This window comes from Planococcus salinus, from assembly GCF_003719725.1.
GTDB lineage: Bacteria > Bacillota > Bacilli > Bacillales_A > Planococcaceae > Planococcus > Planococcus salinus.
Window position 1 is genome coordinate 1 of record NZ_RIAX01000013.1, and the last position, 57,671, is coordinate 57,671.

Annotated in this window: 56 protein-coding genes, 1 tRNA gene and 1 other annotated feature (1 of these 58 running past the window's edge); of the genes, 42 read left to right on the forward strand and 15 right to left on the reverse strand. The window is 45.8% G+C overall.

What is annotated here, in order from left to right; genetic code table 11:
• Window positions 1-70: 70 nt before the first annotated feature.
• Window positions 71-256, reverse strand: coding sequence for a YjzD family protein (locus EEX84_RS14105; protein WP_123166288.1), 186 nt, complete (start codon window positions 254-256; stop codon window positions 71-73).
• A gap of 186 nt (window positions 257-442) precedes the next feature.
• Between EEX84_RS14105 and EEX84_RS14110 the strand changes: the two genes are divergently transcribed.
• The 7 genes from EEX84_RS14110 (at window position 443) to opp4C (ending at window position 8,762) form a co-directional block, all read left to right on the forward strand.
• Window positions 443-1,375: a beta-ketoacyl-ACP synthase III gene (locus EEX84_RS14110; RefSeq protein WP_123166289.1), complete on the forward strand. Its 933-nt coding sequence runs from the start codon at window positions 443-445 to the stop codon at window positions 1,373-1,375.
• Window positions 1,376-1,402: 27 nt separating this feature from the next.
• Entirely contained in the window at window positions 1,403-2,638 is a 1,236-nt protein-coding gene (gene fabF, locus EEX84_RS14115) for a beta-ketoacyl-ACP synthase II (RefSeq protein ID WP_123166290.1), read from the forward strand.
• Window positions 2,639-2,895: 257 nt separating this feature from the next.
• A complete protein-coding gene (locus tag EEX84_RS14120; RefSeq protein WP_123166291.1) occupies window positions 2,896-3,942 on the forward strand; it encodes an ABC transporter ATP-binding protein in 1,047 nt (348 codons plus the stop codon).
• Entirely contained in the window at window positions 3,939-4,949 is a 1,011-nt protein-coding gene (locus EEX84_RS14125; RefSeq protein WP_123166292.1) for an ABC transporter ATP-binding protein, read from the forward strand. The genes EEX84_RS14120 and EEX84_RS14125 overlap by 4 nt, the downstream gene beginning before the upstream one ends.
• Window positions 4,950-4,979: 30 nt before the next feature.
• A complete protein-coding gene (gene opp4A, locus EEX84_RS14130; RefSeq protein WP_123166293.1) occupies window positions 4,980-6,713 on the forward strand; it encodes an oligopeptide ABC transporter substrate-binding protein in 1,734 nt (577 codons plus the stop codon).
• A 152-nt stretch (window positions 6,714-6,865) separates the two neighbouring features.
• Complete coding sequence (gene opp4B / locus EEX84_RS14135; RefSeq protein ID WP_123166294.1) at window positions 6,866-7,831, forward strand: oligopeptide ABC transporter permease; 966 nt, start codon at window positions 6,866-6,868, stop codon at window positions 7,829-7,831.
• Between the two features lie 13 nt (window positions 7,832-7,844).
• Complete coding sequence (gene opp4C, locus EEX84_RS14140) at window positions 7,845-8,762, forward strand: oligopeptide ABC transporter permease (protein ID WP_240034001.1); 918 nt, start codon at window positions 7,845-7,847, stop codon at window positions 8,760-8,762.
• A gap of 43 nt (window positions 8,763-8,805) precedes the next feature.
• On the opposite strand, the gene trpS is transcribed toward opp4C, so the two are convergent.
• On the reverse strand, window positions 8,806-9,795 hold the full coding sequence (trpS, locus tag EEX84_RS14145; protein WP_123166295.1) for a tryptophan--tRNA ligase: 990 nt from the start codon (window positions 9,793-9,795) through the stop codon (window positions 8,806-8,808).
• Between the two features lie 46 nt (window positions 9,796-9,841).
• Window positions 9,842-10,053: a binding site (T-box leader), on the reverse strand.
• A 157-nt stretch (window positions 10,054-10,210) separates the two neighbouring features.
• On the opposite strand from trpS, the gene EEX84_RS14150 reads away from it, so the two are divergent.
• From EEX84_RS14150 to pepF, 5 genes are all read left to right on the forward strand, one after another.
• Entirely contained in the window at window positions 10,211-11,419 is a 1,209-nt protein-coding gene (locus EEX84_RS14150) for a putative glycoside hydrolase (RefSeq protein ID WP_123166296.1), read from the forward strand.
• A gap of 355 nt (window positions 11,420-11,774) precedes the next feature.
• Entirely contained in the window at window positions 11,775-12,170 is a 396-nt protein-coding gene (gene spxA, locus EEX84_RS14155) for a transcriptional regulator SpxA (protein WP_192892977.1), read from the forward strand.
• Between the two features lie 237 nt (window positions 12,171-12,407).
• Window positions 12,408-13,064 carry an adaptor protein MecA gene (gene mecA / locus EEX84_RS14160; protein WP_123166298.1) on the forward strand — a complete coding sequence of 219 codons (657 nt, stop codon included), beginning with the start codon at window positions 12,408-12,410 and terminating at the stop codon, window positions 13,062-13,064.
• A gap of 126 nt (window positions 13,065-13,190) precedes the next feature.
• A complete protein-coding gene (locus tag EEX84_RS14165; RefSeq protein ID WP_123166299.1) occupies window positions 13,191-14,273 on the forward strand; it encodes a competence protein CoiA in 1,083 nt (360 codons plus the stop codon).
• Window positions 14,274-14,342: 69 nt separating this feature from the next.
• Window positions 14,343-16,151 carry an oligoendopeptidase F gene (gene pepF / locus EEX84_RS14170; RefSeq protein ID WP_123166300.1) on the forward strand — a complete coding sequence of 603 codons (1,809 nt, stop codon included), beginning with the start codon at window positions 14,343-14,345 and terminating at the stop codon, window positions 16,149-16,151.
• A 299-nt stretch (window positions 16,152-16,450) separates the two neighbouring features.
• Here pepF and EEX84_RS14175 read toward each other — a convergent pair whose 3' ends face one another.
• The 3 genes from EEX84_RS14175 to EEX84_RS14185 all read right to left on the reverse strand — a co-directional run bounded on the left by EEX84_RS14175 (window position 16,451) and on the right by EEX84_RS14185 (window position 18,340).
• Entirely contained in the window at window positions 16,451-17,248 is a 798-nt protein-coding gene (locus EEX84_RS14175) for a ClpXP adapter SpxH family protein (protein WP_123166301.1), read from the reverse strand.
• The gene (locus EEX84_RS14180) at window positions 17,245-17,643 is read right to left on the reverse strand and encodes a globin domain-containing protein (protein ID WP_123166302.1); all 399 of its coding nucleotides are present in this window, start codon (window positions 17,641-17,643) and stop codon (window positions 17,245-17,247) included. Before EEX84_RS14180 ends, EEX84_RS14175 begins: the two co-directional genes overlap by 4 nt.
• A gap of 115 nt (window positions 17,644-17,758) precedes the next feature.
• Window positions 17,759-18,340: a CYTH domain-containing protein gene (locus tag EEX84_RS14185; RefSeq protein ID WP_123166303.1), complete on the reverse strand. Its 582-nt coding sequence runs from the start codon at window positions 18,338-18,340 to the stop codon at window positions 17,759-17,761.
• A gap of 113 nt (window positions 18,341-18,453) precedes the next feature.
• On the opposite strand from EEX84_RS14185, the gene EEX84_RS14190 reads away from it, so the two are divergent.
• From EEX84_RS14190 to EEX84_RS14205, 4 genes are read left to right on the forward strand one after another with little or no spacing between them, the layout of a single operon-like run.
• Window positions 18,454-18,843 (forward strand): UPF0738 family protein, encoded by a 390-nt coding sequence (locus EEX84_RS14190; protein ID WP_123166304.1) that lies wholly within the window; start codon window positions 18,454-18,456, stop codon window positions 18,841-18,843.
• Between the two features lie 19 nt (window positions 18,844-18,862).
• Window positions 18,863-19,540: a GTP diphosphokinase gene (gene yjbM / locus EEX84_RS14195; protein WP_123166305.1), complete on the forward strand. Its 678-nt coding sequence runs from the start codon at window positions 18,863-18,865 to the stop codon at window positions 19,538-19,540.
• Complete coding sequence (locus EEX84_RS14200) at window positions 19,537-20,337, forward strand: NAD kinase (protein ID WP_123166306.1); 801 nt, start codon at window positions 19,537-19,539, stop codon at window positions 20,335-20,337. Before yjbM ends, EEX84_RS14200 begins: the two co-directional genes overlap by 4 nt.
• Window positions 20,338-20,347: 10 nt before the next feature.
• Window positions 20,348-21,229 (forward strand): RluA family pseudouridine synthase, encoded by an 882-nt coding sequence (locus EEX84_RS14205; RefSeq protein ID WP_123166307.1) that lies wholly within the window; start codon window positions 20,348-20,350, stop codon window positions 21,227-21,229.
• Here the strand turns inward: EEX84_RS14205 and prpE are convergent.
• Complete coding sequence (prpE, locus tag EEX84_RS14210) at window positions 21,220-21,957, reverse strand: bis(5'-nucleosyl)-tetraphosphatase PrpE (protein WP_123166308.1); 738 nt, start codon at window positions 21,955-21,957, stop codon at window positions 21,220-21,222. The two genes, EEX84_RS14205 and prpE, sit on opposite strands and share 10 nt — an antisense overlap.
• 193 nt (window positions 21,958-22,150) lie before the next feature.
• Between prpE and mgtE the strand changes: the two genes are divergently transcribed.
• Both mgtE and fabI read left to right on the forward strand, forming a co-directional pair.
• On the forward strand, window positions 22,151-23,521 hold the full coding sequence (mgtE, locus tag EEX84_RS14215) for a magnesium transporter (protein ID WP_123166309.1): 1,371 nt from the start codon (window positions 22,151-22,153) through the stop codon (window positions 23,519-23,521).
• Window positions 23,522-23,598: 77 nt separating this feature from the next.
• On the forward strand, window positions 23,599-24,369 hold the full coding sequence (gene fabI, locus EEX84_RS14220; protein WP_123166310.1) for an enoyl-ACP reductase FabI: 771 nt from the start codon (window positions 23,599-23,601) through the stop codon (window positions 24,367-24,369).
• Window positions 24,370-24,423: 54 nt separating this feature from the next.
• Here the strand turns inward: fabI and EEX84_RS14225 are convergent, their stop codons facing one another.
• From EEX84_RS14225 to EEX84_RS14235, 3 genes are all read right to left on the reverse strand, one after another.
• Window positions 24,424-24,852, reverse strand: coding sequence for a GNAT family N-acetyltransferase (locus tag EEX84_RS14225; RefSeq protein ID WP_123166311.1), 429 nt, complete (start codon window positions 24,850-24,852; stop codon window positions 24,424-24,426).
• On the reverse strand, window positions 24,853-25,371 hold the full coding sequence (locus EEX84_RS14230) for a YjcG family protein (protein ID WP_123166312.1): 519 nt from the start codon (window positions 25,369-25,371) through the stop codon (window positions 24,853-24,855).
• A 75-nt stretch (window positions 25,372-25,446) separates the two neighbouring features.
• Complete coding sequence (locus tag EEX84_RS14235; protein WP_123166313.1) at window positions 25,447-26,169, reverse strand: alpha/beta hydrolase; 723 nt, start codon at window positions 26,167-26,169, stop codon at window positions 25,447-25,449.
• 103 nt (window positions 26,170-26,272) lie between these two features.
• Here EEX84_RS14235 and EEX84_RS14240 point away from each other — a divergent pair, with 103 nt between their 5' ends.
• From EEX84_RS14240 to EEX84_RS14255, 4 genes are all read left to right on the forward strand, one after another.
• Window positions 26,273-26,857, forward strand: coding sequence for a phosphatidylglycerophosphatase A family protein (locus tag EEX84_RS14240; RefSeq protein ID WP_123166314.1), 585 nt, complete (start codon window positions 26,273-26,275; stop codon window positions 26,855-26,857).
• 118 nt (window positions 26,858-26,975) lie between these two features.
• The gene (locus EEX84_RS14245; protein WP_123166315.1) at window positions 26,976-27,971 is read left to right on the forward strand and encodes a TAXI family TRAP transporter solute-binding subunit; all 996 of its coding nucleotides are present in this window, start codon (window positions 26,976-26,978) and stop codon (window positions 27,969-27,971) included.
• 79 nt (window positions 27,972-28,050) lie between these two features.
• Entirely contained in the window at window positions 28,051-28,575 is a 525-nt protein-coding gene (locus EEX84_RS14250; RefSeq protein ID WP_123166316.1) for a DUF1850 domain-containing protein, read from the forward strand.
• Window positions 28,565-30,607 (forward strand): TRAP transporter permease, encoded by a 2,043-nt coding sequence (locus EEX84_RS14255; RefSeq protein ID WP_123166317.1) that lies wholly within the window; start codon window positions 28,565-28,567, stop codon window positions 30,605-30,607. The genes EEX84_RS14250 and EEX84_RS14255 overlap by 11 nt, the downstream gene beginning before the upstream one ends.
• A 413-nt stretch (window positions 30,608-31,020) precedes the next feature.
• On the opposite strand, the gene EEX84_RS14260 is transcribed toward EEX84_RS14255, so the two are convergent.
• Window positions 31,021-31,093, reverse strand: a tRNA-Val gene (locus EEX84_RS14260).
• A gap of 794 nt (window positions 31,094-31,887) precedes the next feature.
• Between EEX84_RS14260 and EEX84_RS14265 the strand changes: the two genes are divergently transcribed.
• Window positions 31,888-32,730: a hypothetical protein gene (locus tag EEX84_RS14265; protein ID WP_123166318.1), complete on the forward strand. Its 843-nt coding sequence runs from the start codon at window positions 31,888-31,890 to the stop codon at window positions 32,728-32,730.
• A gap of 58 nt (window positions 32,731-32,788) precedes the next feature.
• Here EEX84_RS14265 and EEX84_RS14270 read toward each other — a convergent pair whose 3' ends face one another.
• Window positions 32,789-33,502 (reverse strand): thermonuclease family protein, encoded by a 714-nt coding sequence (locus tag EEX84_RS14270; RefSeq protein ID WP_123166319.1) that lies wholly within the window; start codon window positions 33,500-33,502, stop codon window positions 32,789-32,791.
• Window positions 33,503-33,594: 92 nt separating this feature from the next.
• Between EEX84_RS14270 and EEX84_RS14275 the strand changes: the two genes are divergently transcribed.
• A complete protein-coding gene (locus EEX84_RS14275) occupies window positions 33,595-34,431 on the forward strand; it encodes a DNA-3-methyladenine glycosylase family protein (RefSeq protein ID WP_123166320.1) in 837 nt (278 codons plus the stop codon).
• 83 nt (window positions 34,432-34,514) lie between these two features.
• Here EEX84_RS14275 and EEX84_RS16635 read toward each other — a convergent pair whose 3' ends face one another.
• Window positions 34,515-34,658, reverse strand: coding sequence for a hypothetical protein (locus EEX84_RS16635; protein WP_192892976.1), 144 nt, complete (start codon window positions 34,656-34,658; stop codon window positions 34,515-34,517).
• Between the two features lie 145 nt (window positions 34,659-34,803).
• On the opposite strand from EEX84_RS16635, the gene EEX84_RS14280 reads away from it, so the two are divergent.
• The 13 genes from EEX84_RS14280 (at window position 34,804) to EEX84_RS14340 (ending at window position 51,296) form a co-directional block, all read left to right on the forward strand.
• Window positions 34,804-35,727 carry a Gfo/Idh/MocA family protein gene (locus tag EEX84_RS14280; RefSeq protein WP_123166321.1) on the forward strand — a complete coding sequence of 308 codons (924 nt, stop codon included), beginning with the start codon at window positions 34,804-34,806 and terminating at the stop codon, window positions 35,725-35,727.
• 45 nt (window positions 35,728-35,772) lie between these two features.
• Window positions 35,773-37,161: an aldehyde dehydrogenase gene (locus tag EEX84_RS14285; RefSeq protein WP_123166322.1), complete on the forward strand. Its 1,389-nt coding sequence runs from the start codon at window positions 35,773-35,775 to the stop codon at window positions 37,159-37,161.
• 63 nt (window positions 37,162-37,224) lie between these two features.
• The gene (locus EEX84_RS14290; protein WP_123166323.1) at window positions 37,225-37,923 is read left to right on the forward strand and encodes a response regulator transcription factor; all 699 of its coding nucleotides are present in this window, start codon (window positions 37,225-37,227) and stop codon (window positions 37,921-37,923) included.
• Window positions 37,907-39,277, forward strand: coding sequence for a sensor histidine kinase (locus EEX84_RS14295; RefSeq protein WP_123166324.1), 1,371 nt, complete (start codon window positions 37,907-37,909; stop codon window positions 39,275-39,277). The genes EEX84_RS14290 and EEX84_RS14295 overlap by 17 nt, the downstream gene beginning before the upstream one ends.
• On the forward strand, window positions 39,277-39,966 hold the full coding sequence (locus tag EEX84_RS14300; protein ID WP_158599128.1) for a PepSY domain-containing protein: 690 nt from the start codon (window positions 39,277-39,279) through the stop codon (window positions 39,964-39,966). Before EEX84_RS14295 ends, EEX84_RS14300 begins: the two co-directional genes overlap by 1 nt.
• 108 nt (window positions 39,967-40,074) lie before the next feature.
• Complete coding sequence (locus EEX84_RS14305; RefSeq protein WP_123166326.1) at window positions 40,075-40,686, forward strand: PepSY domain-containing protein; 612 nt, start codon at window positions 40,075-40,077, stop codon at window positions 40,684-40,686.
• Window positions 40,687-40,836: 150 nt separating this feature from the next.
• Window positions 40,837-42,297, forward strand: coding sequence for a UDP-N-acetylmuramoyl-L-alanyl-D-glutamate--2,6-diaminopimelate ligase (locus EEX84_RS14310; RefSeq protein ID WP_123166327.1), 1,461 nt, complete (start codon window positions 40,837-40,839; stop codon window positions 42,295-42,297).
• 104 nt (window positions 42,298-42,401) lie between these two features.
• On the forward strand, window positions 42,402-43,970 hold the full coding sequence (locus EEX84_RS14315; RefSeq protein ID WP_123166328.1) for a peptide chain release factor 3: 1,569 nt from the start codon (window positions 42,402-42,404) through the stop codon (window positions 43,968-43,970).
• Between the two features lie 105 nt (window positions 43,971-44,075).
• The gene (locus EEX84_RS14320; protein ID WP_123166329.1) at window positions 44,076-47,123 is read left to right on the forward strand and encodes an efflux RND transporter permease subunit; all 3,048 of its coding nucleotides are present in this window, start codon (window positions 44,076-44,078) and stop codon (window positions 47,121-47,123) included.
• Window positions 47,124-47,191: 68 nt separating this feature from the next.
• Window positions 47,192-48,271 carry an SDR family oxidoreductase gene (locus tag EEX84_RS14325; RefSeq protein WP_123166330.1) on the forward strand — a complete coding sequence of 360 codons (1,080 nt, stop codon included), beginning with the start codon at window positions 47,192-47,194 and terminating at the stop codon, window positions 48,269-48,271.
• 220 nt (window positions 48,272-48,491) lie between these two features.
• Window positions 48,492-49,253 (forward strand): TerC family protein, encoded by a 762-nt coding sequence (locus EEX84_RS14330; RefSeq protein WP_123166331.1) that lies wholly within the window; start codon window positions 48,492-48,494, stop codon window positions 49,251-49,253.
• 157 nt (window positions 49,254-49,410) lie between these two features.
• Window positions 49,411-50,760: a TrkH family potassium uptake protein gene (locus tag EEX84_RS14335; protein WP_123166332.1), complete on the forward strand. Its 1,350-nt coding sequence runs from the start codon at window positions 49,411-49,413 to the stop codon at window positions 50,758-50,760.
• 92 nt (window positions 50,761-50,852) lie between these two features.
• Window positions 50,853-51,296 (forward strand): MarR family winged helix-turn-helix transcriptional regulator, encoded by a 444-nt coding sequence (locus EEX84_RS14340; RefSeq protein WP_123166333.1) that lies wholly within the window; start codon window positions 50,853-50,855, stop codon window positions 51,294-51,296.
• 40 nt (window positions 51,297-51,336) lie between these two features.
• Here EEX84_RS14340 and EEX84_RS14345 read toward each other — a convergent pair whose 3' ends face one another.
• Both EEX84_RS14345 and EEX84_RS14350 read right to left on the reverse strand, forming a co-directional pair.
• Window positions 51,337-52,050, reverse strand: coding sequence for a hypothetical protein (locus tag EEX84_RS14345; RefSeq protein WP_123166334.1), 714 nt, complete (start codon window positions 52,048-52,050; stop codon window positions 51,337-51,339).
• A 54-nt stretch (window positions 52,051-52,104) separates the two neighbouring features.
• Window positions 52,105-52,719, reverse strand: a complete 615-nt coding sequence (locus tag EEX84_RS14350; RefSeq protein WP_123166335.1) for a CPBP family intramembrane glutamic endopeptidase — start codon at window positions 52,717-52,719, stop codon at window positions 52,105-52,107.
• Between the two features lie 200 nt (window positions 52,720-52,919).
• Here EEX84_RS14350 and EEX84_RS14355 point away from each other — a divergent pair, with 200 nt between their 5' ends.
• Entirely contained in the window at window positions 52,920-53,108 is a 189-nt protein-coding gene (locus EEX84_RS14355; protein WP_123166336.1) for a hypothetical protein, read from the forward strand.
• Between the two features lie 218 nt (window positions 53,109-53,326).
• Window positions 53,327-54,184 carry an NAD(P)-dependent oxidoreductase gene (locus EEX84_RS14360; RefSeq protein WP_123166337.1) on the forward strand — a complete coding sequence of 286 codons (858 nt, stop codon included), beginning with the start codon at window positions 53,327-53,329 and terminating at the stop codon, window positions 54,182-54,184.
• 77 nt (window positions 54,185-54,261) lie between these two features.
• On the opposite strand, the gene EEX84_RS14365 is transcribed toward EEX84_RS14360, so the two are convergent.
• Window positions 54,262-54,723, reverse strand: a complete 462-nt coding sequence (locus EEX84_RS14365) for a YkyB family protein (protein WP_123166338.1) — start codon at window positions 54,721-54,723, stop codon at window positions 54,262-54,264.
• 149 nt (window positions 54,724-54,872) lie between these two features.
• Here EEX84_RS14365 and fadH point away from each other — a divergent pair, with 149 nt between their 5' ends.
• The 3 genes from fadH to EEX84_RS14380 all read left to right on the forward strand — a co-directional run.
• Complete coding sequence (gene fadH, locus EEX84_RS14370; RefSeq protein WP_123166339.1) at window positions 54,873-55,640, forward strand: 2,4-dienoyl-CoA reductase; 768 nt, start codon at window positions 54,873-54,875, stop codon at window positions 55,638-55,640.
• A gap of 98 nt (window positions 55,641-55,738) precedes the next feature.
• Entirely contained in the window at window positions 55,739-56,188 is a 450-nt protein-coding gene (cbpB, locus tag EEX84_RS14375) for a cyclic-di-AMP-binding protein CbpB (RefSeq protein ID WP_123166340.1), read from the forward strand.
• Window positions 56,189-56,248: 60 nt separating this feature from the next.
• On the forward strand, window positions 56,249-57,671 hold the 5' portion of the coding sequence (locus EEX84_RS14380; RefSeq protein ID WP_123166341.1) for an MDR family MFS transporter. 56 nt of this gene lie beyond the right edge of the window; 1,423 of the gene's 1,479 nt are visible here — the first part of the coding sequence; the start codon lies at window positions 56,249-56,251; its stop codon lies off the right edge, out of view.

Here is a 57,671-nt window from a genome sequence, read left to right on the forward strand (position 1 = left end):
AAAGTTAGTTTTGAACTCTAACTTTTGGGGTGCACCACCGAGCCTTATCGGCTCATGCTTCTTTTTGGTTTCAATGCTTATCGGGAACGGTTTCATTTGGGATGAGGCTGGCCAACACAAAGACCAGGACGGAAACCGCCAAGGAAATATATACACCCATCATGAAATCGAAAGGCACGCCTTGAACTGCGCTTACTACGTAGTTTAACAATGAAATCAATAAAACCGACCAGAAAAAAGTTGCAATAAACTGCATGTCATTTCACCTCTACATAAAATATCTTCCATTATCATATCACATGCCCATCAAGACAGAAAGAAAGTTTCACGTATTTCGGGAGTTTTTGTCCGAAGTATGTCGGACAGTTGAAAAAAATGACGCAATCACGTATGATTGACACCAGGTACTAACAATTGATGACAATCGAAAAGAGGGACCATTATGAATGCTGGGATAATCGGTATCGGCAGATGTTTGCCTGATGATAAACTAACAAATTTCGATTTGGAAAAACGCATGGATACTTCCGATGAATGGATCCGCACGATGACAGGCATACAAGAGCGCCGCATAGCCAAAGATGAGCAGGATACGTCTGATATGGCGTTCAATGCGGCACAGAAAGCGATTGAAGATGCGGGCATTGACCCTTCAGAAATAGGTATGATCCTTGTGGCGACAGTGACACCGGATCAGCCGTTTCCTTCAATGGCTTGTATGCTGCAGGAAAAATTGGGTGCTCGTAACGCCGCGTCCATGGACGTTTCTGCGGCATGCGCAGGCTTTATGTATGGTGTCGTGACGGGAAAACAATTTATCGACTCGGACGTATACAAATATGTCCTGGTAGTGGGCGTTGAAAAACTTTCAAAGATCACTAATTGGGAAGACCGCAATACAGCTGTTTTGTTTGGCGACGGAGCTGGAGCGGCAGTGCTCGGAAAAGTCTCTGAAGGACGAGGCATTTTGTCGTTTGAACTGGGCTCTGATGGCAGTGGCGGAAAACATCTGTACCAGGACGAACATCTGGTCATGAACGGACGGGAAGTTTTTAAATTCGCCGTGCGTCAAATGGGAGAAACGGCAATAAACGTTCTTGAAAAAGCGGGACTGACAAAGGAAGATGTGGATTTTCTGATTCCACACCAAGCAAATATCCGCATCATGGAAGCATCTCGCATGCGGCTTGAGTTGCCGGTGGAGAAGATGTCAAAAACCATCCATAAATACGGCAATACTTCTGCAGCTTCCATTCCGATTTCTCTTGTGGAAGACGTGGAAGAAGGCCGGATCAAAGATGATGACCTTATCGTAATGGTCGGATTTGGCGGCGGATTGACTTGGGGCGGAATTGCCATGAGATGGGGAAAATAACAGTTAATGCGAAAAGGAGATACAAAAATGTCAAATCGTCGAGTAGTAATTACTGGAATTGGGGCAGTTACGCCGTTGGGCAATGATATTGAAACCACTTGGAATGCAGTAAAAGAAGGCAAATCCGGCATCGGTCCACTAACGCGAATCGATGCAGATCAGTACCCAGCGAAAGTAGCTGCGGAAGTAAAGGATTTCTCAATTGAAGATTATATAGAACGCAAAGAAGCGCGTAAGATGGACCGTTTTACGCATTATGCCCTGGCAGCGTCCATTATGGCGATGAAAGATGCCAAACTGGAATTGGATGATAAGACGGCTTTGCGGACAGGTGTCTGGATTGGTTCAGGCATCGGCGGAATGGAAACAATCGAAAATCAGATGGACGTCTTGAATAACCGGGGAGTCAGAAGAATCAGCCCGTTTTTCGTTCCGATGATTATTCCGGATATGGCTTCCGGCCAAGTTTCCATTCATTTCGGGGCCAAAGCGATCAACTCCTGCTCGGTCACTGCGTGTGCTTCCGGTACAAACTCCATTGGGGATGCTTTCAAAGTGATCCAGCGCGGGGATGCGGACGTTATGATTTCCGGGGGAGCAGAAGCACCCATTACAAGGCTTTCGGTTGCCGGCTTTACCGCCAACACAGCTTTGACGACAAATGCAGATCCAGCAACAGCTTCACGTCCGTTCGATAAAAATCGTGACGGATTCGTCATTGGCGAAGGCGCCGGAATTGTGATTCTGGAAGAATATGAACATGCCAAAGCACGTGGAGCAGAAATTTATGCAGAAGTGATCGGTTATGGCTCGACCGGAGATGCCCATCACATTACGGCTCCCGCTCCAGAAGGAGAAGGTGCGGCAAGAGCGATGAAACAGGCAATCGAAGATGGAGATGTAAAAGCAGAGTCGATCGGCTATATCAATGCCCATGGCACGAGTACTCCTTATAATGACCAATTTGAGACAACTGCTGTGAAAACGGTATTTGGAGAGCATGCCTATAAATTGGGCATGAGTTCCACCAAATCCATGACCGGCCACTTATTGGGAGCTGCAGGCGGAATCGAAGCCATTTTTACAGCACTGGCTTTGAAAGAAGGAATTATGCCTCCGACCATGAACTTGGAGACTCCTGATGAAGAATGTGATTTGGATTACGTTCCCAATAAAGCAAGACAGGCAGAATTTGAATATGCCATGAGCAATTCACTTGGATTCGGCGGTCACAATGCTTCACTGATTTTCAAAAAAGCGTAAATTTCCAATAGCGTCTTGCCACTTCCGGCAAGGCGTTTTTTATTACTCTAAAGTAGTATTTTAAATTTTTTTAAAACTTTGTGAAGGTTTTTTCTTGTGTAATTCCCTGAGAAACCGCCAATTATGTGAAACCGGAATGTCAGAAAAGAAACAGGATTGTTAAAATTAAAAAATAATTATTGCGTAATAAGATATTTTGTAATAAACTTTACATTAGTTAAAAATTAACAGAAAAAAAAGAATTTAGAGGTGTTTATATGTCAGTCACTCAAGCATCCAAAAAGCAGACACCCCTCCTTCAAGTGAAAAATCTCCAGACAGGATTCAAAATTGACGGAGATTACTATAATGCAGTCGAAGGCGTTTCTTTTGACGTTGACCGCAAACAGATTGTCGGCGTAGTCGGTGAATCGGGTTGCGGGAAAAGCGTCATGTCCTTATCCATCATGCAGCTTCTTCCGCAAGGAATCGGAAAGATCCGGGGCGGAGAAATTGCTTTTGAAGGAGCAGATATCGCTGGCTTGTCAGATAAAAAAATGAATCAAATACGCGGGAAAGATATTTCCATGATATTTCAGGAACCGATGACTTCGTTGAATCCTGTTTTCACAATTGGTTATCAAATTGAAGAAGTGATTTTAAATCACGAGAAGCTTTCAAAAAAGGAAGCGAGGAAACGGTCTGTTTCACTTTTGGAAAGTGTGGGGATTCCGCGTGCCAAGCAGATTGCAGATGAATACCCACACCAATTGTCAGGCGGAATGCGGCAACGGGTGATGATTGCGATGGCCATCGCCTGTCAGCCCAAACTGTTGATTGCAGATGAGCCCACGACGGCATTGGATGTCACCGTCCAAGCACAAATCCTGGATTTATTAAAAGGAGTCCAGGAAGCCAACGATATGGCAATCATCATGATCACCCACGACTTGGGCGTTGTAGCTGAGATCTGTGATGAAGTGATTGTCATGTACGCAGGGAAGATTGTGGAGCGCAGCACAGTGGATGAATTATTCAATCATCCGAAGCACCCGTATACCAAATTATTAATGAAAGCGATTCCAAAGATGGATGAAGACGTGGAAAAGCTTGCGACCATCGAAGGCCTTGTTCCTTCTATCATCAATATGCCGGAAATCGGCTGCCGTTTTGCCAACCGCTGTCCCAAAGCCATGCCGGAATGCCTGTCTGTGACTCCGCAACTGGGGGAAACGGCTCCGGGTCATGAAGCGGCCTGCCTGTTATACGATGAGAGCTGGCCCGAAAACGAAAAACACCATAAAGAAGGGGTAGGGCTGGCATGACAACAAGAGATTTTATCCAAGATCGCATCGACAGTTTGGAAAACCGGGATGTACTGCTCGAAATACAAAATTTGAAAACTTATTACCCAGTCAAAGGCGGGTTTTTCAAACGGACAGTCGGAAATGTAAAAGCAGTCGATGACGTGTCGTTCACAATCCGCAAAGGCGAGACACTCGGGCTTGTCGGTGAATCGGGATGCGGCAAATCAACCACCGGACGAACCATCCTGAGGCTGTTGAAACCAACAGACGGAAAAATTCTTTTTGAAGGAAAAGACATCACAAAACTGTCTGGCTCAAAACTGCAAAGAGCACGCCGTGACTTTCAAATGGTTTTCCAGGATCCTTATGCTTCTTTGAATCCGACGCAAATGGTCGGCGATATCATTGCTGAGCCGATTCTCAATTATGAAAAGCGAAATAAAAAAGAGCTGGAAAAAGAAATAAAAGCTTTGCTGACACGTGTGGGACTTCCGGAATCAGCGTATTACAAATACGCTCATGAATTCTCAGGCGGTCAGCGTCAGCGTATAGGGATCGCTCGTGCCCTGGCGCTTCATCCCAAACTGATTGTGGCAGACGAGCCGGTATCGGCACTCGACGTTTCTGTTCAATCGCAAGTATTGAATCTGCTGAAAGAGTTGCAGATTGAATTCGATCTGACTTACTTGTTTATCGCACACGATTTAAGTGTCGTCAAACATATGAGTGATCGGATCGGTGTCATGTATTTGGGCAGCCTCGTTGAGGTCGCTTCAAATAAAGATTTATACAGAGAACCGCTTCACCCTTACACACAAGCTCTGATTTCTGCGATCCCCGAACCAAATACGGCGATCAGGAAAGAACGGATTGTGCTGCAGGGCGATGTGCCAAGTCCGCAAAATCCGCCCTCGGGCTGCCCGTTCCATACGCGCTGTCCGATGGCAATGGACGTCTGCTCAAAAGAGAAGCCGCCATTAAAAGAAGTGCGTCCCGGACATCACGTTGCGTGCGTCCTGTATTAAATCAAAAAATAATTTTTTGGGGGGAAAAACATGAAGAACAAATCGTTAATCTGGCTCTTCGCAATAATTCTTGTCCTGTCTGCGTTTTTGGCGGCATGCGGCGGCAATGACAGCGATACAGCAACAGAAGAAGCAGACACAGATGAAGGAACAGCAGACGAAAAAGCAACAGAAGGAGAAGCACAGCAAGGCGGTACTATGGTATATGGCATCGACGCTCCACCTGAAGGATTGTTCTCTTCCGCATTTTACGGTATTGCAACAGATGGTGAAGTGATTGACCTTTTTGACGAACCATTGATCGACTACAACGAAAACTTGGAACCACAGCCAAATGTCGCTTCATGGGAAACGGAAGACAATAAAGTCTTCAACTTCACATTCGAAGAAGGCGTAAAATGGCATAATGGTGAAGAACTGACAGTCAATGACTGGGTATTTGCTCTTGAAACGATTGCAAGCCCTGATTATGACGGACCTCGCTACACGAACGTCCAGACAATTGAAGGAGCAGAGGCGTTCCGTAAAGGGGAAGCTGACTCCATTTCCGGAATTGAAGTGGTAAGCGACTATGAAATTACCATCACTTTTGACCAAGCACGCGTCAACAACTTAACAAACCTGTGGGTATACCCACTTCCGGAATCGGTACTCGGAGATGTTCCAGTTGCTGAAATGTCAGCATCTGAATGGGTGCGTTCCACTCCAATTGGAATCGGACCTTTCAAAGTGGACAACATTGTTGCTGGTGAATCCTTAGAGTTATCGAAAAACGAAGATTATTGGAACGGTGACGTAAACCTTGACAAAATTATTGTCCGTGTTATCGACAACTCTTCAGTAGTAGGCGCTTTGCAAAATGGAGACGTTGACATGATTTCACTTCAACCAGTCACAGGGCCGGAAGTTGAGCCATTGGAAAATGTCGAAATCGTCACTTATCCTGGCCTTTCTTATTATTTTGTCGGGTTCAAGCTTGGCGTATTCGATAACGAAACACAGACAATTTCTGAAGAACTGCCAAAATACCAAAGCAAAGAACTGCGTCAGGCGATGATGTATGCCATCAACCGCCAGGAATGGGTGGATGCCTTCTTCTTCGGTTATGCGAATGTCATCAACAAACCGGTTCCGACTTCTCACTGGAACGCAGCGGATGACAGCGAATTGAACACCTACGAATACGATCCGGAAAAAGCGAAATCATTGCTTGATGAAGCCGGATACGTTGATACGAATGATGACGGTTTCCGTGAAGATCCAAATGGAGATGAGTTTGTCGTAAAATTCTCTCACTATGCAACAGGCAACCCGACATTTGAATCACGCGCACAAGCCATCACGCAATATTGGAATGAAGTAGGGATCCAAACAGAACTCGAAATGGTCGAAGTGAATCTGTATTATGACATGATTGAAAAAGATGACCCTTCAATCGAAACGTTCTTCGGTGGCTGGAGTACAGCTGCTGATCCGGATCCATCCGGTCTATGGAAAGCCGATCAATTATGGAACTACCCTCGTTACAACAATCCAGAAGCCGACCAGTTGCTTGACGATGCGTTGAATATCGATATCGTCGGTACAGACCAGCAGGCTCGCGCTGATCTTTATATCGAATGGCAGAAGATTGTCAACGAAGAAGTTCCAATGCTTTACATCGCTGAATTGGAAGAAATCAAAGCGTTGAATAAACGCGTCGGCGGCACTGAGTATGATGTGTCCGGCCAAAACAATCCAGCTGAATGGTTTGTAACAGAATAAGAACAGCACCAAACTTTCAACGATGGGCTAACTATAGCCCATCGTTGAAAAATTATAATTTGCTCTTATGCACGGTAAGGAATGTTTAATGGAAATAATTCTTACCGTGCCGAAGAGCTCAGCCGAGAATTTTACAGACAAGGAGAGTATATATGCTTAAGTATTCGATTAGAAGGTTGCTTGGAATGATTCCTATGCTCATTCTTGTTTCCATCGTGGTTTTTTCACTTGCCAAAATGATGCCGGGGGATTCGTTAAGCGGTGAAATCGATCCGCTCAATACCAACCCGGAATATATAGCAGAAATGAGAGAAAAATTGGGATACAACGACCCGATTCACATTCAATACTTCGATTGGATCACGGGGTTTGCCCAGGGCGATTTCGGAAAATCGACCCGTTTTAAAATTCCGGTAAAAGATGTCATTTTGGAGAAATTGCCGAATACGCTTTTCCTTGGCTTAACGGCTTTGTTTATCACCTATGTACTTGCCTTTATGATGGGCATGTATTCGGGGAGAAAGCCTTATACGATCGGCGATAATGCAATAGCCGGCATCAATTACATCATGCTGGCGATTCCATCTTTCGTTGCTGCAGTGTTCGCGATTTATCTTTTTTCTTTTAAGCTTGATTGGTTTCCGTTTGGAGGGTCGGTCGATATTTTAGTGGAAAAAGGTACTATGGAATACTGGTTCAGCCGGCTGCATCATGTTTTGCTTCCCGCGCTTGTCCTGGGAGCGATGAGCACGGCTTCTTACACGCAATTTTTACGCAATGACATCATCGAAAATTCACGGAAAGATTTTGTGCGCACCGCGCGTGCCAAAGGAACACCGATGAAGAAGATCTACAACGTTCATATTCTGCGCAATTCGATTATCCCATTAGTCACTTTTTTAGGATTTGACTTTGCAGCGTTGATTGGCGGAGCGATTATCACGGAATCCATTTTCACGTACCCGGGAATCGGCCAATTGTTTCTTGAATCCATTTTAAGTCGGGACTATCCGACATTGATGGCTTTGACGATGTTATTGTCGGTTCTGACCCTGGTAGGCAATTTGATTGCAGATATATTATACGGCGTCGTGGACCCACGAATCCGTTTGGATTAAGGAGGAAGCAAAATTGGCATCATCAACAACTTTAACGCAGCAGAAGAAGCCGGAAAGAAGCTTGTCTCCCTGGCAGATAGCACGGAAGAAATTCTTTAAGAACAAACTGGCAATGGTCAGCTCGGTATATATTCTGGTAGTGACGATTTTGGCGCTGCTGGCACCATTTCTTGCACCTTATTTATCCCCTTCACCGGATATTGTGAAAGTAAATATCGGCTCGATGAATATTCCGCCGAACAGTGAGCATATCCTGGGAACCGATAAAAGCGGCAGGGATGTGTTGACACGGTTGTTTTACGGAGGCCGGATTTCCTTGCTGGTCGGTTTCAGTGCCACCTTGATGGTTATTACATTAGGTACACTGGTCGGCTCGATTGCGGGCTTCTTTGGTGGAATTGTTGACAATATCCTGATGAGATTCACTGACCTGGTATTGAATTTCCCGTTTCTTGTGTTTGTTATGGTCCTGAACACCATTCTTTACGGCATTGTAGACGGCTTATGGGTGCTGATTATCGTGATCGGGGTATTGAGCTGGGGAGGTGTCGCGCGTCTCGTGCGGAGCAAGATTCTGGCTGAAAAAGAGAATGAATACATTCTGGCGGCCCTGTCAATCGGCTGTTCGCCTGTCAAAGTCATATGGAAGCATCTGCTGCCGAACGTCATGTCGACCATTATTGTACAGGCTACACTGATTTTTGCCAGCATGATCGTCGCTGAATCAGCATTGAGCTATCTTGGATTCGGCGTACCGCAGTCCACACCGAGCTGGGGAATCATGCTGGCGTCCGCCAACGAGCCGGATGTCCTGCAGGGCAAACCATGGATTTGGATGCCTCCAGCGATTGCGCTGACACTGACAATTTTATCAATTAACTTTATTGGAGAAGGGTTGAAAGATGCTTTGAATCCTAAATCATTGCGGTAAATACAGAAAAGAGGCTGCGGATTCCGCAGCCTCTTTCTTATGCTTATTTTCTTTTGCGTCCCAGTCCCATGGCATTTTCCATTTTCTTTAAGGTTTTATTCGCCAGGAGATTGGCTTTCTCGGCGCCTTCGTCCAAAATTTTGTCCAGTTCGTCTGAGTTTAAAAGCTCAGCATAGCGTTCCTGAATCGGTGCAAGGTGTTCCGTTACAGCTTTGGCAACGGAAGCTTTAAAGTCGCCGTAGCCCGAGCCGTCGTATTTGGCAACCAAGTCTTCAATCGTTTGGCCGGTCAGGGCCGCTTCGATCGTCAGAAGGTTGGAAACGCCAGGCTTGTTTTCGCGGTCGAAGGTGACGACGCCTTCTGAATCGGTCACGGCGCTTTTGATTTTTTTCTCGATGGTTTTCAAATCGTCCAACAGCGTGATGACCGCTTTTTTGTTGCTGTCCGATTTGCTCATCTTCTTGGACGGGTCCTGGAGAGACATGATGCGTGCCCCGTTTTTGGGAATCCGGATTTCCGGGATCGTCAGCACATCATTGTATTTGCGGTTAAACCGTTCTGCCAGATCCCGTGTCAATTCGATGTGCTGTTTCTGATCATCGCCCACCGGAACAATATGTGTCTGGTACAACAGGATGTCAGCCGCCATCAGCGGTGGATAGGTCAATAGCCCAGCAGACACAGAGGTCGTTCTGGCGGACTTATCTTTGTACTGCGTCATCCGTTCGAGTTCGCCGATCGTTGCGACGCACTGCAGCATCCAGCCGGCCTGCGCGTGAGCAGGGACTTCTGACTGGATGAACAGCGTCACTTTCTCGGGGTCGATGCCGACCGCCAAATAAAGGGCAGCCAGGGCTTTGATGTTTTTTCTCAATTCCAGCCGGTCCTGCGGCATAGTGATGGCATGCTGGTCGACAATGCAAAAAATGCAGTCGTATTCATCCTGCAGTTCAGTAAATTGTTTAAATGCGCCGATATAGTTACCAAGTGTAACCGTACCGGTTGGTTGAACGCCTGAAAAAATCTTCTTCATCCAAATTCCTCCTTAATAATAAAAAAACACAGCACACATCCCTGGATAAAGGGACGAATGATGTGTTTTTCCGCGGTACCACCCTAGTTGCCGTCGCCGGCCACTCTTCTTCGTAACGTGAAGATCACGGGCTGGGCTACTGTCAGTTCACCCATCCAGCTCAAAAGTCCATTCACTGCAGGCCTCCGTCTGTTTTCACCATCCACAGACTCTCTGGAAGAAGGCACTGCACCTACTTATCTTTTTCAACGCTTACTATTCATCTACTAAGTATAATACAAAGAACGAAATTAGAGCAATATGGAAATCCGAATAGGAATGTTAAATGAATCGGTTTCACTTGCGGGTATTCCCTTTCCTTTCCATAAGAAAATGTTAGAATAAAGAAAAAGCAACAGAAAGGACGATTCGCGGCATGAAACTTCTTAAATGGTCAGCGGCAAGTATTTTGCTAGCAACAGCAATGGCGGCGGCATCACCGGTTGAAGCAGCAACAGAAGAGGCAGCGGAAGACTTTACCACTCGTACATACAAAGCTGTGGAACTTGATTCTCAATTGCTGTCGGCATCTCAATTGTATAAGTATGATTCAGGCCTTACTTTTGAATATCCGGATGCCGTCCGCGGGATTTTTGTCACGGCACATTCTGCCGGGGGCTCACGCTTTGACTCGTTGGTCAACCTGGTGGATACGACAGATTTGAATGCGATGGTTATAGATGTCAAAGAAGACTACGGCTATTTGACTTTTGAGCCGGAAGAAGGAAGTGAATTGGCATCGCTTGACATTGGCCAACCTTATATAAACGATCCACGCGCTATGCTTGAACATATGGAAGAAAAGCAGATTTATCCGATTGCACGGGTAGTCGTCTTCAAAGATACAGTGCTGGCGGAGAAAAAGCCGGAATGGTCGTTTACGAATGGCAGCACAGTATGGAAGAATAACCGCGGCGAAGCTTTCGTCAACCCGTTCATGAAGGAAGTATGGGATTATAACGTACAAATTGCCATTGAAGCAGCCAAGCTTGGCTTTAAAGAAGTGCAATTCGATTATGTCCGCTTCCCTGAAGGCTTTGAACACCGTGCCGATACATTGAATTATTCCAAAGGGGAATATGAAGGAAATGGACAGGATGATACGCAAAGCCGCGTATCAGCAGTTACCGATTTTGTCGCTTATGCAAAAGAACAGCTGGAACCTTATGACGTGGAAGTTTCGGTGGATATTTTTGGCTATTCCGCTACATTGCCGGAAGCTCCAGGCATTGGACAGAACTTCTCGAAAATCTCTGAGAATGTGGATGTCATTTCTTCCATGATTTACCCGAGTCACTGGACATCCTATTTCGGTATTGCGAAACCGGATTTGGAACCTTATAACCTGGTTGCAGAGTATTCGAAAGTGGAAAACGCAAAACTGGCAGAGCTTGAAAATCCACCAGTTTCCAGACCCTGGCTGCAGGATTTCACGGCTTCTTATTTAGGTGCCGGGAATTACAAAGTATATGGAAAAGCTGAAGTGGAAGCACAAATCAAAGCACTGAATGATCATGGCATCGAAGAATTCCTGTTATGGAACGCGGGAAACAGCTATTCGAAAGGCGTGGATTATACACCTTAATACGTTTTTTAAAAAGCCCTGTCTTTTGATAGGGCTTTTTGAAACTTTTTAAGCCGTCAAACGTATTATCTGTATAGCCCCGCAATTTTCAAACAGGAACCGTAATTGAGAATAAATAATTTTTAGAAAACACGTTTAAGCTTTTTTGAAAAAGGGTAAAATGAACAATAAGACACGACACACATGTCTCGATATTGTGAAAAATACGTGGATTTCTTATATTTTTTCTGTATCGATGTATGAAATGTAAGCTAAGTATTGTATAATCAATATAAAGCTTCTAAATTAGATTGATTCTAATGTAAGAATAACTGAACTGAATTTCCCCGAATCCGAAAGGAAGTGCTTGAATATGATGGTAACTTTATTTACATCCCCTAGCTGTACATCATGCCGGAAAGCAAAGGCTTGGCTGGAGGAACACGATATTCCATATACAGAACGCAACATATTTTCCGAACCGCTGACAATCAGCGAGATCAAAGAAATATTGCGTATGACTGAAGACGGTACTGACGAAATCATTTCAACGCGTTCGAAGATTTTCCAAAAATTGAATGTCAATGTTGAAAGTTTGCCACTTCAGCGTCTGTATGAATTGATACAAGAACATCCCGGATTGCTTCGTCGTCCAATCATCATGGATGAGAAACGACTGCAAGTCGGATATAACGAAGATGAAATCCGCCGGTTCCTTCCTCGTAAAGTGAGAGCATATCAACTGCTTGAAGCGCAACGAATGGTAAACTGATCAATAAGTAAAAGCTGTCCGGCCTTTATGATATTTCATAATGGAAGTGGGACAGCTTTTCTGATTTTAATGTGTTGCATTCCATCGATAACTGCATTAAACTACAAGGTAACTTGCTGCCGCTAACGGCAACAGGCAGAATTTTTCTCTTATTGCCCCAGGGAAGTTATAATGAATAGACACCCCACCATAGTAGGAGGAAATCCTCTTAGCCCATTTCGAAAGGAGAGGTGTAAAATGGAAATCGAACGCATTAATGACAATACAGTAAAATTTTATATTTCCTATCTCGATGTTGAAGAGCGCGGCTTCAGCCGTGATGAAATCTGGTTTAACCGGGATAAAAGCGAAGAGCTTTTTTGGGAAATGATGGACGAAGTAAACGAAGAAGCAGACTTTGCAATGGAAGGTCCGTTGTGGATCCAAGTGCAAGCTATGGATAAAGGCCTGGAAGTGACTGTGACAAGAGCGCAATTGACGAAAGACGGCCAAAAAATCGATATGCCGGACGACATTGAAGAGCGACGCAAAATGTTTTCAGGCGAAGACACAGGCGTCCATGAGTTCGATGAATTCGACCCCGTTTTCAATGATCCGGACCCGAAAACTTTCGAATACACTTTTATCCTCTCGGAAGTAGAGGAATTGTTGCCGATAGCGGAAAGACTTAAGTACGTACCGGTCGAGACGTCACTCCATCATTTTGAAGGCAAGTATTATTTATATGCCAAATTTGATGAAATACTGCATTCTGATGAAGACGTGAAGAATCACGTCAGCGTCATCAGTGAGTATCTGAAGACGTCACCACTTACCATTCACCGTCTGGAAGAATACGGTAAGGAAATCTTCAAACAAGACGCTTTGTCGAATATCCTCCATTACTTTGGATAAGGTCTCCTATGGGAGATCTTATTTTTTTTGCCCTGCTCACTTATTTAACACAGCTTTAAGGTTTAAGCACCGCTGCCTTCTCTATTGCTAAAAAGAAGGAATTTTCTTACAATATAGAAAAGGAGAGTGATTCACATATTAACTGCTTTCACTAAAGACCAGAAGCTTTTCTATTTGACAGATGCGTACGCGCGTGAAGAGCTTTTGACACTGCGAAACAAAGAACAATTTTTTTGCCCGATTTGTGGAGCTTCTGTCATATTAAAAATCGGTGACATTAAAATTCCCCACTTTTCTCACAGATCCCTCTCTGAATGTGATGCATTCAGTGAACCTGAATCCTCTCTTCATCTGCAGGGAAAGCGCCTGCTTCATCATTTTTTTCATCGCCACCAACTTCCCGTGGAAATCGAGAAATACCTGCCGGCCATCCGTCAACGAGCTGACTTGCTGGTGAACGGACAAACAGCGGTGGAATTCCAATGCAGCCCCATTTCTGTTTCCCATATCACCAAGCGTACAGAAGGGTATAAGAAACTGAATATCGGAACTTTATGGATCAAAGGAGTAAAAGAACAAACGGAGGATGGCATCCAGCTTATTCGATTAAAAGCGCATGAAAGAGCTTTTTTTCAAAAAAATAAAGGCAGCAGTTATCTCGTGCTATTTTTACCCGAAGCCAACCGCTTTTTTTACTATTCGAATTTGTTTTACATAAGCGGTAATCGCTGGGTGGGAAAAGGAAAACAGTTGACTGCGGAACAGCAATCGTTTCCGTTTGGCATACCCCGTCGTTTATCAAAGGAAGAGTTTCGGCAACTTTGGGTTCTTTATTCCCGTGCCCGCCGCCAGTTTATCGCCTCTCAAGCCTATTCCAAGAATCGTTACCAGAATGTTTTCTGGAGGTGCTGTTACGAATTACGGCTGGATATGAAAAATTTCCCCGACAGTATCGGTCTGCCGCTGGAAAAAGCGGAATGCATTGCAGAACATGCTGTGCTGTGGCAGCTGAAAGTTCTGACCGCTAAGCGAAAGGGTATTTCGATGTTTGCGTTGGCGAATTCCGGGAAGATACCAATAGCTGCTTTTGCTTCCATCGAAGAAGTGGTGAAGCTGTTGGAGACTTTTGTAAAGCTGCATCAGCTGATGGAGCAAAAAGAAGCGGGTCCTTTGGGAATTTTTGAGATAATGTATGAAAGCTATTGCTAAAGCTTGCGAAAATTGAGAAAATAAAAGATGGTTCGGCTCCCGAAAGAGAGCGCCAAAGGAGGAATTCGAATGGTTGAAAAAATTATTACAAGAGATCAAGTCCCTGAAGAATTGACGTGGAAACTTGAAGACATTTATGAAACAGATCAAGCCTGGGAACAGGAGTTTACAGCTGTAGCGGAACTTTCCGAGAAAGCTGCTTCGTATCAGGGAACACTTCAGAAGAACGCTGAAGCACTGTATGAAGTGCTTGTTTATAAAGACGAGTTATCACAGCGTCTGCGCAAATTGTATACGTACGCCCATATGCGCTACGATCAGGACACGACTAATTCTACGTACCAGGGGATGGACAGTCGCATCAAATCACTGGCTGCAAAAATTTCGGCCGGTTTATCTTTTCTGGTGCCGGAAATTTTGGAGCTGGACGAAGCGGTATTAAACAGCTACATCGAAGAGCACGAAGGGTTGCACTTATACAGACACGCCATGGAAGAATTGAATGCAATGCGCCCGCATGTACTGCCGGCGGAACAGGAAGCTTTGCTTGCACAGATGTCGGAAGTGGTGAGCTCGCCTTCTGAAACCTTCAGTATGCTCAATAATGCGGATTTGGAATTTCCGGAAATTGAAAATGAGGACGGAGAGCGGGTGCAGATTACGCACGGCAACTATATCCGCTTTTTGGAAAGCGATAATCGACGTGTGCGGGAAGATGCTTTCAAAGCAGTCTATGCAACTTATGGGAAGTTTCGCAACACCTTTTCATCCACTTTATCGGGCAACATCAAACGGGACAATGTCAATGCGCGGGTCCGCTATTATTCATCCGCCCGTGAAGCGGCTTTGTCGGATGATCATATCCCTGAAACGGTCTACGACAATTTAGTGGAAACGGTCAACAACAACCTGCATCTGCTGCACCGCTATGCAGCGCTTCGGAAAGAAGTGCTGGGGCTTGACCAAGTTCACATGTGGGACATGTATACGCCGCTGGTAAAAGAAGTGGAGATGGAAATTCCATACGAAAAAGCAAAAAGCACTATGCTCAAAGGGCTGGAAGCTCTGGGAGAAGAGTACGTAGGCATTGTAGAAAAGGGCCTTAATAACCGCTGGGTGGACGTATTAGAGAACAAAGGGAAACGCAGTGGTGCCTATTCATCCGGAAGCTATGGGACGAACCCGTACATTTTGATGAACTGGCAGGATAACGTCGATAACCTTTTCACATTGGCTCATGAATTCGGACACAGTGTCCACAGTTATTACACGCGTGCCAACCAGCCGTATGTCTATGGGGATTATTCCATTTTTGTGGCAGAAGTGGCTTCAACCACCAATGAGGCATTGCTCAATGAATATATGGTCAAAGCGACAGACAATGAGCAGGAGCGGATATACCTGCTGAATCATTGGCTGGATGGATTCAGAGGTACAGTATTCCGCCAAACAATGTTTGCTGAATTTGAACACCTGATCCATCAGATGGATCAAAACGGAGAAGCGTTGACAGCTGACCGGCTGACCGAAGTCTATTACGATCTGAATAAGAAGTATTTTGGAGAAGAAGTGGCGATAGACGAGGAAATCGGCCTGGAATGGGCCAGAATTCCTCATTTCTATTACAATTACTACGTTTTCCAATATGCCACAGGATTCAGTGCAGCAACAGCCTTGAGCAAAGCCATCCTGGAAGACGGACAACCGGCTGTCGATCGTTACATCAATGAATTCCTGAAAGCGGGAAGTTCTGATTATCCGATCGAAGTATTGAAAAAAGCTGGAGTTGATATGACGGAATCAGGGCCAGTGGAAGCAGCCTGTAAAGTATTCGAACAAAAGCTGGACGAATTGGAAAAGCTGTTGCTGAATAAATAACAGAAAAAGAGAGGGGGCGCCCCTCTCTTTTTGTTTTATTAACATAACGAATTTTAAAAAAGATATATTTGTATGCCTTTACATTATGGCATTTTTGTGAAATGAAGGAAGAAGTATTGATTTATAAATTATGCCGTGATAAAGTTATGTTGTGAAATAAATCACATACAAACATACACCCCTTTGTTTGAGCGTGAACATTTCTCCCATCCCCTTTGTGTAACATAGAAAGGCGCCTTCCGGTTTCGGAAGGCGCCTTTTCTTTTGGCCGGAAAAATAGGTCCGCCACAGTGGCGGACCTATTTGATCGTCCATAATGTTTCTTCAGGCAATTTAATGCGGTCCAGCTTTTGCTGGAGCATTTGTTTTTTTAACTCGAACTCAGCAGTTTGCTCGGATATATTGTAAATTGAAGCGATTTCCCTTGTAGCCATCGTAGAATACTTTAAAAATAATTCATCAAGCGATGGAGGGGATTGCCGGTTCAAGTCCCGTTCACCCAGCATCTCGGACAAAACAGTTTTATAAACGTCATAAGAATAAAGGCCTGATACTTTGACTCCTTCGTCTTCGATGCATTCGTTGAAAAAAACAATGCTGGGCACTTCATCAACTTCCATTTCCCGTGTAATGTGCAAATCGCATTGGAACGCTTTTGCCGTATGTACGGAATGGAAGTCCCGCTTAAATTCCCCCTGGTCCAGTTCTGCCTCTTCTGCAATTTCCAGTAGTATTGCATATGAACAGACATCTTTTTCCTTCAGCAATATATGTTGCTGGAGTTTATGCAAAAAGCGGCTTCCAGCCCTTTTTCCCTGCAATTCGGCAGCCTTGACGGCAACTGAAGCCAAAACAGGATGAGAGAGCTGATCCGGGTCGATATTCGCTTCTTTGCTGATGGTATTCAAATTTACCAGTTTGGTGGTCAGGACCGTCCTCAACGAGAAGTAATGCCCATATTCGATCTGCAACTTCCGAATAATGGTTTGAAGTTCCCAGCACTGAGGACTGAGAGGGTCAACGAAAACATAGAGCTCCATTGGTTTTGCGCAATTTGTGCCTTCGCATACCTCGTCTACCATGTCCAAATTGTTCACTCGAATTCCTCCTCGCTATCTTGCCGATTAACCATGTGATGCGCAGTAAGCACGAGTCGATTATAGTAGTTTTCACGTAACTTCCCGGAAAGTCCCACTTCATCCATTGCTTCGCTCATACATTCCAGCCAGGCCTGGGCTCTGGAAGGAGTAATTGGAAAAGGGAAATGCCGGGCTTTCAATCTCGGATGTCCATGTTCTTCTGAATATATATTCGGCCCGCCAAGGTATTGGGTCATAAATTGTTTTTGTTTTCTGGCGGTTTCTGTAAGATCGTCTGGGAAAATCGGCTTCAGCTTCGGATGCTGTCCCACGCGCTTATAAAATGCGTCGATTAGGCGTGACAGTCTTTCCGCACCGATTTCTTCGTACGGAATAATTGGTTTTCCAGTCATCATCGTAACCCCTTTGCTTTAGCTGTAAACTCATTCTAACAACGGATAAGAAATTTAACAAACAAATCGACTGCCGTAAGCTGACAGGGCGACTCAATATCCAGGCAATTCCCTGTTACTGCCCAGCTTCTGCCGCTTTCATAAAACGGGCAATTTTCTTGTCCGCCTGCCGTACCGGAATGTTGTGCTGCTGAAGAAATTCCAGGAACAGGCGCCTGCCGGCTGCTGCATCCGTAACTTCGTATTCAACCTCATAGTCTTCTTTGCCGAGGTATTCTGAATGGTCGAAAACGAGTAACCCTTGTTGGTATTCAAACTCAATCCGGTGAGTGGTCAACGTACCGATGTGACGCAAAGTCCGCCAGTTGACCCCTTTCTCTTCCAGGAACGCGTTTACTTCAGTGGCCGGAAATGAAATCCCTTCACTCATTTCTTTCGCTTGCAGGGCCGTCAAGGAATCGGTTATTTCCAATTTCCCTTCTGGAGCAGGAGTTTTTAAGGTGCATTCATAGTGGTTGTCTTTCTGCCGGATTCTGAGAGCGGATTCCATCTCCTTCAATTGGAATTCAGCAGTGTCAAAATAAAGGTTTTGTTGTGTAATTGCTTCTTCTCTTGTGAAATTGAAAAAAGAGAGAAGCTGCTCGTATTCCGATTTCGTCAACATATTCTTGAATTCGATTTCGATTTCTTTTGGCATTCTATCACCTCTCCATTACTTATATTATCAGATAGTCCAACCGAAACTGCAACGAATGGAAGAGCTGTGGTAAAATTACACTATTAAGAACAGATACAGAAAGGAAGTTTCAATTGCGTAAATTTGTCGAAGCTAAAAAAGAAAGTGTAACCGAAGAAAAAATACAGTTTGCAATCGAAGAACTTGAGCCGTTTGAATCGCTGGAAGCAGCTGGTCAAATGATTACCGATACAGATCATAATGCCTTCGTATATTTACTCGACACAGGAAACGAGTTTATCTATGTCCAATTTGCAGAAGAAACCTGGCCATTCCTGGCACAAGCCCTGGAGCGGGAAGATGTGCCGTTGCTCAGTTGGGGGCAACAGGTATTGCCGCTTGATTCGTTCCACGAAGAGATGTGGATGCTGATCGACAATATCGAAGGCAATGACAATTATGGCGAAGCTTTTCACTTGGCTGTTGAAAAGGCTTTTCATGAGGCACTTGCTTCAAGAGCGTGAGAAGTGAGGAGGAGTGGAAATGGGGCAATGGGATCGTTTTTTAGTACCTTATAAACAAGCGGTGGACGAGCTGAAAGTGAAATTCAAAGGAATGCGCGGGCAATACGAAACCGACAGTACAAATTCACCCATCGAATTTGTAACGGGACGCGTAAAACCTTTGGCGAGCATTTACGATAAATCTTTGGAAAAAGGGATCCCGTTTGAGCCTTCGGAAAAACTGGCCCGTCATATGCAGGATATTGCCGGTCTCCGGATGATGTGTCAATTCGTAGGGGACATCCAGACCGTTGTCGAGTTATTGCGTCAACGCAACGATTTGCGGATCATCGAAGAGAAGGATTATATTTCCCGTGAAAAAAAGAGCGGTTACCGTTCTTATCATGTCATCGTTGAATACCCCGTGCAGACGATCAGAGGAGAAAAAAAGATAGTCGTGGAAATCCAAATACGGACATTGGCCATGAATTTCTGGGCTTCCATCGAACATTCACTGAACTACAAATATAAAGGGGCTTTCCCGGAAGAAATCCAGCTTCGGCTTCAGCGGGCGGCAGAAGCTGCCTTTCAGCTTGATGAAGAGATGTCTCAAATACGGGATGAAATCCAGGAAGCTCAAGCTTATTTTAATGAATACAAAGAATCTCCAGGTTCGCGTTTTTCAGCTGACCGGGAAGGAGGAAGAGGCGAGCGATGAAATTTTTTATCATATCAAGAAGCGATGATTTATCCAATGACCTGATGGCAACTGCCAAAGCCTATTTAGAGGATTTCGGGATGACGTGGGAAGAGGACTCTCCGGACGTTGTACTGTCAATCGGCGGTGATGGCACCCTGTTGCATGCTTTTCATAAATACCGGGAACAATTATCCACTGTCGCGTTTGTCGGTGTACATACCGGACATCTCGGATTTTATGCGGACTGGAAGCCGATTGAACTTGAAAAACTTGTATTGTCCATCGCCAAAAAAGAATACCAGGTAATCGACTATCCTTTGCTGGAAGTCAGCATCAACTACCAGAATTCCAATGAGCCTTCTGTCTATCTGGCATTGAATGAATCGACAGTCAAATCGCCGGATGTCACGTTGGTCATGGATGTAATATTAAATGGAGACCATTTCGAGCGATTCCGGGGAGACGGTCTGTGCGTATCCACACCATCAGGCAGCACCGCCTATAACAAGGCCCTTGGAGGAGCCATCATTCATCCGTCATTGCAGGCGATTCAGCTGACGGAAATGGCGTCGATCAATAATCGGGTCTTCCGTACGGTCGGTTCACCTTTGGTGTTGCCGGGCCATCATCAATGTACATTGAAGCCGGTCAAAGCTCCGGACTTCATGGTGACGGTGGATCATTTGCAGCTGTTGCATAAAGACGTCAAATCAATCGAATACAAAGTGGCCAAAGAAAGAGTGCGTTTTGCGCGTTTCAGATCTTTTCCTTTCTGGAAACGGGTCCACGATTCGTTTATCGACAGTGAAAGGTAAAGTGACCGCAATGAATCCTTTTCAATTGGTGTTTACAGCAACAGCGCCGCTTTTATTGCGGGACGCATTGGTTCAATGGGGCATTTCAAAGCGAACGCTTGCTTCTGTGAAATACGGGGGAGGTCGGATTCTGGTCAATGGAAAGGAAGTGACGGTCCGGCACATCCTGGAGAAAGACGACGCCGTGACGGTTGTTTTCCCGAACGAACAGCGCAGCGACGGATTGGTCGCGGAAACAGGTCCTTTGGATATTGTCTATGAAGATCAGGCCTTGCTGATTGTCGACAAACCACCCGCGCTGAACACCATACCCTCAAGAGACCAGCCGAGAGGGAGTTTGGCGAATCGCGTTGCCGGCCATTTTGAAGATCATGGGATACCCGCTACGCTGCACATTGCGACTCGTCTGGACAGGGATACTTCCGGACTGGTCTGCATTGCCAAAAATCGCCATATTCATCATGTTCTGTCCCAGCAGCAGCAGTCCAAAAAGATGAAGAGGCAATACGAAGCACTGGTAGAGGGCAATTTCGAGAAAAAGGATTTTCTCATTACAGCTCCAATCGGGCGGAAAAGAACCAGCATCATCGAACGGGAAGTCCGGCAGGATGGTCAATTTGCAGAGACACAGGTCCAGGTGCTGCGCTCATTTCCGGATTTTTCCCATGTCCGCCTGCAATTGAACACTGGCCGGACCCATCAGATCAGAGTGCACATGGCTCACATGGGCCATCCTCTGATCGGGGATGATTTGTACGGTGGAAGCAAAGAGCTGATAAGCAGGCAGGCTCTCCATTGCATAAGCCTTGAATTGCTCCATCCGGTAACGGGGGAAAAAGTACATTTCACTTCTTCTTTGACACCCGATATGGCAAAATTGATTCAGTCATAAGCCTGAAAGCGATCCGGCTGATAGGGCTGTTGAGATGGGACCGATACAAGGGTCTCTTCGGGAAACCGAAAAGCGGTCAGTGAACCGCCAAATACGCAACCTGTATCAATGTTGGCGGTCTTATTGATGAGGTAAGGTGTTTCGGTGGGAGTATGCCCATAAACCACCCAACGGCTGCCTTTGTACGTTTTTGCCCAATTTTTTCTGACCGGCCGCCCATCTGCATGAAACCTTCCGGTGATATCGCCATACATGACGAAGACGGCGATGTTTTTGTTGATGGGTTTGCCGATCATGTCCGCTCTGATGCCAGCGTGTGCCACGACCAATCCGTTTTCGAGTTCCTGGTAGTAAGGAAGTTCTTCATAAAAGTGCAAGTAACGCGCACGGAAATCCTGCTGTTCCTTTTTTTCAAGCTGCTGCCATTCAGCAAGCGTGGTTTCGAGCCCGTGTGTAATCTGCACTTTGTTGCCTTTGAAAAAACGGTAAAGTTTGTTGCAGTGGTTCCCCGGGGAATAATGCAGGATGCCTTTGTCCTGCATGGCAAAAAGCAGACGCAGCACTTCCAAAGACTCCGGCCCCCGGTCCATGGCGTCTCCGACAAAAGCGAGTTGGCGGCCTTTTGGGTGAATGTATACATCGTCCTGTTTTTGGTATCCGAGCTTGTCAATCAATTCCAGCAATTCAGCATAGCATCCATGAATATCACCGATTACGTCATATTTCACTTAAATCACCTCTTACGGATTGTATTTCTTTTTACATAGTATGTTAAACAAACTTGCCGCCGTGCAGAAACTGTACACTGTTCAGCTTTCTCCTGGAACGAAAAAAGCAGTTTTTCATACAACTTAGTTAATGTTAGTGTAACGTATTGACTCAGAAAGCAGGCAAATAATCACTCGGAAGGAGGGAGCATACATGATGGAAGAAACACAGGTGCGTGATGAAGAACTAAACGAAGAAATTCTGAATGAATTATTGGAACACAGAGGTGTCGAGGAATTCAGGGACGAATTTTTGGCACACCATCCATATGACCAGGCCACATTTTATGAAAAAGCAGATTCCGATACACGCCAATTGTTGTATCAGTATCTCTCTCCCAGAGAAATGGCGGATATTTTCGAAGCGATTGAATTGGATGATGATGAATACGAAGAGCTATTCAAAGAAATGGACGTAACGTACGCTTCAGATTTGCTTTCATCCATGTACACAGATGATGCGGTAGATGTCCTGAACAACCTGAACAAAGACCAAGTGGCGAGTTATTTGACGATGATGGACAAAGAATCTTCCAGACAAATCAAAGATTTGCTTCATTATGAAGAATATACCGCCGGGTCCATCATGACGACAGAATTTGTGGCAATCCCCAAAAATTCAACGGTCCGTTCGGCGATGAACATTCTGAGAAATGCGGCACCGAACGCGGAAACGATCTACTATGTTTTTGTCGTCGATGACGATGGCAAGTTATCAGGGATTGTGACGCTGCGCGATTTGATTGTGGCGGATGAAGACACGCTGATCAGCGCCATTATGAATGAACGGGTGGTCAGTGTTTCTGTCGGGGAAGACCAGGAAGAAGTAGCCAGAATGATCAAAGACTACGATTTCCTGGCTATGCCGGTCGTCGATTTCCAGAACCACTTACTGGGAATTATTACGGTCGATGATATCATCGACGTTCTGGACGAAGAAGCATCGGATGACTATTCCAAGTTGGCGGCTGTGTCGGACATGGTGTCTTTTGACAGAGGATCGCTGGCTGCTGCCAAGAAACGCCTGCCATGGCTGATTTTGCTGACGTTTCTCGGCATGCTGACAGCCAATTTAATGGGGATGTTTGAAGCGACGCTGGACCAGGTGGCCTTATTGGCGGTGTTTATCCCATTGATCGCAGGAATGGCTGGTAACAGCGGTACGCAGGCACTGGCGGTTGCGGTCCGCGGTATTGCAACAGGAGATATCGAAGAAGAAAGCAAGATCAAGTTGCTGTTCAGGGAAGCCGGCACTGGATTGATCACCGGTTTGGTTTGCGGATTGGTTGTAGTGGGGCTGGTCTATTTCTGGAAAGGTGAACTGGTGATCGGCGTGCTGGTTGGAGTTGCAGTCATGAGCTCGATTTTTGTGGCGACTCTCGGCGGATCGTTTATTCCGCTGTTGATCCATCGCATGAAAATCGACCCGGCTGTCGCTTCAGGCCCTTTTATCACAACATTGAATGATATTATCTCCATTTTGATTTATCTCGGGCTGGCAACCACTTTTTTGGGACAGCTATAGAAAAGTGCGAATTGCACTTTTCTTTTTTGTGATGTATTATTAGTACCAGGTAATAAAGAAAAGTGGGAGGAATGGAAATGTCAATATCATTAGAAGGCAAAACTTACGTGGTCATGGGTGTCGCCAATAAGCGCAGCATTGCTTGGGGGATTGCAAGGTCGCTGGATAAAGCGGGTGCCCGCCTCATTTTTACATATGCCGGAGAACGGTTCGAAAAGTCGGTACGGGACTTGGTAGCAACATTGGAAGGCAATCATGAATTGATTTTGCCCTGCGATGTCACAGATGATGAGAACGTGGCGGCTTGTTTCGAAACAATCGGCAAAGAAGTAGGAGAAATCCATGGTCTTGCTCATTGTATCGCTTTTGCCAAGACGGAAGAGCTGTCAGGAGATTTTTCGGAGACTTCACGGGAAGGTTTTTTGCTGGCGCAGAATATCAGTTCCTATTCACTGACCATCATTGCCAAATACGCCAAGCCGATCATGGCTGAAAGCGGCAGTATTGTGGCTTTGACATACATTGGCGGAGAACGGGTTATGCCGAATTACAACGTCATGGGCGTGGCCAAAGCTTCACTTGAAATGTCTGTACGTTACTTGGCGGCAGATTTGGGGAAACACGGCATACGCGTCAACGCCATTTCTTCCGGTCCCATTCGGACACTGTCGGCAAAAGGAGTCAGTGACTTTAATTCGATCTTGCGTGAAATCGAGGAAAAAGCACCACTTCGGCGTAACACAACTCCTGAAGAAGTGGGAGACACAGCAGCCTTTTTGTTCAGTGACATGGCGCGCGGCATCACAGGGGAGACCATCCATGTGGACAGCGGGTATCATATTCTATAATGAAGTGATTGCTAAGCAAAAAACAGGTCAGCCGAAAAGGCTGACCTGTTTTTGTTATAATGTTTTTTCCATCGCGCGATGGGGAATGCCTGCGTCCATGAATTCAGGAGATGTAACCGTATAGCCCAATTTTTCATAAAATGGCACAGCGTATGATTGTGCATTCAATTTTAAAGTGAACAAACCTGCTGAACGGGCATAGTTTTCCATCTCATCCATCATCAATACACCCACATGTTGTCCGCGGTGATCAGAAAGTACGCAAACGCGTTCAACTTTCCCCGTTCCCATTTCGACCTCACGGACACGGCCGGCCGCAATAGGCTGTTCTAAATTGTAACCGACAAAATGAGTGGCACTGTCGTCGTACTCATCCCATTCAATATGCATCGGCACTCCTTGTTCTCCCACAAAAACCGTTTTCCGTACTTCAAAAGCATGTTCTTTTTCGTGGGGATTTTCCACAACTTTAACTTTCTGCAATTACTGATCATCTCCTGTTAAGCGGAATGTTTCATACACGGTCCAGGACCCGTCTTCCAACTGATAAAGAAGATGAATCCGGTCGATGATTTCTTCGTGGTCGATTCCTGTCATTTTCAACTGCCCAAAAACATCTGAAAGCTCAGAATCAGACATTTTTTGCGCAATGGTAATGTGGGGAACGAACGAATGGTCAGGTTTCCCGCCGAAAAAGTCGGAATGCAGGTCTTCATACAACGACATGATTTCCGGTGTCGGTTCTACTTTGAAATAGAGTGTATTCGTCACCGGTGAAAAAGTGCTGACGCGAGTCGCGTGCAGTTTGAAGGGCTTTTGCCGCTTGGCGATTTTTGCCATCTCTTCTGCCACGTCTTTGATTTCCGCATCATTGGCCTCAAATGGATCTTTTAATGTCATATGAGGGGTGATCAGTTCATAATGAGGATCGTAACGCATTCTGTAAGAATTGGCTAAGTCCTGTAATTTTTTCGATGGAAATACCGCAACACCGTACTTCATAAAAAAAGACCTCCTAGTCAAATGGTGATTTATATACTTAGTATAGCAAAGATACATATGGAAGACGAACCGGATTTATACCCCGAAGTTTTGGATAAGCGCCCGTTTGAGGTCCGGCTGCCAATGTTTCCACGTGTGGTCTCCTTCAAATTCTTCGTAGAAGATGGAAAACCCTTTTTCTTTCATCATTTTGTTTAATTCCCGGTTCGGTTCCAGAAAATCTTCGGTTTCTCCTGAAGTCAGCTTAACTTCAGTTTCCTGTTTGCCGATGACATGATAAACGGTGAAAGAATGAGAAGAAGAAAAGTCCGAGACTTTTTCCAGCAGCTCTTCGCTGACTTTCGGTGACTGCAAAATAACCCGGCCAAAAGTGTTTGGGTATTTCAGGGCGGCCATCAGAGACACAGTGGCTGCCAGAGAATCCCCAATCAGGGCACGTCCCATTCCCACCTGGTATGTCGGATATTTATCATCAAGGAAAGGGACGAGCTCATGGGCGAGGAAACGCAAATATGCAGCGTGCTGCTTTCCGGTCGGCTCGTACTTAGTGCTGCGGTCCTTGACATTTTTGTAAGGGACGCCAACAAAAATGATGTTTTCAATTTCCTGATTTTCCAGCAGTTCGTCTGCTACACGAGGGGCACGCCCCAATTGGAAATAATCTTTGCCATCTGATGCGATAACCAAAGTGTATTTGTATAAAGGCGAATAATTGAAAGGCAGATAAACCAGCAATTGCATATCTTCCTGTAACGCTTCGCTGTAAAGCGTCAGATCTTCCACAGTTCCTCTGTTCATCTTCAAGTCCTCCTAGTGGTTTCTGTACGAAAATTGTAACATATTCCAGTAGAGAGGTATAATGGAGAAGAACATTACCAGATACAGAAAGGGGAGTTTGTTTATGGATGGAAGAAACTTTCGTGTGCATTCGGAAGAAGTTACAAAAGCAACCCACGAAGCGTTGGCACGCAGAGGCGTAACAAATGAGGATATTGCAGAAATCGTATTGGAAATGCAATCGCCTTATAATGAAGGGCTGACCATCGACCATTGCATGGAGTCAGTGGAAAGCGTGCTGCAAAAGCGGGAAGTCCAACACGCTTTATTGGTCGGTATTGAACTGGATGAACTGGCGGAACAAGGGAAATTATCCCGCCCGCTCCAGCAAATTGTCGGAACAGATGAAGGTTTGTTCGGTGTGGATGAAATGATCGGCCTGGGAGCAGTCCTCACCTATGGCAGTATTGCCGTCACAACTTTCGGTCATTTAGATAAAAATAAAATCGGCGTCATTCGTAAATTGGATACGAAAGCCGGCGGCAATGTCCATACATTCCTGGATGATCTGGTAGCCAGCGTTGCCGCCTGTGCATCGTCCCGCATTGCTCACAGAACACGTGACTTGGAGGAACAGGGGAAAACATTTGAAGATTTGATTCCCGAAAATACGGCGCCGGAAACGAATATTGATGGAACTTCCACTTAAAGGTGGCTAATGTAATGCGCCTTGCATCAATAATTGGAAAATTGAATTGTAACTGAATAGAAAGTCATGGTAACATAAGGATGAACGTGGATTCATCTATAAAAAAGGAGGTCATTTTATGTTGAAAAAGAAATTCGGATTATTTGCGACAATGGCTTTAGCCGGTTCAGTATTTTTGGCTGGATGTGGCGATGATACGGCTACAGACACTGGCAACGGTGGAGATACAGGGGGCGGCGAAAGTTCAGACCCTGAGTTCATCAGTATATTGACTGGTGGTACGACAGGAACCTACTACCCGCTTGGCGGAGCAATGGCCAACATCATTCAGGAAGAAACCGGCGTGGACACGACGGCTGAAGTATCACAGGCTTCTGCAGCGAATATGACAGCATTGGCTGACGGTACTGCAGAAATTGCTTTCGTTCAAACAGATACGGCATTCTACGCTTCAGAAGGAACGAACATGTTTGACGGAGAAGTCATCGATACGGTTTCAGCCATCGGTGCCCTTTATCCGGAAACGATCCAATTGGTAACGACTGCTAATTCTGGCATCGCTTCCTTTGAAGATTTGGAAGGAAAGAGTGTTTCGGTCGGAGCACCTGGTTCAGGAACTTATATCAACGCTGAACAGCTTTTGGAAGTTCATGGAATGACAATGGATGATATCGATGCTCAGAACCTGGACTTCGGTGAATCACAGGAAAGTCTGCAGTCCGGACAGATTGCTGCTGCATTTATCACAGCCGGAACACCGACTGGAGCAGTTGAAAGTTTAGGCGCTACTTCAGACGTGGTCATTGTACCGGTCGAACAGGACAAAGCAGACCAGCTTATTGAACAATATCCATATTATGCACATGACACGGTGCCTTCAGGCATTTATGGACTGACGGAAGAAGTGCCGACGGTTTCTGTACTGGCGATGCTGGTGGCACAGAACGACCTTTCGGAAGACCTTGTCTACGATATTACAAAAGCCATTTATGAAAATACAGACCAGATCCAGCATGCAAAAGCGGAATTTATCAAAGCTGAAACGGCTCTTGATGGGATCGGAATCGATGTTCATCCAGGGGCACAACGCTATTTTGACGAAGTAAATCAATAAGACGAACACAATAATTGACGATAAAGCGCAAGCTTTATCGTCGTTATTTGTTTTTTTGGCTCATGGAGGAGAATGAATTATGCGATCCACACTCACGTATCAGCTGCTTCTTTCGATTCTTGCCCTCATCTTACTTGGCTCCGCAATTGCATTAATCCCACTTAAAAAGCATTATGTGTTTATTGACAGCGAGACTGATCGTTTAACAGCTTTTGCGCCACTGGTAGACACCGCTTTTCAAATCAAATATACTCATTCCATACATCTGTCGAATGTCCTGGAGAGCTACCGGGTGCTCGAAGACAATACGCTGATGGCGACTGAAGTCGAATATGAAGATTTTAATATCGGAATGCCTTCGAATGCAGGAGAAGGGGAACGTTTTGTTGAAAAAGATGGGAGTTACTTTATTAAGAATATGACGACAGAACTGCCGGAGTTCCGGTTGCTTGTAGGAGACGTCGACGCCGGTTTATCTTTTATAGTAGACGGCAAAGAAATTGACTTAAAGAAAACACTGGACAGAGGAAAAACTTACACGTTTCGTGTCCAGCGGTTGTCTTTTTTTCAGCAATTAGAAGGAGTGAATCTGTATGAGCGATAAATTGCCGCCAGAAGAAAGAGAAGAAATGAAATTACCGCCGGAAGAAGAATCGTATATCTCTGAAGAAAAACAGAAAGAGATCTTGCAGAAATACGATCCGGAATCCAATACACGCGATTTATCAGGCATCATGAAACATGTGGTTTTTTATGGCTTGTTAGCGTTTTCCTTGTTTCAATTGTATACAGCTATTTTCGGCCAGTACACGGCTTATATTCAGCGTTCCATCCATCTGGGTTTTGCACTGTCGCTGATTTTCATCCTGTTTCCAGCGATGAAAAGAAAAGGGATCCGCCATAAAGTGGCCTGGTATGATTACATTCTGGCCCTGATGGCCGTCGGAGTCGGAGCTTACTGGCCGATCATGTACGAGGATCTGGTATTCCGCGTCGGCCGAGTCACCGATCTGGATTTGGCTGTTGGTATTGTAGCAGTCCTGTTGACACTTGAAGCTACGAGACGGGCTGTCGGCATGCCGATTACCATCATCGGTGCTTCATTTTTGGCCTACGCGTTTTTTGGACCTTATTTTCCAGGGTTCCTGCGCCACAGAGGCCAGGATCTGGAGTCGCTCGTGCAATTGATGTTCTTTACCACGGACGGAGTACTCGGAACGCCGATTGGAGTTTCCGCTACGTTTATCTTTACTTTCCTGCTGTTCGGTGCTTTCCTGGTAAAAACAGGAGTTGGACAGTATTTTAACGATCTGGCCGTTTCATTGGCCGGTAATTTGACTGGGGGACCAGCAAAAGTTGCCATTTTCTCGAGCGCGCTGCAAGGAACGATTTCCGGAAGCTCGGTTGCCAATGTGGTAACTTCCGGTTCCTATACCATCCCGATGATGAAGAAACTGGGCTACAAGAAAGAATTCGCCGGCGGAGTTGAAGCCGCGGCTTCAACAGGCGGACAATTGATGCCGCCGATCATGGGTGCTGCAGCGTTCCTGATGGTTGAATTTATCGGGGGCGTCACCTACTGGGAAATCGCCAAAGCCGCTGCAATTCCGGCGCTGCTGTACTTTACCGGTGTCTGGATCATGACGCATTTTGAAGCAAAGCGAATCGGTCTGAAGGGGCTGTCCAAAGAAGAAATGCCCGACCGCAAAGAAGTACTGAAGAAAATCTATTTGCTGACACCTATCTTTGCCATCATCATTTTCCTGCTGATTGGAATCCCGACGATGCAGGCGGCATTATACGGCATTGTTCTGACAATCGTTGTCAGTGCATTTGATAAAGAGACACGACTTAACTTCAAAGACATGATTCATGCACTTGTCGATGGCGCCAGAACCGCTTTGGCGGTGGCGGCCGCCACTGCAGCCGCCGGGATTATTGTAGGGGTCGTCGTCAAAACCGGCCTCGGTCTCAGTTTGGCGAATGGACTTGTTTCTGCTTCAGGCGGAAACGTCCTGTTGACGTTGTTCTTTACGATGCTTGCCGCCATTGTCCTTGGAATGGGATCACCGACTACGGCCAACTACGTCATCACGTCAACCATTGCTGCTCCTGCCATCATTACGCTGTTGATGATCGATGAGCCGGTCGGTGCTGCGGTGCCGCTCGTTGTGGCGTTGTCGGCACACCTTTTCGTATTCTATTTCGGAATTATTGCGGACATTACGCCGCCGGTTGCGCTGGCAGCATTTGCTGCTTCCGGAATTTCTGGTGGAGAACCGATACGGACGGGGATCAATGCAGCCAAACTGGCGATTGCCGCATTTATCATTCCGTACATGTTCGTGCTGTCGCCGGCGTTACTGATGATCGATACAACATGGCCCGAGCTGATTTGGGTGCTGATTACAGCGATTACCGGTATGATTGCCATCGGAGCCGGTTTGATCGGCTATTGGTATCGCAAGTTGAACTGGTTTGAACGCATTATTACATTTGCAACTGGACTGGCGTTGATTTATCCGGAAGGCATGTCGGATATCGTCGGAGCCGTCGTGTTTGTGATCCTGTTCGTTCTTCAGTGGCTGTCACGGGATAAGAAAGAACCTAAAACAGTGGAAGCAACGGAATCGTAAAACAGAAATCCCCGCTTGAAGACAATTCTTCGAGCGGGGATTTTTTATATGCAAAAAAATAAGAGCCACTGCCCGGAGGCAATGACTCTTATGGTAAGCAAGCTTTGTTCCGAAAGCTTGCTGCGGGTTTGGCACCCAATGATTCCTACTGGGCTCGAACCAGCGACCTATTGATGAGATTGTCAGGGTTCGGATAATCGAATAATATAAAATCGCTAAACCTTCTATATCGGTAGGCGCTTTTTATATCCAAATTTACATCAATGATTTACATCGAAAACGCGTTTTCCGGTGAGTTCGTCGCTTTTTCGCCACTTTTTCCGGCTTGCTGTCCACAGTTAAATGATAGCAGCGCAAAATAAAAAACCGCGCAACCCTTATGGCTACACGGTCTCTTCTCACATTCTTCTCTATGATTCCTACTGGGCTCGAACCAGCGACCTCTACCCTGTCAAGGTAGCGCTCTCCCAGCTGAGCTAAGGAATCGCAATTTCAAGGACAAATATAATTATATCCTGTCTGCAGAAAAAGTCAATATAGATAATAAAAAACTTAAAAAATATAAAGGGGGATAAAAATAATAAATAATTGATTATTCTGATAATAATGTTATAATAAATTCGCAGTATACTTGATCAGAAATGCAGAAATTGTTACATGGCATTTCGTTTGGGAGGAATTATACCATCAATACAGCGATCAGAATTCCCTATATTTTTACGACTTGGAGATTGAGCTGAGTGATTAATTAATCAAAATGGTTTTGAAGCTGAGCAGTAAGATGCCGGAAAAACCTGTTAAGTTCGGTATTCGATGGCAGGGTGCCCTTGTTTAAATGTTTGAAGCCTTCCCTGTTTTGAAAAAAATGGCTCTTTTCTTTTTAAATCCTGATTCATTCCAATGGCATTAACCGAAGAGGAGTGGATGATATGTTTAGTTATTTCTTCCAGTATTTCCGTTTATTAAGTCGTTTAAGAATGCGTTGAATTTTGCTGCAGGAAGTAAGCATGAAACTTATTCATTTTCTTTTTTGTTGATTCATTTTAATGCAATCCTCGAAGAGGAGTGGACGAAATGTTTGATTATTTCTTCCGTTATTTCCGTCTGTTAAGTGGCTTCAGAATGCGCTGAATTGATACATCACCAAGTCTTAAACCTTTTTCTTCTCTTTCGGGAGAAGAAAAAGGTTTTTATTATTCAGAACATTTAATTATTTTTATGGAATATATTTCATTGTCGTGATACTATTTACGTAAGAACATTGTCCCGGGGGTGGGGAAATGAAAAAACGGATCTTTCAAATTTTGCTGCCATTTTTTTGTGTTGTGGCCTTATGGTGGACCTATGGACAATATAATCATAAAATCCAAGTTCAGGGTGAAGAAAGCTTAGCGACTTATCATGAAAAGATGGAACAGAAAGAGAAAGATAAAGAACAGTTATTGAATCAACTGGCGATGGCAAAAGACCAGACATTAGCTGACAGAGTTAGGTATTTGACGCTGAAAAACGGCGTGGCAAAAATTTCGTTGGTCGGTAGCAGCATCCCGGTCAATGGCGAACAACAGGCTACCCGGTCTTCATGGAAAGAATTACTGGAAGGCAATTTCAAAGCAATGGAGCGTACAGAAGTGGAAGTTAAAGACTTTGGCCATTGCGGTTCTCACGAGACGGAAATTGTATCAAAAGATAAACTGGAGGAAGCGATGGCTTTCCATCCGGATATCCTGATTTTTGAAATTTGCTTGCCTACGGAAGGGGAAGCAAGAAGTTCGCTGCCAGTGTTTCAAGACCGGGTGACATGGGCTATGGAGGAACTGCAGGCAGGGGCCCCTGAAGCAATGATTGTTATCCAAACGGCAAACCCTTTTGTCAATTACGAAATCATTAAACCTGCCGCCGGCTTCAGTTACGATCAGTATGCGTTTGAGATGGGAAAATTTTTTGAATCGAAAGAATGGCATTTTTTTGACACACATAATCTGATGATGGACAAAATGGCCGAAAACAAGCTGACGGTAAAAGAACTGCTGGCAGGCCATGTGCTTCCCGGCAGCCCAAGCTATGAATTATGGGCGGAAGTGGTGGGTGAACATCTGCAAGCAGAGCTTTCCCAACCGTAAAAGGAGAAGAAAGGGCATAAAAAATGCTCTTTTCTTCTCCTTATGATAGCCTTCTTTTTCAATTTGCGGCATTTCTGAAGCCAGCTTCCTGTGCTTCCTGCTCACTGCAGAACCACTTTTCCGGATTGGTTTGCTCATATGAATGGGTGCCCGGCAGGTGATAGATTCTGGCTCCGCTGCTGTTGATATTCCCTTTAATCCTGCATTCTTCCTGAGCATCGATGTTAACGGAATCTGTAAAAGCCGACGGATCAAATCCTCTGTCTGTCGCATAGTCTTTCACTGCCCAGATTCCTGTGCCTGCGTCTTTGGCAATTTGTTCAGCCTGCTTGAAATCATCCAAGTACCTAGTATTTGGAGGATAAACATATGCGACGCGCGCCATGCCGGATTGGAGTAATTGCTCTTGTACACTTTCCCCATCGACATAAAAGTACGCAAGCAGCCGACCGTAGTCATCGTAACGTTCTCCTGCATCGAACTCAATTGTAACGTCGCCGGATTCAATGATCTGGCGGTTTTCCTCAGTCGCTTCTTTGCCAAGCGGCTGTTCTCCGAAACGAGGATGGTTGGTTTCAGGTGTATCGACCAGCAAATAACGGACCGTTTCTTCTTTCCCGTCATACATAATCTTGACGGTATCGCCATCAATAACCGAGAGCACATCGACTTCGGTGCGGTTTTCCGTGCCGCCTGTATCGGTGGATTCCCACAGTCCACAGCCTCCGATAAGCAACAAAGTGAAGAGTAATAACCATAGTTTCCTTTTCATCCTGATCCCTGCTTTCCTTGTCCATTATACGACAGTGTGATCGGCTTGCAAAAGGAAATAAGCTGCATTACCTTTAGCTCAGGAGGTGGCGTATGCATATATCATTGCCGTTTATCTATGATTTTGAACGTGCGCTGGACCGGTTGTCACTGGATCCGCTGCACGCCATTGATATATCGGAGAAACAAGTAAAAGTGCCGATGGAAGAAGGGAATGTTGTAACCGTCAAGGCAGTCGGAACCACTGAAGATCCTATGTTTTTGCTGCAAGGAATAAAAGAAGGGCAAGTGGAAAAAGTGAAGGAGCTGTTTCATTTTCACCAATCACTGGAACCGGTCGCCGCTCACTTTAAGAAAACCAGTTTGGCTGCTCTTTTTACAGAACACAGAGGGACGCCCCTTGTCCGTGAATTTTCTTTATATGGGTCTCTGATGAAAAGCATCATCCATCAGCAGCTGAATTTATCGTTCGCCCATACTTTGACAACTCGTTTTGTGCAGGGGTACGGAGAGCGGAAGGAAGGGGTTTGGTTTTATCCTGATCCAGAAAAAATTGCACAGCTGGCAGTTGAAGACTTTCGAAAGTTGCAGTTCAGTACAAGGAAAGCGGAATACATTATCGGGTTGTCAAAAGCGATAGCAGAAGGCGAGCTGGATCTTGAGGCGCTGCGAGAGAAACCAGATGATGAAATTATCGCAGAACTGATAGGCTACAGAGGGGTCGGCCCCTGGACCGCGCAGAACTTTCTGTTATTCGGACTGGGACGCCCCAATTTGTTTCCGGTGGCCGACATCGGGCTGCAAAATGCCCTGAAAATTCAATGGCACCGGCAGGACAAGCCGAAAGTGGAGGAAATCCTGAAGCATCTTCCGGAATGGTCGCCTTATTTATCGTATGCTTCTTTGTATTTATGGCGCAGTATCGAATGACAGCAAACGAAAACGCCTTTTTCATCGAAATGGAAAAGGCGTTTTTATGTACCTGTGCGGCAAAAATTCAACGACGTTCTCAATTATAAATGCGACTCCGCTTCGGGCTGTGTTTCATCAAAATATAAAAATCCTTCATGGTCCATTTCTTCCAGCTTCTCCTTATTCAATCCGATTTCCAGTTCACCTGAAAAGATGGGCTCCCACCAGTTTGATTGTTTTGCCATTATAAATTCCTCCTTCAATTGTTCTTGTTTGTTCTCCGCAGAGGGAGTTATTCTTTATTGTTTGACTATTCTATACCCCAAAAGGTTAAACTAATAAACAGGAAATACATTTTAAGCCTTATGGCATAGCAGAAAGAGGGATTTTATGATTTCAATTGGCATCATTGGAGCAGGAATCGTCGGAGAACGGATCATCAAACAAATCCAACAGGAACCGAATGTCGAAATTAAAGCAGTATTCGATGAACAGCAGGAGCGCTTGCAGTACCTTCAACAAACTTATGGTGTTCCTATAGCTGATTCATTGGAAGCGGTTCTCCATGGAGAAATTGACTGGGTATATATCGGAACACCTCCTGCTCATCATTCCACAATCGCCAATCAGGCAGCGAGTGCAGGTATTCATATTCTGAGTGAAAAACCGCTGGCCCATAATGTGGAAGACGGGGAGCAGATGGTGGCTTCCGCAACAGAAAACCGCATCAATACAGCGATGCATTTTCCGTTGATGTATAAACCGGCTGTAAGGGAAATGGCAAAGAGAGTGCGGAACGGCAGCATCGGCAAAGTGGTCCGGGTTGAACTCCAGACCTATTTTCCGGACTGGCCACGTGCCTGGCAGCAAAATCCATGGATCGCTTCGCGCAGCCAAGGGGGCTTTGTCAGAGAAGTTTTCCCGCATTATCTGCAATTGATCCATCGGGTTTTCGGTGAATTGACTATACAGTCCCATCAAATCACTTATCCGGAGAACCCTGATTTATGTGAAACAGGCATTATAGCAGCTGCTCAAACGCAGGATGCAATTCCGGTACTGCTTTCTGGTCTCAGCGGAATTGGACAAAAAGAATTATTGCAGTTCAAAGTGTACGGAGAACAGGGTGTGTTGACGCTTGAAAACTGGTCCGAACTGTATGAGTCCCAAAAACATGAAGACCGCCGGCACATTACTGACTTCGAAGCGGTTCCGTCTCTTTTTGAAGAAATGCAGGAACAATCGACTTTCCTTGTTTCATTTGAAGAAGGTCTCATCGTCCAGCGGTACATCGACGATCTGTTGGCAGAATAATGATTGAATGTTGTGGTATAAATCGGAAACAAAGGGGTTGTCATTGTGAGTCTTACGACAGCAGATGTTGAACTGATGATTGAAAGGCAGCGCGCATATTTCTACACAGGCGTCACCAAGCCGGCTGCTTTTCGGAAAGAGCAGCTGGCGAAACTGAAGAAAGCCATTGTTGCCAAGGAACGCAAAATCATGGTTGCGCTTGAAAGGGATTTGGGGAAAAGTGAATTCGAAGCGTATACAAATGAAGTTGGATTTGTATTGGACAGCATCAATTACATGTCCAAGAACCTGGAAAAATGGATGGAACCGGAACAGGTGAAGACACCGATGCACATGCAGCCGGCGAAAAGCTTTATCATGCATGAACCTTATGGATCTGTACTGATCATCGGACCATATAATTATCCATTTCAACTGGTGATTGAACCTTTATTGGGTGCCATCATCGGCGGAAACTGCTCCGTGGTCAAGCCTTCTGAATCGGCACCCCATGTAGCTGCTGTCGTAAGGGAAATAATAGAAGAGATTTTCCCGCCTCAGTATGTGACAGTGGTGGAAGGCGAAAAAGAAGAAGTGACGGCGCTGATTCATTCATCATTTGACTATATTTTCTTTACCGGCAGCGTAGCTGTAGGAAAAATAGTCATGAAAGCGGCAGCTGAACGGCTTACGCCCGTGACGTTGGAACTGGGCGGAAAAAGTCCGGCAGTCATCGATCAGACGGCCAACCTGGACTTGGCGGCCAAACGGATTGTTTGGGGGAAATTCCTGAACAATGGCCAGACGTGCATAGCGCCTGATTATCTCTGTGTTCATGAATCGGTAAAAAAAGAATTCATGGAAAAATTGCATTTGACCATTCAGAAGTTTTACGGGAAAGATATCCAGAAAAATCCGGATTACGGAAGAATCGTCAATGACAAACATTTTGACAGGCTTGCCGATCTCATCCATAAAGAAGCTGGCCATATATGGATCGGAGGAAAAATGGACAAAGCCGACTTGTTCATAGAACCGGTGGTGTTGGACGGCATAACCTGGGACAATCCGTCAATGGAGGACGAGATATTCGGTCCGGTACTGCCTGTGTTGACTTACAGTGAACTTCCGGTGCTGTTGCATCACATACGCAAATTGCCGAAACCTCTGGCAGCATATCTGTTTTCGGAAAACGAACGGGCCATTGATTTTTTCCTGGAAGAATTGTCGTTCGGTGGCGGGTGCATCAATGACACCCTGTCCCATTTCGCCAGTCCTTACCTGCCTGTCGGGGGAGTTGGTCCTTCCGGCATCAACTCCTACAGAGGGAAAAAGAGTTTCGAAGCGTTTACCCACTCCAAGTCAGTGATGAAAAAGTCGACAAAACTTTCAACCGATTTTGTTTTTCCGCCGTATCGGCAAAAAGTGAGATTAGCCAGAACCATTCTGAAATAAGCGGCCTGCGGGTCGCTTTTTTGTTTTGGAAACTGCTATGATGAAGAAAAAGAGGTGATGGATGTGGCGGATCGTATTTTGATCGTTGAGGATGAGAAGAATATCGCCCGTGTGCTGGAACTGGAACTTACATACGAAGGATACACGATAGGTGTTGCTTCTACAGGATCGGAAGCATTGATCCAATTCCGTGAGGCGGAATGGGACTTGGTGCTGCTGGATTTGATGCTGCCGGAAATTCATGGCTTGGACGTGTTGAAACGTATTCGCGCGTCAGATGCTGCGCTGCCGGTCATTCTGCTGACAGCTAAAAGCGATGTGAAAGACAAAGTGGCAGGGCTCGATTTGGGGGCCAACGATTATGTTACAAAACCCTTTGAAATTGAAGAGCTGCTGGCTCGCATCCGCGCTTGTTTGCGCATGAATTCAGGAAGTGGAGGTTCAGACGGATACCGTTTCGGCAACCTGGAGTTGAACGAAAAAACCCGTGACGTCAGCAGAAATGGACGTGCGATTGAATTGACTCCGCGCGAATTCGACCTTTTGCTTTTTTTCATGCAGCATCCCGGCCAGGTTTTGAGCCGTGAGCAAGTCCTCGATGCAGTTTGGGGCTTTGACTACTATGGAGATACAAATGTCATTGATGTCTATATTCGCTATTTGCGCAAAAAAGTGGACGCCGGGGAAGCAACCAGCTATATACAGACAGTCCGTGGAGTGGGGTATGTGCTGAAGGAGCAGAATCATGAAGCTGAAAAATAAAATCCATCTGTCGTCAACGCTGCTTACACTGGTCATCTTACTGGTATTGACGCTGATCATCTATTTTGCTTTCAGCCGGTTGACCTATTCGACGGAGATTGATCGACTGCAAACAGAATTGGATTCTCTTGTCACGACACTCAATGCATCGGATTCCGAGGACCCAAGGAGCATTCTGCGCGCTTACGTTCCGGTAAATGGATTAGTGAAAGTGACTGATTCAACAGGAGAACTGATTCCCCCGATTTACGACCCCTCCATTACAGGTGAATTTCCTTCCGGTACCGAAGGGGTATCCGGCATGATTGATGTGGACGGAGAACGGTTTGGCTATGCGAAGGCACCGGTGATCTGGACAGATGGAGAAGTGGCGGAAATAATGATGGCGCAGTCTTTTCAGGCAGTTTCTCAGAACATGAGAACCTTGCGATTTGTGTTATTGTCGGCCATCCTGATTGGGATGATTCCCATTGTGATTTCCAGTGCGGCACTCGGGAAAATCGTGACGCAGCCAATCACTGATCTGACACAGACCATGACACGGATTCAGCGCAACGGAAAATTTGAAAAACTTCCGGTGACAGGTGATTCTCAGGACGAATTGGCTCAAATGGGGAATACATTCAACGAAATGATGGGGCTTCTGGAAGAGAACTACACCAAACAGGAAGAATTCGTGTCCAATGCTTCTCATGAATTGAAAACCCCGTTGACGGTGATTGGCAGCTACGCCAGACTTTTGGAAAGACAAGGAATGGAAGATGAAAAAATCGCAGAAGAAGGATTGGCTGCCATACAGGCTGAGACAGAACGAATGAAAGCATTGATCGAACAACTGCTTCATTTGGCCAGAAGAACGGAATATCAGACAGAAATGGTGCAGGTGAACATTGTCAGGATTCTGGAAGAAACGATAGGCGCGATGAAGGCTTCCTACGACCGGGAATTTTTGCTGGAGGCAGAAGAACCGGTGCTGACCGAAACGACAGATATTGCGAAACTAAAGCAACTTTTGTATATTCTGCTCGATAATGCGAGGAAGTACAGTGAAGACCGGATTGAAGTCGTGGCGAAAAAAGAAGGGGCTACGGTCATTCAAATCAGAGATTACGGAATCGGCATCCCGAAACAATCTCTGTCCCATGTATTTGAGCGCTTTTACCGTGTGGACAAAGCGCGCAGCCGCGAAACCGGCGGCTTTGGGTTAGGATTAGCGCTCGCCAAGCAGTTGGCGGATTCGCTGGAAGTTACATTGGAAATTGAAAGTGTGGAGCAGTTGGGTACGACGATATCGATTATTTTCTCATCAAATTTTAATGCTGGTGGGCTAGAATTGAGCCAGGAGGGATCATGATGAGAAAGTGGATGGTTGTATCAGTATTGATGGTGCTATTGGCTGCAGTTGTTTTGGCGATCCTATTGTTCCCTGACAGCGCTGAACAACAAGTCAGTAGGGACGAGGCAAAAGCGGTAGTCACTGAAATGCACGGGGGGACGGTCAGTGAGACCGTGGAAAAAGACGGTTATTTTCATGTGGTATTTCAAAGGCCGGACGGCCAATACCGTGCTTCTGTCAATAAAGAAAATGGCCAGGTCGAAGAGTTGGAACTTCTGGAAAGAAAAGAGCCTGTGAAAGAATTGACGGAACAGGAAGCACAGTCTGTGGCTGTAAACGAAGTGGATGGTACGGTTGAAAACATCCGTTACTTTGAAGAACGCAATGAATACGAAGTGGAAATAAGGAGAGAAGACCAGCTCACCACCATTGTCCTTTCTGCCGGCACGGGAGAAGTGAAAAGGATTACCACAAATCCTGCGGAAGCAGAATCGGAACCTGAACCGGACACTGTCATCAGCCGCGAAGAAGCTGTTGCCATCGCCAGAACGGTTTTGGCAGGAGAAGCCGATAGCGTGGAATTTCAGCAAACGAATGACGGGGGATTGTACCTGGTGGAAATCGAAAACGATGAAACCGACCAGGAAGTGCTTGTTCAAGTCCATGCCATCAAAGGTGAAATACTGACGGTGGAATGGGACAGTTAACATGAAAAAATGTTCATGCATTTCTCATCAAATTCTCATAATCCTTTAACTGTATTCACAGGATCGCTGTCTATAGTAAAAGTATAAACAGTTGAGGAGGAGAATTACATGAAAAAATTGATTTACATCCCAATGACGGTCGGTATTCTCGGCTTTGGAGGAATTGTCCTGGCGAACACAGATACGGCTGAAGAACAGACTGGCACCACGAGTCCTGAACCCGCCGTTGTCCAGGTGGAAGAAGGAAGCGCAGATTCAGCTGAGAGGCTGTCATTTGAAGAAGTTTCGGCAAAAGCACTGAAAGTGGTCAACGGAATGGTTACAGATGTGGAGCTGGACAGCGATGATGGCAGACGTCATTATGACATCGAAATAAAAGACGGCGAGTTTGAATACGAACTGGAACTGGATGCTTACAGCGGGGAAGTGCTGAAGCAGGAAAAAGACGCTGACGATGATGACTTTAACCGGTCAGCAGCTGCTTCTCAGAATTCATCAGAAAATGCAGCAAAAGGTTCACAGCCCTTGATCAGTGCAGACGAAGCAGCGCAGGCAGCTCTTGCCACAGTGAGCGGAACTGTAGAAGAAGTGGAATTGGACCGGGACAATGGTGTAACTTACTATGAAGTGGAAATTGAAGATGGTCGTGTGGACCACGAAATTCACGTCAATGCACAGGACGGTACCATTCTGAAAACGGAAACAGACCGTGATGATTAATACGTAAGGTTTAAAAAGAGCCAGTAAGGCTCTTTTTTTAATTGAGGATATATTCTGCCTGAGCGATTGAACTCAGGCTGTCGGAGTGGACGGGATTTTGATATGATTAAAAGATCAGGAAAGCGTCTTACATACCATAGGAGGATTTTTATGAACAGCAAAGAATTACTCGGGAATATCCCTTATCAACTCGTTTCCGGTTCGTTGCCGGAACAGGTTCAGCACGTTTCGATGGATTCCAGAAATGTGCAGGAAGGCACATTGTTCGTTTGCATCAAAGGCTATACAGTTGACGGCCATGATTATGCACAGCAAGCCGTAGAAAAAGGGGCAACAGTGGTAATGGCTGAGAAACCATTATCGATTACTGGAGCAGCAGTCATTCAAGTGGATGATACTTCTCGCGCACTGGGCCTGGCAGCTGCAAAATTCTACAATTATCCCTCCAGGCAGCTTCACATGATCGGTGTCACCGGAACGAACGGCAAAACGAGTGTCTCCGGTATTTTGCATTCACTTTTGATGGAACTCGGGGAAAAATCGGCGTTGAGCGGGACCATTGGCTTTAACTTGAACGGCGAATTGCATCAGTCCGCCAATACGACAAACGATGCGTTGACGACACAGCAAATGATCGCCCGTGCAAAAGAGCAGGGCTGCAGCCATATGACGATGGAAGTGTCGTCTCATGGCCTGGTTCTCGGCCGGTTGGCGGGTGTGGAGTTTAAAACGGCGATTTTCACCAATCTGACGCATGACCATCTTGATTTTCACGGAACGATGGAAGAGTATGGCCATGCAAAAGGACTGCTGTTTTCACAGCTCGGCCAAAACTTGGGTGAACGGAAACAAGCCGTACTGAATGCAGATGACAGCTGGTCTGAAAAATATGCGAAAATGACGCCGCATCCTGTTTATACGTACGGTGTCCGAAATAAAGCTCAGTTCAAAGCAGAGAATATCCGGATGAATCATGAAGGGACAACGTTCACTTTGCATTGTCCGGAAGGCGAGTTCGAAGTGGCGATGAACCTGCTCGGCCATTTCAATGTTTCCAACGCCTTGGCAGCGATTACGGCATTGTACGCCGAAGGCTTCGAGCTGGCGAATATTTTAACGGCATTATCCACAATCGCTCCAGTCGAAGGCCGCATGCAGAAAGTGGAATTGGAAGCCCCTGTTTCGGTGTTCATCGATTATGCCCATACACCGGACGCCATTGAAAAAGCACTGGATTCCATCAGGGATTTCGAAAAGAAACGCGTCATTTTTCTGGTGGGTACAGGGGGGAACCGGGATAAGACAAAACGGCCGATCATGGCGGAAAAAGCTTCTGTCGCAGATTACGTCGTTCTGACGACAGACGATCCGCGGGATGAGGCTTATGACAGCATCCTGAATGATTTGCAGGCCGGCATGACTCATGATAACTTCGCCTGCATCGGGGACCGGGAAGAAGCGGTCAGACATGCTGTCCGGCAGGCAGAGGCGGGGGATTTGATCATTCTGGCTGGCAAAGGCCATGAAGATTACCAGATTATCGGATCCACAAAATACCCGCACAGTGACAAAGACATTGCCATTGAAGAAGCTCTTCATAAATTCCGTTAAAAGAAGCCATTATTGGCTTCTTTTTTCAGGACAGCTGCCTAATCCTTGTTTTTTTCACTGTCCTTCACTAAGATGTAATAAGTAGAAATAAAGGAGATTATAAAATGTCAGACCAATTAAAAGACAAAATTGAAAATAGAAGAACGTTCGCAATCATTTCCCACCCGGATGCCGGGAAAACGACATTAACAGAAAAACTGCTTTTATTCGGCGGAGCCATCCGGGATGCCGGGACCGTCAAAGGCAAAAAAACCGGGAAATTTGCGACTTCCGACTGGATGGAAATCGAAAAGCAGCGGGGGATTTCTGTCACTTCTTCTGTCATGCAATTCGACTATGCCGGACATCGTGTCAATATTCTCGATACACCGGGCCACCAGGATTTCAGTGAAGACACGTACCGTACATTGATGGCGGTCGACAGCGCTGTGATGATCATCGATGTGGCCAAAGGGATTGAGGCACAAACCATCAAGCTGTTTAAAGTATGCCGGATGCGCGGCATTCCAATTTTCACGTTTATCAATAAAATGGACCGCCAGGGGAAAGAACCATTGGAGCTGATGGAAGAATTGGAAGAAGTTCTTGGAATCCAGTCATACGCCATGAACTGGCCGATTGGCATGGGTAAAGAATTCCTCGGCATCTATGACCGTTTCAACAAACGGGTGGAACCGTTCCGTTCAAAAGGTCCGCGGTTTCTGGAAGTCGACGAAGACGGCCAATTGCTGGAAGACCACGAAATGACGAAAACTTCTTATTATACACAGGCGATGGAAGACATTGAATTGCTTGACGAAGCCGGAAATGAATTTTCCGTCGACCGGGTGAAAAACGGTGAATTGACACCGGTATTTTTCGGCAGCGCCCTGGCGAATTTCGGTGTTGAAACATTTTTGGAGACTTACCTTCAATTCGCGCCTTCACCGCAGGCACGCGATACGCAGGAAAACGAAGCCGTCGATCCGGTGGAAATGCCCTTTTCCGGTTTTGTATTCAAAATCCAGGCCAATATGAATCCGGCTCACCGAGATCGGATTGCGTTTGTCCGTATTGTGTCCGGTACATTTGAAAAAGGCATGAATGTCACTCTGGCCAGAACAGGCAAGTCATTCAGGCTGTCACAGACCACCCAGTTTCTGGCTGATGACCGGGAAATGGTCAATGAAGCTGTCGCTGGGGATATTATTGGTTTGCATGACGTCGGGAATTACCAGATCGGTGATACGATTACGAGCGGCAAGAAATTCCAGTTCGAGGCTTTGCCGCAGTTTACTCCTGAGCTGTTCATGAAAGTGACTGCCAAAAACGTCATGAAGCAAAAGCATTTCCATAAAGGGATTCTTCAATTGGTTCAGGAAGGCGCCATCCAATATTACAAGACGCTTCACCTGGAAGAAGTGATCTTAGGTGCGGTTGGTCAGCTTCAGTTTGAAGTGTTCGAGCACCGTATGAAAAATGAATACAACGTAGAAGTGAGAATGGAACCAATCGGCTCAAAAATCGCGCGTTGGATCGAGAACGAAGAAGATGTCAAAGAATCGATGTCCAGCGGACGCTCCATGCTGGTCAAAGACCGCTACGATAACCTCGTGTTCCTGTTTGAAAACGAGTTTGCCACAAGATGGTTCCAGGACAAGAATCCGGATATCCGCTTATACAGTTTGCTTTAATAAAAAAACCTGCTTAACGGCAGGTTTTTTTGTTGAGCCAAATTTGCGGTCCCTTCGTTTTTTTCTTATGATTAAAGGACGAAATACAGAGAGGGTTTGGAACCAATGAAGATAAGTGATTTTTCAATCAAGCGGCCTGTTTTTACAACCGTCATTATGTTTTTGATTATAATCTTGGGAGTCGTTTCTTTTCTTCGGATTCCCATTACGCTGATACCTGAGCTTAATCCGCCAATCGGAGTGGTGGTCACCAATTATCCGGGTGCCAGCCCGACAGAAGTCAGCGAGAAAGTGACAAAGCCGCTTGAAGCCAATTTATCGACTTTGCCTGGAATTGAATCGATCCAATCCTCTTCACAGGAAGGTTCCAACTTTATCCTGTTGGAATTCAATTGGTCGACTGATATCAACGACGTTCAATCCGATATTCTCCAGCGGATCGATCAAACTTTTTTACCGGATGATTCCAATGAACCGCGGTTTTTAAAGTTCGATCCTGCCCAATTCCCAATCATGCAATTATCCTTGCGTGCCACAGCGTCCGACACCGATGTCCGCATTTTGGCGGAGGAATTGGAAACGGAACTTCTTCAGACAGAAGGGGTGGCGGATGTCAGTATCTCAGGGACGTTGATAGAGGAAATTACCATCGCCCTGGACCAGCAGGAGCTGGAAAACCGGGGGTTGCAGCAGGCTGATATTGTTCAGATGATTCAGGCCAATAACCTGTCTCTGCCCGGGGAACCGATTGAAACGGAAGATGGCCGGAATTTAACAACGCGCATTCTCAGCACGTTGACCAGTGTGGAGGAAGTCAGGGATTTGATCGTCACGATTGATCCTTTGGACGGAGATCATGTCACGATTGAAGATGTCGCCGAAGTCACATTAGGGGAGCGGGAACGAAGCAGCGAAACAAGAGCCAATCAGGAACCGGCTGTGCTGCTTTCTGCCTTGCAGGAATCCGGTGCCAATACGGCGGACGTTTCGACAGCGTTTCAGAACAAGCTCGATGAATTACTGGCTGAAGAAAGGTTTGCCGATGTGGAAGCCGATGTCTTGTTCGACCAGGGCCAATATGTCCAGCTTGCTGTCGGCAATATCGGACAGACGCTCATCTTCGGGGGCATTTTTGCCATGCTGGTTTTGTTTGCTTTCCTGCGGGGCATCAAAAGCCCGATTATCATCGGCATTGCCATCCCTTATTCAGTTATCGTCACGTTTGTGCTGATGTTTTTTGCGGATTTCGCATTGAACATCATGACGCTCGGTGCTTTGGCTCTCGGTATCGGAATGCTGGTCGATAATGCGATTGTAGTCATCGAAAACATCGAACGCCACTTATCCATGGGAAAAGATTCAAAAAAAGCAGCTTCTGACGGCGCACGGGAAGTCGCAGGTGCCATTACGGCTTCAACGTTAACGACTGTTGCCGTTTTTGTGCCGGTTATTTTCATTACAGGATTGATCGGAGAAATTTTCTTCGAGTTCGCCCTGACGATTTCCTTCAGCTTATTTGCGTCCCTGGCAGTGGCGTTGACAGTGATTCCAATGCTGGCTTCCCGCATGCTGAAGAAACCGAAAGTCAACCATGAAGAGAGGCAAAAGCGTTCCAAGGCCATCGGGCGGTTTGAGCGCTCTGTCAAATGGGCGCTTCGCCATCGGCTGGCTGTATTAGGTGTGACCCTGTTGTTCCTCGGAATCGGCACATACGGTGTTTTTCAGGTAGGGACGGAATTTCTTCCTGCGACCGATGAAGGCTTTGTCAGTGTCTCCGTGGAATTGGAAAACGGTTCTTCCCGCAGTGCTACGGACGAAGTGGTCACAATGATTGAAGAAGAATTGAAAATGGAAGAAGACGTGGATGTCTACGTCAGCTTGGTCGGTGCCACACAGCAAGGTTCTCTGGCAACGAACATTGCGGAAATTTATGTGAAACTCAGTCCATTCGAAGAACGGGAACGGTCCGTCTTTGAATTCGTGGATGAGGTTCAGCCGCGGGTGCTGGAAAAAGTCGGCGATGAAGCGGAAGTCGCTTTCAACCTGCAGACAGCGGCCGGGTCCACACCGAACACCTTGTCGTTTACAGTGACGGATACCGACAGCGCGAGACTGGATGACGCTGTCACCAAAATTACCGATGCATTGAGCGGTTTGCCCGATGTGGCAGAATTGACGAATGACCGTGACGAAACCATTGACGAAATCCAAATTACGGTCGACCGGGAAGCGGCAACCGAACAGGGGCTTGCTCCGGCACAGATTGCCCAGACTGTCAATAATATCACCAGAGGGGTTTTGGCCACTCAAGTATTGACGGAAACGGAAGATGTACTGAGCGTCTATGTGGAGTTCGAGGAACAATACAGAAACAGCGTCGACAAACTGCGAACCTTGAAATTGCGCACACCTTCCGGCAGTTTTGTTGAACTTCAAAGTGTAGCCGATATTGAAATTGCACAGGGACCGGTGAATATTCAGCGTGTGGACCAGGCGGGAAGTGTATCTTTTACGCTGCAGCACCGGTCAAATGTATCACTTGGTGAAATGTCGGATGAAGTGGACCAGGCGCTTGAAGAACTGAATCTGGACAGCAAGACGATGATTTCGTTCAGCGGAGACCGCGAATTGTTCGACGATGCCATTGATGACATGCTGCTGGCTCTTGCCTTGGCGGTAGTACTTGTCTACATTGTCATGGCCGCTCAATTCGAATCGTACAAGTATCCATTGGTGATCATGTTTACTGTGCCACTGATGGCCATCGGCGTTTCGATCGCCCTCTACATCACACAGACACCCATCAGCATTACAGCCATCATCGGGATACTGGTCCTTGTCGGGATTGTGGTCAACAACGGCATTGTGCTGGTGGATTACATCAATCAGCGCAAAATGGCTGGCCTGCAATCCTTCGATGCCATCATTACATCGGTGCGTGACCGTATGCGCCCCATTTTGATGACAGCTTTGACAACCATTCTGGGACTGGCACCTTTGGCGATCGGTATCGGAGAAGGTACAGAAATCAACCAGCCGATGGGAATTGCCGTTATTGGCGGCCTGATCAGTTCCACTTTCCTGACTTTATATGTAGTCCCGGTTGTCTACAGTCTGATCGATCCGGAAACAAGAATGATGAACAAAAAGTAAGCCTTCGGGTTTACTTTTTTCTTTATTGATGGAAAATTTAGTATAATGTAAAAAGGGAGGGGAAGAGTATGACAGAAGTGGTGTTTACGGGGTTTCCAGGATTTATCGCCAGTCAGCTGGTTCAAAGGAAGGCTCAGGAAGGTGCTGGGATTTCAGTGATCCATCTGCCTTCTGAACAAACAAAAGCGGAGCAGGAAGTGGCACGGATCGAAGCCAAAACGAATTGCCGCCCCATCAGGTTACTGACAGGGGATATTACACAGAGCAACCTTGGGTTAAGCAATGAAGACCTGGCATATTTGAGAACCAAAAGCATCGAGTTTTGGCATCTGGCGGCTATTTATGATTTGGCAGTCCCACAACAAGTGGCCAGAAGAGTTAATATAGAAGGGACAGGAAATGTTAACGAGTTTCTGCTTAAATTGCCATCCGTTACACGCTATATGTATTTCAGTACGGCATACGTGGCTGGAAACAGGGAAGGTGTGCTGTATGAAACCGAATTAAAGCGTCCCGAGAAGTTTAAGAACTTTTATGAAGAAACCAAATACGAAGCGGAAGTGCTGGTTGAAGAACTGAAGCGACGCCTGCCTGTCACCATCATTCGTCCAGGTATTGTGCGCGGGCACTCGAAGACAGGGGAAACAATAAAATTTGATGGACCTTATTTTTTTCTGAATATGATTGATCGAATGAAGATATTGCCTGTGATTCCATACATTGGCCGTTCCACATCTTCTATTAATGTGGTCCCGGTTGACTATGTACTGGAAGCTTCGTTGTATTTGAGCAAATTGGGACAAGCAGCAGGAGAAACGGTGCATTTGACGGATCCCCGCCCTCATCCGGTGGAAGAAGTTTATCGGTCGATGGTGTATCATATGACTGGAAAGTTTCCGAAGAGCCGGTTGCCTCTCAATCTGGCTGCGGTTTCTTTAAAGTTACCGACCGTCCGGAGACTGCTTGGCGTAGAGGCTGAAACGATGGATTACTTGGTCTGGCAAGCCGCTTTCGATACAGCGAATGCCGAAAGGCTATTGCAGGGAAGTGGCATTGAATGTGCTGATTTTCTTGAAACAATGCCTTCGATGGTGTCTTTTTATCAACGGCATAAAGCTGATAAAAATTATCACGTACCCATCCACTAACCGCTTTACAACGCCGTAAACGGTGCTATAATCAGATTACAACAGAGTCGCTTTTGACGTTCAGTCGAAGGGGAGTAGCTATAGGGGAACCTATTTCATAGTCGTCAATACATGGTAGAACACCATCGGCTATGATAGCAGTTTAATTTGCTTAGCGAGACCTTTGCCTTTTTACAAGGCAGAGGTCTTTTTGCTGGGCACAAACGAGGAGGAGAAAAAAGTGGAAGCGGTTTTATTGGAGTATGCATGGGTCTTGTTGGTGCTGATCGGGCTTGAAGGACTGCTGGCTGCTGACAACGCAGTGGTAATGGCAGTGATGGTGAAGCACTTGCCGAAAGCCCAGCAAAAGAAAGCATTGTTCTATGGTTTGTTCGGAGCGTTTATCTTCCGCTTTGCAGCACTTTTCATGATCACCCTGTTGGTAAACATTTGGCAGATACAGGCTTTAGGGGCGGCATATTTGCTGTTTATCTCAGCCAAACATATTTACGATCAGCGAAGAGGACAGGAACATTCCATCGAACCGGAAGCTGCAAAAGGTTCAGGTTTCTGGATGACCGTTCTGAAAGTGGAATTGGCGGATATTGCCTTTGCCATCGATTCCATGCTGGCGGCAGTCGCTTTGGCGGTGACTCTGCCCCATCTTGGCAATTTTGATGTAGGCGGTATAAACGGCGGACAATTTACCGTCATGCTGGCAGGTGGTTTAATCGGTGTCATTATCATGCGTTTCGCAGCGCACAAATTTGTCCGGCTGCTTGAAAAGTATCCACAGCTTGAAACCGCTGCGTTCGTAGTAGTCGGATGGGTAGGCGTAAAATTACTCGTCTTGACTTTATCCCATGAAAAACTCGGCATTCTGCCACATGACACACCACATTCGACTCCATGGACGATTACGTTCTGGATTGTGCTGGTCAGTATTGTAGCAGTTGGCGCATTGGTGGGGGTTCGGAAGAACAAACAGGAAAAAGCTTTGTAAAAGAGATCCTTTGCACAGACCTTCGCATCCACCGGCAGACAGTTGTCTGTCAGTGGATGCGAAGCTGTGGCACAGGGTTTTTTTATTTTTGCTTTCTTTTTCAGGAGTCTTTCCCTAGAATAAGGAGAGAATAAATGCCTGAAAGGAAATCGGACCCATGAATAAATCGTTCCAGAGAATTCGAAATTTAACACCTGCACAGGCCATCGTTTCCTATTATTTCGTGGCGATCGCTTTTTCCTTTATATTGCTTCGCCTGCCGGGTGTTCATCAGGAAGGAATCAACGTTTCGGTCATCGATAGCCTTTTCACCGCTGTCAGCGCCGTCAGCGTTACAGGCCTGACGGTTGTGAATATTGCCGAGACCTATTCGGTGTTCGGCATTATCATTATTATGTTCATCTTACAATTAGGCGGCATTGGAATCATGTCGATCGGGACCTTTTTCTGGCTGTTGCTCGGCAAGCATATCGGCCTGCGGGAACGCCAGTTGATCATGGTGGACCATAACCAATCAAGCATGGCCGGAGTTGTAAAACTGATCAGGGAAATCATCAAAATTCTATTGTTGATCGAAGCAGTCGGCGCCCTGGTTTTCACCTTGTACTTCACCCAGTTTTTTGACAGTTTTTCAGAAGCCCTTCTGCAAGGGGTCTTTGCTTCCGTTACTGCTACAACGAACGGTGGGTTCGACATCACCGGGCAGTCACTGATTCCATTTTACAATGATTATTTTGTGCAGATCCTGAACATGATTCTGATTATCCTGGGAGCAATCGGCTTTCCCGTACTGATCGAATTGGGTGAGTTCCTGTCCAATAAAAATAAAAACTTCCGTTTTTCCTTGTTTACAAAAATCACTACGAGTACGTTCGGTATTCTATTGGTGATTGGAACGGTGGGCATTTTGCTTCTTGAATCTTTCAATGCCTTTAAAGGGCAATCCTGGCATGAGACGTTTTTTGCTGCGATGTTCCATTCGGTATCTTCCCGTTCGGGTGGACTTACCACCATTGACATTACGGCATTCAGTGAAGCGACAGATGTGTTTCTGAGTGCCTTGATGTTTATTGGAGCTTCACCGAGCTCGGCTGGAGGCGGAATCAGGACGACCACTTTTGCCATCGCCATTCTGTTTCTGATCAATTTCGCACGAGGCAAAAATAACATTCAAATCTTCAAGCGTGAAGTCCAGTTGGTGGACGTTTTCCGGTCTTTTGCGGTGATTATTTTGGCGATGTTCATGGTGCTTGGGGCGACCATGACGTTGATCATCACTGAACAGACTGCGACTCCAGTGGAAATCATTTTTGAAATCACTTCTGCTTTTGGAACATGCGGTATGTCGCTTGGCATAACAGATGAGTTATCTTCGGTCGGCAAGCTGATTATCATGGGATTGATGTTTATCGGCCGTGTGGGGCTGATTTCTTTCCTTTTCACCATCGGCGGCAAAACAGATCCGACAAAGTTCCATTATCCGAAAGAACGTGTCATCATTGGATAAGCTCCGGCTTGAACGCTTGAGCCGTGCCTTCTTATGGAAAAGAGGCTATAATTAGTAAAATACAAGTTAATCAATGGAAAAGAGTGAAATAGATGAATGAAGAAATTCGGCAATCCTTGAAACTGTTTATTGTATTGTCCCGTGCCCAAAAAGCGATCACCGAGCAAACCAATCATTTTTTTCAGGAGAATGGTGTCAACCCAACTGAATTTGCTGTATTGGAGCTCCTCTACCACAAAGGGAAACAGCCCCTGCAAAAAATAGGGGGGAAAATCCTGCTGGCCAGCGGTTCGATTACGTATGTAATTGATAAATTGGAGAAGCGCGGCTATATTACACGAGTCAATTGCCCGACTGACCGCAGAGTCACATATGCTGAAATCTCCGAGAAAGGGAAAGAATTCATGGCTGAAATCTTCCCGGAACACGAAAGACGATTGCATGAGCTGACGAATGCCTTGTCTTCAGAAGAAAAAGAACAAGCCATCGAATTAATGAAGAAACTGGGGTTGTCGATCAAGGATTTGTCTTATTGAAAGAAGTAAAAAGCCAGCCCGCGGGCTGGCTTTTTTTCGTTTATTCGGTTCGTTCTATCGTCTGTCCCATTCTCTTGAAATCTTCTGTAGCATTCAATTCTTCGTTATCAAAAATGGTCAGGCGCACAATGAGGTCTTCTTTTTCAAAAGTAATTCCGGTTACCGTTCCTTCTGTACTGTCAACTTCGTAAACAGAAGAATTTGTAACAGCGGAATTCTCCAACGGCTGTCCTTCTACTGCTTCTGCATCCGGATTTACCGCATTCAGGGTTTGCTTCATCGTTTCTTCAGCAGAGGCAAAGTCCAGCTGCTCTGTGGTGAATGTTTCAATGCGCATAAACACTGAATCGTCTTCCGCCACGTAGAGAGAATCTTTGTTTGGTTCTTCCGATGTCAATTCGTATCCAGGAAGGACGTACAGTTCATACGCCTGTTCATCACTTTGCGTTAACGTTCCTTCTGTTTCAACAGCTTCTGAAACATCGCCGGAAGCTTCTTCGGGGCTATCTTCGGTGGCGTCAGTCCCTGATCCGCTGTCTTCTGTTTCTTCCTCCACTGCTTCTTCAGCCGGAACATCCTCAGCCACTTCTTCTTCGAGAGCTTCTTCTACGGTATCTTCAGGGGCAGTGTCTGCTGTTTCTTCGGAAGTATCCGTCGTTTCTGTCGGTTCTTCCGCAGTGTCGGATGTTCCACACGCTGCCATAAAGCCACTCACTGCCAGTAATGATGCCGCAAACAATAAATTCTTTTTCATAATAATTCCTCCTTTTACTGCATTTGACGCATTAACAGTATGACATGTTTCACTTTATACAGGTAGAGGGAGAATAAGGAACAATAGAACAATCATGACCAAATGGGTGACAATGATGGCTGGCATACTTTTTTTCCATTCATATAAAATGCCCAATATTGCGCCGGCAACAATGGCAGCCAACATACCGGGCCAAAATCCCCCCAGTGCCAATGCCAGTCCGAATAATACCGATGCCACCAGGATGGCAAAAGAAGTCGGCAGGTACTGCTTTAACTTCTGTTGTACAAACCCTCTCCAAAAGAATTCCTCGCCTGGCACAATGATAAACATTAAAAGTAAATAATGCCAAATGGAAGTCGGCGCAAAAGCAGAAAGAAACGACTCGACAGATTGTTCAATATTGACAGGGAAAAGCTGAAGCAATTGAAATCCTGCTGCTACAATTGCGTAGATTACAGTTCCATAACCAATCCCGTAAATCAAAGATTTCCACGTCACCATCTCATCAAAGATCATGCCATATACTATGGCGAATGAAATCAAAACGAGAAGAGCGAAACTGTACATATACCAAAAAACCGAAGTGTCCTGGAATGCCAGGTAATACAGCCCAAAAGCAACAGGCAGTAAAATGAATAAATTGTAGTCAGAAAAAAAACGTGCCATAAAGCGAGCCTCCTAAAAATCTAAAACGTGATTACGCGGAACAATGGAAAATTCAAAGATGTTCAAATTTCCTGGTTCCTGTATAATATTCGTATCGCCGAACGTTATGCTGTATGATCATTCACACCATTCTGGTATGGTATCCGTTACATATTATATCAGAAGGGCTGAAGCAGACCGAAGTAAAAGGAGGCAATTCTATGACTGATTACAATGAATTACTGGACCAATTGAAAACCGGGGAAATTTCTTCCCTTACTATAGAAAAAGAAGATTTTTTGAAATTCCGTGAAATATTGGTGGCACGTAAAGATTTCAAACATTTCTCCGGCGCTGCTTTTCATCACGGAAAGACCGTATACACTTATTCGGAAGAAGAGCTGAAATAAAGAAAGAAAAACTTCAAAAGAAAAAATAAAAAAATTTAAAAGAACATGTTTAAAGGTGTGTTAAGGAGGGCATAGTATATTTGAACACAGCAACATTCTCATTTCCCCCTTTTGTGGTCGGTCCGTTTACGGATCGGCTTCTTTTTTTGCCTTTTTTTTGCAGTGAATTTTCTGACGATTTTTGTTAAACTGAAAATAAGTAAAAGGAGGGCATACATATGAAAATCGGTTTTATCGGCACGGGCGTTATGGGAAAGAGCTTGGTAAACCATCTGCTGGAAGAAAAACATGAGGTTTTTTTGTTCACACGGACAGCAAAAAAGGCAGAGAGCCTTGTGGAAGCAGGAGCAGTGTTGTTGGATTCTCCGAAGCAGGTAGCTGAAAAAGGGGAAGTGATTTTTACAATGGTGGGTTACCCAGCAGACGTGGAAGAAGTGTATTTTGGAGATAACGGCCTGTTGGAGTCAGTAAGTGCCGGCACTATCCTCGTCGATATGACGACTTCCAAACCCAGCTTGGCTCAACGCATCTACAACACAGCAGCAGAGAAGGGCGTGTACGCCTTGGATGCGCCGGTGTCAGGCGGAGATATCGGCGCAAAGAACGGTGTGCTTTCCATTATGGTGGGTGGTGATAAACAAATTTTCAAACAATTATCGCCGTTGTTGGATTTGTTTGGTGAGACTATTATCTATCAGGGAGCGGCCGGAGCGGGTCAGCACACAAAAATGTGCAATCAGATTAATATTGCCTCCAATATGATCGGGGTATGCGAATCTTTGATATATGCAAAAAAAGCTGGCCTTGATCCTGAAAATGTCCTGCGCTCTATTTCGACGGGAGCTGCTGGGTCATGGTCACTGTCCAACCTGGCACCCAGAATGATCGCTGAAGATTTTAAGCCTGGATTTTATATCAAACATTTTATCAAGGATATGAAAATAGCTGCTGAAGAAGCTGAGGCATGGGGATTGAAGCTGCCAGGTTTGAAATTGTCACTCAGTATGTATGAAGAACTGGCCGATAAAGGCTACGGAGAAAAAGGAACCCAGGCGCTGATTGACTATTTCAATTGATCGGCAGCCCGTGGCAGAAGGCAAAAAAACCGGAGACCTTTCTAAGGCTCCGGCTTTTGCTACATTCATTTGTACACTTAATCGAAATAGGATTTTTTGGGCGAATAAAACCGGTCCATTTGACGGGGTTTATAAGACTTGCTGAACTGTGAAGCCGCCGGTTCTTTTTTGGCTGGCTCCAAGCCGGTGAAATCCCGCAAAATCTCTTTTGCCACTTTCAGGTTCATACGGCTTGGCGGATTACGGTATGTCTCATCCAAGTGACCCAAGTGGTCAAGCCTTTCAAAATCTTCTTTTTTAGGCAGCATATGAAAATAATAATCGCCACATTTTACGAGGACTGAAGATTGCTGTTGACTTTTCCGGGGGTTTTTACTGAAGTGTAATCCGATTTTCTGGGCACGGTTCTGGAGAATCATGGACAAAAGCGATTCTTTTTTTAACGCATATAAATACTGATTGTCAGGGGCGGTCTTGGCGTGTCGGTTCACGGTGAATATTGCCTGAGCTATATCAGAATCTGAACGTTTGTTTGGCATGGGCTCATTCCTTTCTTCATAAAGTTGGTAAGCTGGTACCTCTGTATCATATCAAAATTCAGACCGGCTGTATACCGATGAAGGCACAGGATAAACCAAAGAAGCCGAGTGGAAAGATTACACTACATCGACAGGAAAGGGGTATTCCTATGTTTACAGATAAAACGATTATCGTGACAGGTGGATCAAGCGGAATGGGGTTACATATGGCCAAAAAATTCGCTTCTGAAGGGGCGAATGTAGTGATTACAGGCCGTGATATGGAAAAGCTGAACGAGGCAGTCACTAAGATTTCAGGAGACCGGGGAACGGTGGAAGTGTTCCAAATGGATGTAAGGGAACCGGAGCACGCTAAAGCAATGGTGAGGTTCACACACGAAACGTTTGGAGGCATTGATGGACTTGTCAATAATGCGGCAGGTAATTTCGTTGTCCATGCAGAGAAGTTATCGCCGAATGGCTGGAGATCAGTTATAGATATTGTTTTGAATGGGACGTTCTTTTGCTCTCATGCTGTGGGGAATTACTGGATTGACAACGGTGTGAAAGGCAGTATCATCAATATGTTGGCCACCTATGCCTGGAACGCAGGAGCCGGAGTCGCCCACTCTGCCGCAGCGAAAGCAGGGGTCATGTCTTTGACGCGAACATTGGCTGTCGAGTGGGGAACTCAATTCGGCATCCGTGTCAATGGCATCGCACCGGGACCGATTGAGCGGACCGGCGGCGCAGACCGGCTATGGGATTCTGAAAAAGTAGCCAAGCGGACATTGGAGTCGATCCCTCTCGGACGATTCGGAAAACCGGAGGAAGTCGCAGAACTGGCTGCTTTCATCATGTCCGAAAAAGCCTCTTATATGAACGGGGAAATCGTGACGCTTGACGGTGGACAGTGGCTCAATAAATATCCATTTTAGGAAAATGTATGCGCTTAATAGTTTCAGGAAATGGAATATGATATGATGGAGACGGAAAGAATAGCATCCTTTTCTTGGATGCAAAAGGAGTAGAGTATATGATTTCTTTACCTAACCGAGACTTTCTTGACACATATATTGAAGATTTCATCATTTCTTCCGAGAAAGTCGCTCATGTACAAGTCGGGAACAGTGCTGAACATGCTTTGCTTGTACTGACGAAAACAGGTTATTCTGCAATTCCGGTACTGGATCGGAAATACCGGTTTCGAGGCCTGATCAATACACAGATTATTACAGATTCCATCTTGGGGATGGAACATATCGAATATGAGCGCTTGCCTGACATACGGGTTGAAGAAATTATGCAGACTGATTTTCCTTTGATAAAAGTCGATGAACGTTTCCAAAAAGCATTGGATTTATTGATCAATCAGAATTTTTTATGCGTAGTGGATGATGATGGGCTGTTCATGGGCATTTTGACGAGAAGAGTTATCTTAAAGCAATTGAAGAAGAAAATTTATCAGGACAAAAATAATCAGTAAAGCCGAATGAAGGGCCTCGACAAGAGGTCTTTTTTCTGTCGATGGGAAGTGGGTCACTAGATGAAAAAAACAAATCGTCCCTTGGTATTGGCTTCAGTCATGCTGGCGATGTTCATCGGAGCGGTGGAAGCGACGATCGTCTCTACCGCTATGCCGAGCATTGCCGCTGATTTAGGAGGGTTCTCTAAGTACAGTTGGGTTTTTTCTGCATACTTGCTGATGAGCACGGTGACGGTTTTGCTGTACGGAAAGCTGTCTGATATTTTTGGACGTAAACCGATTTTTGCTACGGGAATTCTTCTTTTTTTGGCGGGATCTTTGCTGTGCGGGTTGGCAGCTTCCATGGACCAGCTTATTTTTTTCCGCTTTATTCAAGGGATGGGGGCCGGGGCGGTGCTGCCCATCGCCACTACGATTGTCGGGGATATCTACACTTCCGATGAGCGAGCCAAAATCCAGGGGTATTTATCGAGCGTATGGGGGATTTCAGCAGTGACTGGACCAGCCATAGGCGGGGTGCTGGTCAGCACCGTCGGATGGGAGTTCGTTTTCTGGGTCAATATTCCGCTTGGTATTTTAGCTTTGGCAGGTGTGATGATTTTCCTGGTGGAACCTGCTAAAAAGAAAAATCCTTCCATTGATTACATGGGGGCTCTGCTGCTCACCGTTTCTTTGTCGAGCTTATTGTACTTATTGGTGGAAGGCGGCGTGGGTTTTGACTGGGCAAGCTGGCAGTCTGTGGTATTGGCAGCTGCTGCCGTCATCGTTTTTCTGTTGTTCGTCATAACCGAAAAAAAAGCGGAAAATCCGATGATGCCTTTTGAAATATGGAACAACCGGGCCATTTTGTATGCCAATCTGGTATCTTTGGCCACCGGCATTATTCTCATAGGAGTGTCGAGTTACTTACCTGCCTATGTCAGTGGCGTCATGGAACAACCAGCCGCAATTGCAGGCTTTACTTTGACCGCCATGTCCATTGGCTGGCCGATTGCCTCCTTTTTCTCTGGCCGTCTGCTCATAAAAATCGGCTATTTCAGAACGTCGCTTGCCGGCGGGGCTTTTTTGATCGTCGGCACGTTGTTGTTTGTCTTCATGAATCCTGAGTATGGACCTTTATGGGCGGCCATGTCCAGTTTCTTTGTGGGGGTTGGTATGGGATTGACAAGCACTGCTTTCATCGTGTCGATCCAAGCAGCTGTGACGTATGAGCAAAGGGGTTCTGCTACCGCCTCTAATGTGTTTATGCGAAATCTCGGCAGCACAATCGGAGTGGCTCTGTTAGGCAGTATCTTGAATTCCACACTGCTGAGTTATTATGATCGGCACAGCCGTGATTTTACGCTGAACTCAGTGAATGATTTATTAACTTCGGAAAGCCGCACATCCATCCCGTCTGAAACAGTTCGTTTTCTGCAGACCGGATTGTCCATGGCATTGCAGAATGTTTACGCTGTGACCGCTTTGTGTGCTGCAATCAGTT

Bases quoted from the DNA above. Each gene is read 5' to 3' on its own strand.
- EEX84_RS14105 (WP_123166288.1), bottom strand. From the start codon at position 256: ATGCAGTTTATTGCAACTTTTTTCTGGTCGGTTTTATTGATTTCATTG.
- EEX84_RS14110 (WP_123166289.1), top strand. From the start codon at position 443: ATGAATGCTGGGATAATCGGTATCGGCAGATGTTTGCCTGATGATAAA.
- fabF (WP_123166290.1), top strand. From the start codon at position 1,403: ATGTCAAATCGTCGAGTAGTAATTACTGGAATTGGGGCAGTTACGCCG.
- EEX84_RS14120 (WP_123166291.1), top strand. From the start codon at position 2,896: ATGTCAGTCACTCAAGCATCCAAAAAGCAGACACCCCTCCTTCAAGTG.
- EEX84_RS14125 (WP_123166292.1), top strand. From the start codon at position 3,939: ATGACAACAAGAGATTTTATCCAAGATCGCATCGACAGTTTGGAAAAC.
- opp4A (WP_123166293.1), top strand. From the start codon at position 4,980: ATGAAGAACAAATCGTTAATCTGGCTCTTCGCAATAATTCTTGTCCTG.
- opp4B (WP_123166294.1), top strand. From the start codon at position 6,866: ATGCTTAAGTATTCGATTAGAAGGTTGCTTGGAATGATTCCTATGCTC.
- trpS (WP_123166295.1), bottom strand. From the start codon at position 9,795: ATGAAGAAGATTTTTTCAGGCGTTCAACCAACCGGTACGGTTACACTT.
- EEX84_RS14150 (WP_123166296.1), top strand. From the start codon at position 10,211: ATGAAACTTCTTAAATGGTCAGCGGCAAGTATTTTGCTAGCAACAGCA.
- spxA (WP_192892977.1), top strand. From the start codon at position 11,775: ATGGTAACTTTATTTACATCCCCTAGCTGTACATCATGCCGGAAAGCA.
- mecA (WP_123166298.1), top strand. From the start codon at position 12,408: ATGGAAATCGAACGCATTAATGACAATACAGTAAAATTTTATATTTCC.
- pepF (WP_123166300.1), top strand. From the start codon at position 14,343: ATGGTTGAAAAAATTATTACAAGAGATCAAGTCCCTGAAGAATTGACG.
- EEX84_RS14180 (WP_123166302.1), bottom strand. From the start codon at position 17,643: ATGACTGGAAAACCAATTATTCCGTACGAAGAAATCGGTGCGGAAAGA.
- EEX84_RS14185 (WP_123166303.1), bottom strand. From the start codon at position 18,340: ATGCCAAAAGAAATCGAAATCGAATTCAAGAATATGTTGACGAAATCG.
- yjbM (WP_123166305.1), top strand. From the start codon at position 18,863: ATGGGGCAATGGGATCGTTTTTTAGTACCTTATAAACAAGCGGTGGAC.
- EEX84_RS14200 (WP_123166306.1), top strand. From the start codon at position 19,537: ATGAAATTTTTTATCATATCAAGAAGCGATGATTTATCCAATGACCTG.
- EEX84_RS14205 (WP_123166307.1), top strand. From the start codon at position 20,348: ATGAATCCTTTTCAATTGGTGTTTACAGCAACAGCGCCGCTTTTATTG.
- mgtE (WP_123166309.1), top strand. From the start codon at position 22,151: ATGATGGAAGAAACACAGGTGCGTGATGAAGAACTAAACGAAGAAATT.
- fabI (WP_123166310.1), top strand. From the start codon at position 23,599: ATGTCAATATCATTAGAAGGCAAAACTTACGTGGTCATGGGTGTCGCC.
- EEX84_RS14230 (WP_123166312.1), bottom strand. From the start codon at position 25,371: ATGAAGTACGGTGTTGCGGTATTTCCATCGAAAAAATTACAGGACTTA.
- EEX84_RS14235 (WP_123166313.1), bottom strand. From the start codon at position 26,169: ATGAACAGAGGAACTGTGGAAGATCTGACGCTTTACAGCGAAGCGTTA.
- EEX84_RS14240 (WP_123166314.1), top strand. From the start codon at position 26,273: ATGGATGGAAGAAACTTTCGTGTGCATTCGGAAGAAGTTACAAAAGCA.
- EEX84_RS14245 (WP_123166315.1), top strand. From the start codon at position 26,976: ATGTTGAAAAAGAAATTCGGATTATTTGCGACAATGGCTTTAGCCGGT.
- EEX84_RS14250 (WP_123166316.1), top strand. From the start codon at position 28,051: ATGCGATCCACACTCACGTATCAGCTGCTTCTTTCGATTCTTGCCCTC.
- EEX84_RS14255 (WP_123166317.1), top strand. From the start codon at position 28,565: ATGAGCGATAAATTGCCGCCAGAAGAAAGAGAAGAAATGAAATTACCG.
- EEX84_RS14265 (WP_123166318.1), top strand. From the start codon at position 31,888: ATGAAAAAACGGATCTTTCAAATTTTGCTGCCATTTTTTTGTGTTGTG.
- EEX84_RS14270 (WP_123166319.1), bottom strand. From the start codon at position 33,502: ATGAAAAGGAAACTATGGTTATTACTCTTCACTTTGTTGCTTATCGGA.
- EEX84_RS14275 (WP_123166320.1), top strand. From the start codon at position 33,595: ATGCATATATCATTGCCGTTTATCTATGATTTTGAACGTGCGCTGGAC.
- EEX84_RS16635 (WP_192892976.1), bottom strand. From the start codon at position 34,658: ATGGCAAAACAATCAAACTGGTGGGAGCCCATCTTTTCAGGTGAACTG.
- EEX84_RS14280 (WP_123166321.1), top strand. From the start codon at position 34,804: ATGATTTCAATTGGCATCATTGGAGCAGGAATCGTCGGAGAACGGATC.
- EEX84_RS14295 (WP_123166324.1), top strand. From the start codon at position 37,907: ATGAAGCTGAAAAATAAAATCCATCTGTCGTCAACGCTGCTTACACTG.
- EEX84_RS14300 (WP_158599128.1), top strand. From the start codon at position 39,277: ATGAGAAAGTGGATGGTTGTATCAGTATTGATGGTGCTATTGGCTGCA.
- EEX84_RS14305 (WP_123166326.1), top strand. From the start codon at position 40,075: ATGAAAAAATTGATTTACATCCCAATGACGGTCGGTATTCTCGGCTTT.
- EEX84_RS14310 (WP_123166327.1), top strand. From the start codon at position 40,837: ATGAACAGCAAAGAATTACTCGGGAATATCCCTTATCAACTCGTTTCC.
- EEX84_RS14315 (WP_123166328.1), top strand. From the start codon at position 42,402: ATGTCAGACCAATTAAAAGACAAAATTGAAAATAGAAGAACGTTCGCA.
- EEX84_RS14320 (WP_123166329.1), top strand. From the start codon at position 44,076: ATGAAGATAAGTGATTTTTCAATCAAGCGGCCTGTTTTTACAACCGTC.
- EEX84_RS14325 (WP_123166330.1), top strand. From the start codon at position 47,192: ATGACAGAAGTGGTGTTTACGGGGTTTCCAGGATTTATCGCCAGTCAG.
- EEX84_RS14335 (WP_123166332.1), top strand. From the start codon at position 49,411: ATGAATAAATCGTTCCAGAGAATTCGAAATTTAACACCTGCACAGGCC.
- EEX84_RS14340 (WP_123166333.1), top strand. From the start codon at position 50,853: ATGAATGAAGAAATTCGGCAATCCTTGAAACTGTTTATTGTATTGTCC.
- EEX84_RS14345 (WP_123166334.1), bottom strand. From the start codon at position 52,050: ATGAAAAAGAATTTATTGTTTGCGGCATCATTACTGGCAGTGAGTGGC.
- EEX84_RS14350 (WP_123166335.1), bottom strand. From the start codon at position 52,719: ATGGCACGTTTTTTTTCTGACTACAATTTATTCATTTTACTGCCTGTT.
- EEX84_RS14355 (WP_123166336.1), top strand. From the start codon at position 52,920: ATGACTGATTACAATGAATTACTGGACCAATTGAAAACCGGGGAAATT.
- EEX84_RS14360 (WP_123166337.1), top strand. From the start codon at position 53,327: ATGAAAATCGGTTTTATCGGCACGGGCGTTATGGGAAAGAGCTTGGTA.
- EEX84_RS14365 (WP_123166338.1), bottom strand. From the start codon at position 54,723: ATGCCAAACAAACGTTCAGATTCTGATATAGCTCAGGCAATATTCACC.
- fadH (WP_123166339.1), top strand. From the start codon at position 54,873: ATGTTTACAGATAAAACGATTATCGTGACAGGTGGATCAAGCGGAATG.
- cbpB (WP_123166340.1), top strand. From the start codon at position 55,739: ATGATTTCTTTACCTAACCGAGACTTTCTTGACACATATATTGAAGAT.